At 45.7% G+C, this 57,671-nt stretch carries 54 protein-coding genes (2 of these 54 cut by a window edge); 35 read left to right on the top strand and 19 right to left on the bottom strand.

From position 1 onward, the window contains the following. Together BM358_RS21835 and BM358_RS21830 are read left to right on the top strand one after the other, a co-directional pair. Positions 1-1,254, top strand: partial view of a PTS transporter subunit IIBC gene (locus BM358_RS21835; RefSeq protein WP_028541916.1) — the 3' portion only. Its footprint begins 411 nt before the window's first position; the window shows 1,254 of its 1,665 coding nt (coding positions 412-1,665); the start codon falls outside the window, past its left edge; it ends in the stop codon at positions 1,252-1,254. A 5-nt stretch (positions 1,255-1,259) separates the two neighbouring features. Beyond that, positions 1,260-2,081, top strand: coding sequence for an endonuclease/exonuclease/phosphatase family protein (locus tag BM358_RS21830; RefSeq protein WP_028541917.1), 822 nt, complete (start codon positions 1,260-1,262; stop codon positions 2,079-2,081). Positions 2,082-2,104: 23 nt separating this feature from the next. Here the strand turns inward: BM358_RS21830 and BM358_RS21825 are convergent, their stop codons facing one another. Together BM358_RS21825 and BM358_RS21820 are read right to left on the bottom strand one after the other, a co-directional pair. Further along, positions 2,105-3,304 carry an MFS transporter gene (locus BM358_RS21825; protein WP_028541918.1) on the bottom strand — a complete coding sequence of 400 codons (1,200 nt, stop codon included), beginning with the start codon at positions 3,302-3,304 and terminating at the stop codon, positions 2,105-2,107. A 203-nt stretch (positions 3,305-3,507) separates the two neighbouring features. Continuing rightward, entirely contained in the window at positions 3,508-4,005 is a 498-nt protein-coding gene (locus tag BM358_RS21820; protein WP_023986557.1) for a DinB family protein, read from the bottom strand. Positions 4,006-4,325: 320 nt separating this feature from the next. On the opposite strand from BM358_RS21820, the gene BM358_RS21815 reads away from it, so the two are divergent. Continuing rightward, a complete protein-coding gene (locus tag BM358_RS21815; protein WP_028541919.1) occupies positions 4,326-4,829 on the top strand; it encodes a MarR family transcriptional regulator in 504 nt (167 codons plus the stop codon). A 203-nt stretch (positions 4,830-5,032) separates the two neighbouring features. On the opposite strand, the gene BM358_RS21810 is transcribed toward BM358_RS21815, so the two are convergent. Together BM358_RS21810 and BM358_RS21805 are read right to left on the bottom strand one after the other, a co-directional pair. Continuing rightward, entirely contained in the window at positions 5,033-5,962 is a 930-nt protein-coding gene (locus BM358_RS21810) for a response regulator (protein ID WP_028541920.1), read from the bottom strand. Between the two features lie 5 nt (positions 5,963-5,967). Continuing rightward, positions 5,968-7,272 (bottom strand): sensor histidine kinase, encoded by a 1,305-nt coding sequence (locus BM358_RS21805; RefSeq protein WP_028541921.1) that lies wholly within the window; start codon positions 7,270-7,272, stop codon positions 5,968-5,970. A gap of 211 nt (positions 7,273-7,483) precedes the next feature. On the opposite strand from BM358_RS21805, the gene BM358_RS21800 reads away from it, so the two are divergent. From BM358_RS21800 to BM358_RS21760, 9 genes are all read left to right on the top strand, one after another. Continuing rightward, the gene (locus BM358_RS21800) at positions 7,484-8,737 is read left to right on the top strand and encodes a cation:dicarboxylate symporter family transporter (protein WP_023986561.1); all 1,254 of its coding nucleotides are present in this window, start codon (positions 7,484-7,486) and stop codon (positions 8,735-8,737) included. 257 nt (positions 8,738-8,994) lie between these two features. Then, positions 8,995-10,506: a methyl-accepting chemotaxis protein gene (locus BM358_RS27110; RefSeq protein ID WP_028541922.1), complete on the top strand. Its 1,512-nt coding sequence runs from the start codon at positions 8,995-8,997 to the stop codon at positions 10,504-10,506. A gap of 130 nt (positions 10,507-10,636) precedes the next feature. Then, positions 10,637-10,999: a DUF1304 domain-containing protein gene (locus BM358_RS21790; RefSeq protein ID WP_028541923.1), complete on the top strand. Its 363-nt coding sequence runs from the start codon at positions 10,637-10,639 to the stop codon at positions 10,997-10,999. 156 nt (positions 11,000-11,155) lie between these two features. Beyond that, positions 11,156-12,775: an ABC transporter substrate-binding protein gene (locus tag BM358_RS21785; RefSeq protein ID WP_028541924.1), complete on the top strand. Its 1,620-nt coding sequence runs from the start codon at positions 11,156-11,158 to the stop codon at positions 12,773-12,775. A gap of 72 nt (positions 12,776-12,847) precedes the next feature. After that, a complete protein-coding gene (locus tag BM358_RS21780; RefSeq protein WP_023986565.1) occupies positions 12,848-13,798 on the top strand; it encodes an ABC transporter permease in 951 nt (316 codons plus the stop codon). A gap of 4 nt (positions 13,799-13,802) precedes the next feature. Beyond that, positions 13,803-14,648 carry an ABC transporter permease gene (locus tag BM358_RS21775; RefSeq protein ID WP_013308329.1) on the top strand — a complete coding sequence of 282 codons (846 nt, stop codon included), beginning with the start codon at positions 13,803-13,805 and terminating at the stop codon, positions 14,646-14,648. A gap of 58 nt (positions 14,649-14,706) precedes the next feature. Then, complete coding sequence (locus BM358_RS21770) at positions 14,707-15,744, top strand: ABC transporter ATP-binding protein (RefSeq protein WP_028541925.1); 1,038 nt, start codon at positions 14,707-14,709, stop codon at positions 15,742-15,744. After that, a complete protein-coding gene (locus BM358_RS21765) occupies positions 15,737-16,699 on the top strand; it encodes an ABC transporter ATP-binding protein (protein ID WP_028541926.1) in 963 nt (320 codons plus the stop codon). Before BM358_RS21770 ends, BM358_RS21765 begins: the two co-directional genes overlap by 8 nt. 49 nt (positions 16,700-16,748) lie before the next feature. Continuing rightward, positions 16,749-17,204: a hypothetical protein gene (locus tag BM358_RS21760; RefSeq protein WP_028541927.1), complete on the top strand. Its 456-nt coding sequence runs from the start codon at positions 16,749-16,751 to the stop codon at positions 17,202-17,204. A 70-nt stretch (positions 17,205-17,274) separates the two neighbouring features. Here BM358_RS21760 and BM358_RS21755 read toward each other — a convergent pair whose 3' ends face one another. Both BM358_RS21755 and BM358_RS21750 read right to left on the bottom strand, forming a co-directional pair. Then, positions 17,275-17,889: a hypothetical protein gene (locus BM358_RS21755; protein WP_028541928.1), complete on the bottom strand. Its 615-nt coding sequence runs from the start codon at positions 17,887-17,889 to the stop codon at positions 17,275-17,277. Continuing rightward, positions 17,882-18,757, bottom strand: coding sequence for a hypothetical protein (locus BM358_RS21750; protein ID WP_231517208.1), 876 nt, complete (start codon positions 18,755-18,757; stop codon positions 17,882-17,884). Before BM358_RS21750 ends, BM358_RS21755 begins: the two co-directional genes overlap by 8 nt. A 177-nt stretch (positions 18,758-18,934) precedes the next feature. Here BM358_RS21750 and BM358_RS21745 point away from each other — a divergent pair, with 177 nt between their 5' ends. The 5 genes from BM358_RS21745 (at position 18,935) to BM358_RS21720 (ending at position 26,632) form a co-directional block, all read left to right on the top strand. Next, positions 18,935-19,492 carry a GNAT family N-acetyltransferase gene (locus BM358_RS21745; protein ID WP_028541930.1) on the top strand — a complete coding sequence of 186 codons (558 nt, stop codon included), beginning with the start codon at positions 18,935-18,937 and terminating at the stop codon, positions 19,490-19,492. A 271-nt stretch (positions 19,493-19,763) separates the two neighbouring features. Further along, complete coding sequence (gene ppdK, locus BM358_RS21740) at positions 19,764-22,436, top strand: pyruvate, phosphate dikinase (protein ID WP_028541931.1); 2,673 nt, start codon at positions 19,764-19,766, stop codon at positions 22,434-22,436. Positions 22,437-22,654: 218 nt separating this feature from the next. Further along, positions 22,655-23,953, top strand: coding sequence for an ABC transporter substrate-binding protein (locus tag BM358_RS21735; protein WP_028541932.1), 1,299 nt, complete (start codon positions 22,655-22,657; stop codon positions 23,951-23,953). A 414-nt stretch (positions 23,954-24,367) separates the two neighbouring features. Continuing rightward, a complete protein-coding gene (locus tag BM358_RS21730; RefSeq protein ID WP_023986584.1) occupies positions 24,368-25,096 on the top strand; it encodes a LytR/AlgR family response regulator transcription factor in 729 nt (242 codons plus the stop codon). 432 nt (positions 25,097-25,528) lie between these two features. Beyond that, positions 25,529-26,632 carry a hypothetical protein gene (locus BM358_RS21720; RefSeq protein ID WP_023986585.1) on the top strand — a complete coding sequence of 368 codons (1,104 nt, stop codon included), beginning with the start codon at positions 25,529-25,531 and terminating at the stop codon, positions 26,630-26,632. Positions 26,633-26,711: 79 nt separating this feature from the next. On the opposite strand, the gene BM358_RS21715 is transcribed toward BM358_RS21720, so the two are convergent. Further along, a complete protein-coding gene (locus tag BM358_RS21715) occupies positions 26,712-27,548 on the bottom strand; it encodes an AraC family transcriptional regulator (protein WP_028541934.1) in 837 nt (278 codons plus the stop codon). A 137-nt stretch (positions 27,549-27,685) separates the two neighbouring features. Between BM358_RS21715 and BM358_RS21710 the strand changes: the two genes are divergently transcribed. After that, complete coding sequence (locus BM358_RS21710) at positions 27,686-28,972, top strand: Gfo/Idh/MocA family protein (protein ID WP_028541935.1); 1,287 nt, start codon at positions 27,686-27,688, stop codon at positions 28,970-28,972. Between the two features lie 111 nt (positions 28,973-29,083). Here BM358_RS21710 and BM358_RS21705 read toward each other — a convergent pair whose 3' ends face one another. Further along, the gene (locus BM358_RS21705) at positions 29,084-29,923 is read right to left on the bottom strand and encodes a carbonic anhydrase (RefSeq protein WP_028541936.1); all 840 of its coding nucleotides are present in this window, start codon (positions 29,921-29,923) and stop codon (positions 29,084-29,086) included. Between the two features lie 217 nt (positions 29,924-30,140). Between BM358_RS21705 and adhP the strand changes: the two genes are divergently transcribed. Continuing rightward, positions 30,141-31,157, top strand: coding sequence for an alcohol dehydrogenase AdhP (adhP, locus tag BM358_RS21700; RefSeq protein ID WP_023986589.1), 1,017 nt, complete (start codon positions 30,141-30,143; stop codon positions 31,155-31,157). A 76-nt stretch (positions 31,158-31,233) separates the two neighbouring features. On the opposite strand, the gene BM358_RS21695 is transcribed toward adhP, so the two are convergent. Beyond that, positions 31,234-31,599: a winged helix-turn-helix transcriptional regulator gene (locus BM358_RS21695; RefSeq protein WP_028541937.1), complete on the bottom strand. Its 366-nt coding sequence runs from the start codon at positions 31,597-31,599 to the stop codon at positions 31,234-31,236. 187 nt (positions 31,600-31,786) lie between these two features. Between BM358_RS21695 and BM358_RS21690 the strand changes: the two genes are divergently transcribed. The 7 genes from BM358_RS21690 to BM358_RS21660 all read left to right on the top strand — a co-directional run bounded on the left by BM358_RS21690 (position 31,787) and on the right by BM358_RS21660 (position 39,662). Further along, positions 31,787-32,983 (top strand): MFS transporter, encoded by a 1,197-nt coding sequence (locus tag BM358_RS21690; protein ID WP_028541938.1) that lies wholly within the window; start codon positions 31,787-31,789, stop codon positions 32,981-32,983. Positions 32,984-33,014: 31 nt separating this feature from the next. Beyond that, the gene (locus BM358_RS21685) at positions 33,015-33,857 is read left to right on the top strand and encodes an aldo/keto reductase (protein ID WP_028541939.1); all 843 of its coding nucleotides are present in this window, start codon (positions 33,015-33,017) and stop codon (positions 33,855-33,857) included. 166 nt (positions 33,858-34,023) lie between these two features. After that, positions 34,024-35,046, top strand: a complete 1,023-nt coding sequence (locus BM358_RS21680; RefSeq protein ID WP_023986592.1) for a LacI family DNA-binding transcriptional regulator — start codon at positions 34,024-34,026, stop codon at positions 35,044-35,046. Positions 35,047-35,230: 184 nt separating this feature from the next. Further along, on the top strand, positions 35,231-36,706 hold the full coding sequence (locus tag BM358_RS21675; protein ID WP_028541940.1) for a glycoside hydrolase family 32 protein: 1,476 nt from the start codon (positions 35,231-35,233) through the stop codon (positions 36,704-36,706). Positions 36,707-36,773: 67 nt separating this feature from the next. Continuing rightward, positions 36,774-38,192, top strand: coding sequence for a sucrose-specific PTS transporter subunit IIBC (locus tag BM358_RS21670; RefSeq protein WP_028541941.1), 1,419 nt, complete (start codon positions 36,774-36,776; stop codon positions 38,190-38,192). Between the two features lie 374 nt (positions 38,193-38,566). After that, positions 38,567-39,154 (top strand): hypothetical protein, encoded by a 588-nt coding sequence (locus BM358_RS21665; RefSeq protein WP_028541942.1) that lies wholly within the window; start codon positions 38,567-38,569, stop codon positions 39,152-39,154. A gap of 103 nt (positions 39,155-39,257) precedes the next feature. Continuing rightward, positions 39,258-39,662 carry a hypothetical protein gene (locus tag BM358_RS21660; protein WP_023986596.1) on the top strand — a complete coding sequence of 135 codons (405 nt, stop codon included), beginning with the start codon at positions 39,258-39,260 and terminating at the stop codon, positions 39,660-39,662. A gap of 98 nt (positions 39,663-39,760) precedes the next feature. Here the strand turns inward: BM358_RS21660 and BM358_RS21655 are convergent, their stop codons facing one another. Then, positions 39,761-40,549, bottom strand: a complete 789-nt coding sequence (locus BM358_RS21655; RefSeq protein ID WP_028541943.1) for a helix-turn-helix domain-containing protein — start codon at positions 40,547-40,549, stop codon at positions 39,761-39,763. A 179-nt stretch (positions 40,550-40,728) separates the two neighbouring features. On the opposite strand from BM358_RS21655, the gene pyk reads away from it, so the two are divergent. Next, positions 40,729-42,144 (top strand): pyruvate kinase, encoded by a 1,416-nt coding sequence (gene pyk / locus BM358_RS21650; RefSeq protein WP_023986598.1) that lies wholly within the window; start codon positions 40,729-40,731, stop codon positions 42,142-42,144. Between the two features lie 130 nt (positions 42,145-42,274). Here pyk and BM358_RS21645 read toward each other — a convergent pair whose 3' ends face one another. The 6 genes from BM358_RS21645 to BM358_RS21615 form a co-directional block, all read right to left on the bottom strand. Continuing rightward, positions 42,275-42,673 carry a hypothetical protein gene (locus BM358_RS21645; protein WP_023986599.1) on the bottom strand — a complete coding sequence of 133 codons (399 nt, stop codon included), beginning with the start codon at positions 42,671-42,673 and terminating at the stop codon, positions 42,275-42,277. A 255-nt stretch (positions 42,674-42,928) separates the two neighbouring features. Beyond that, a complete protein-coding gene (locus tag BM358_RS21640; RefSeq protein WP_231517211.1) occupies positions 42,929-44,077 on the bottom strand; it encodes a GerAB/ArcD/ProY family transporter in 1,149 nt (382 codons plus the stop codon). Beyond that, a complete protein-coding gene (locus BM358_RS21635; protein ID WP_028541945.1) occupies positions 44,040-45,191 on the bottom strand; it encodes a GerAB/ArcD/ProY family transporter in 1,152 nt (383 codons plus the stop codon). The genes BM358_RS21640 and BM358_RS21635 overlap by 38 nt, the downstream gene beginning before the upstream one ends. A gap of 341 nt (positions 45,192-45,532) precedes the next feature. After that, complete coding sequence (locus BM358_RS21625) at positions 45,533-46,738, bottom strand: Ger(x)C family spore germination protein (protein WP_028541947.1); 1,206 nt, start codon at positions 46,736-46,738, stop codon at positions 45,533-45,535. 36 nt (positions 46,739-46,774) lie between these two features. Then, positions 46,775-48,370, bottom strand: coding sequence for a spore germination protein (locus BM358_RS21620; protein ID WP_028541948.1), 1,596 nt, complete (start codon positions 48,368-48,370; stop codon positions 46,775-46,777). A 153-nt stretch (positions 48,371-48,523) separates the two neighbouring features. Continuing rightward, the gene (locus BM358_RS21615) at positions 48,524-48,868 is read right to left on the bottom strand and encodes a DUF805 domain-containing protein (protein WP_023986605.1); all 345 of its coding nucleotides are present in this window, start codon (positions 48,866-48,868) and stop codon (positions 48,524-48,526) included. A gap of 429 nt (positions 48,869-49,297) precedes the next feature. Between BM358_RS21615 and BM358_RS21610 the strand changes: the two genes are divergently transcribed. From BM358_RS21610 to BM358_RS21600, 3 genes are all read left to right on the top strand, one after another. After that, the gene (locus tag BM358_RS21610) at positions 49,298-51,733 is read left to right on the top strand and encodes an arabinan endo-1,5-alpha-L-arabinosidase AbnB (protein WP_028541949.1); all 2,436 of its coding nucleotides are present in this window, start codon (positions 49,298-49,300) and stop codon (positions 51,731-51,733) included. A gap of 395 nt (positions 51,734-52,128) precedes the next feature. Next, complete coding sequence (locus BM358_RS21605; protein WP_007428290.1) at positions 52,129-52,329, top strand: cold-shock protein; 201 nt, start codon at positions 52,129-52,131, stop codon at positions 52,327-52,329. Positions 52,330-52,460: 131 nt separating this feature from the next. After that, positions 52,461-52,676 (top strand): cold-shock protein, encoded by a 216-nt coding sequence (locus BM358_RS21600; RefSeq protein ID WP_013308357.1) that lies wholly within the window; start codon positions 52,461-52,463, stop codon positions 52,674-52,676. Between the two features lie 109 nt (positions 52,677-52,785). Here BM358_RS21600 and BM358_RS21595 read toward each other — a convergent pair whose 3' ends face one another. Beyond that, complete coding sequence (locus tag BM358_RS21595; RefSeq protein ID WP_023986607.1) at positions 52,786-53,604, bottom strand: alpha/beta fold hydrolase; 819 nt, start codon at positions 53,602-53,604, stop codon at positions 52,786-52,788. A gap of 187 nt (positions 53,605-53,791) precedes the next feature. Between BM358_RS21595 and BM358_RS21590 the strand changes: the two genes are divergently transcribed. Then, positions 53,792-54,124, top strand: coding sequence for a hypothetical protein (locus BM358_RS21590; protein ID WP_013308359.1), 333 nt, complete (start codon positions 53,792-53,794; stop codon positions 54,122-54,124). A gap of 51 nt (positions 54,125-54,175) precedes the next feature. On the opposite strand, the gene BM358_RS21585 is transcribed toward BM358_RS21590, so the two are convergent. After that, a complete protein-coding gene (locus BM358_RS21585; RefSeq protein ID WP_028541950.1) occupies positions 54,176-54,721 on the bottom strand; it encodes a GNAT family N-acetyltransferase in 546 nt (181 codons plus the stop codon). Between the two features lie 260 nt (positions 54,722-54,981). Beyond that, the gene (locus BM358_RS21580) at positions 54,982-55,527 is read right to left on the bottom strand and encodes a hypothetical protein (protein ID WP_028541951.1); all 546 of its coding nucleotides are present in this window, start codon (positions 55,525-55,527) and stop codon (positions 54,982-54,984) included. A 212-nt stretch (positions 55,528-55,739) separates the two neighbouring features. Between BM358_RS21580 and BM358_RS21575 the strand changes: the two genes are divergently transcribed. The 4 genes in view from BM358_RS21575 to BM358_RS21560 are tightly spaced (at most 40 nt apart) and all read left to right on the top strand, a layout consistent with a single transcriptional unit that may run on beyond the window. Next, positions 55,740-56,153 carry a GntR family transcriptional regulator gene (locus BM358_RS21575; RefSeq protein ID WP_028541952.1) on the top strand — a complete coding sequence of 138 codons (414 nt, stop codon included), beginning with the start codon at positions 55,740-55,742 and terminating at the stop codon, positions 56,151-56,153. Beyond that, positions 56,150-56,863, top strand: coding sequence for an ABC transporter ATP-binding protein (locus tag BM358_RS21570; RefSeq protein WP_023986611.1), 714 nt, complete (start codon positions 56,150-56,152; stop codon positions 56,861-56,863). Before BM358_RS21575 ends, BM358_RS21570 begins: the two co-directional genes overlap by 4 nt. Then, positions 56,860-57,627 carry an ABC transporter permease subunit gene (locus tag BM358_RS21565; protein WP_023986612.1) on the top strand — a complete coding sequence of 256 codons (768 nt, stop codon included), beginning with the start codon at positions 56,860-56,862 and terminating at the stop codon, positions 57,625-57,627. Before BM358_RS21570 ends, BM358_RS21565 begins: the two co-directional genes overlap by 4 nt. A gap of 40 nt (positions 57,628-57,667) precedes the next feature. Further along, positions 57,668-57,671, top strand: the 5' end (the start) of a protein-coding gene (locus BM358_RS21560) for a CcdC protein domain-containing protein (protein ID WP_023986613.1). Its footprint extends 482 nt past the window's final position; the window shows 4 of its 486 coding nt (coding positions 1-4); its start codon is at positions 57,668-57,670; its stop codon lies off the right edge, out of view.

Genomic DNA, 57,671 nt, shown 5'->3' with positions numbered 1-57,671 from the left:
CCTGCACTTAATATGGGTGTGTTTGTCGGTATCATCTCCGGATTTGTCGGGGCCGTGGTATTTAACAAGTACTACAATTACCGCAAGCTGCCAGACGCTTTAGCCTTTTTTAACGGTAAACGTTTTGTTCCTTTTGTTGTGATTTTATGGTCTGTCATCGTAAGTTTAATCATGTCTGCCATCTGGCCATTTGTTCAGGGGGGGATTAATCAGTTCGGTATTTGGTTGGCGACTTCGGGAGAGTCGGCTCCTTTTGTAGCGCCATTTGTCTATGGTACACTGGAAAGACTACTGATTCCTTTTGGACTTCACCATATGCTGACTGTTCCTATTAACTATACTCAACTTGGTGGCGTTTACACGACACTTACGGGTTCCGGGGCAGGAAGCGTCGTTGCCGGGCAAGACCCGCTGTGGCTGGCTTGGGCAAGTGACCTGAGTGCGCTTCGTGGTACCGATCCGACAGCCTACAATAGCTTGTTGGAAGGCGTGACGCCTGCCCGCTTCAAGGTAGGACAAATGATCGGTGGAGCAGGAATCCTTATGGGACTAGCGGTGGCTATGTATCGCCGTGTAGACAAAGATAAACGCAGCAAGTACAAGTCGATGATCTTTTCGGCAGCCGCAGCTGTCTTTTTAACAGGGGTAACGGAGCCACTGGAATTCATGTTTATGTTCGTAGCGCCTGTGCTGTATGTGGTTTATGCTATTCTTACTGGTATTGCGTTCGGAATGGCCGACATCATACATTTGCGTTTACATTCGTTTGGTATGATTGAACTGCTGACCCGATTGCCGTTGTCTATAAATGCGGGTTTGGTGCAGGATATTATTAACTTCGTGCTGACTTGTGTGGTGTTTGCGGTAGCAACCTACTTTATCGCTTATTTTATGATCGGTAAATTCAAAATGGCTACGCCGGGAAGACTGGGGAACTATACGGATGAGGAGCCTCAGGGCACTTCCGAGGTGGGGAATACGAAGACAGATGGTGTGGCAGCTGTTTCCACTCAAAATCAACTGGCTACGGATATCATCAAGACGCTTGGGGGTGAGCAGAACATTGTCGAGGTGGACGCTTGCATGACCCGTCTGCGTGTGACGGTGAAGGATACAGATGCCGTTGGGGACGAAAAAACGTGGAAAGCGCTGGGTGCCTTGGGCTTGATAAAAGTAGATAATGGGGTGCAGGCAGTTTACGGACCGAAGGCTGATGTGCTTAAATCAGATATACAAGACATACTCAACAGGTGATTACTTTGAAGTTGTTAACCTTAAATGCACATGCTTGGATGGAAGAAAACCAGCACGATAAGCTAAAGCAACTGGCTGCTTTTATTGATGAACAGCAGTTTGATGTCATTGCTTTGCAGGAAGTGAACCAGTCCATGGAAGAAACTCCTTTGTCGCCGGACGATTTGGGCGCTTACTATAGCGCAGATCCTGAAGTTGTCATTAAGCGTGATAACTATGCTTATGTGCTGAACGGGCTATTGTCCAACGCCTATCATTGGACGTGGGCTCCCGCGCATGTTGGTTTTGCCAAATACGACGAGGGTTTGGCGATTCTGTCCAAAACACCGATTACAGCTACGGTGAACGAATATGTTTCCTCGCTACAGGATTATGACAACTACCGCTCGCGTAAAATTGTCGGCATTCAAACTGTGGTGGACGGAGTACAGGCCTGGTTTGTAAGTGGACATTATAACTGGTGGAATGATGAAGAATCCTTCCGTGGACTATGGGATCGTACAACCAAAGTGCTAAATTCTTTTGCTCCGACTCCTGTGTTTATGATGGGTGATTTCAACAACGCGGCCGAAGTACGTGGAGAAGGATATGACTATGTACTGCAATCCGGCTGGTCAGACACCTATCCGAATGCAGCAGTACGTGATGAAGGCCACACGGTGATTAAAGCTATTGCTGGCTGGGAAAGTAACGCGGAGCCGCTCCGCATTGACTTTATCTTCTCCAATAAGGCTGCACAGGTTCAATCCTCAACCGTTGTACTGAACGGGAAGACAGGACCAGTTGTATCGGATCATTTTGGGGTTGCAGTTGAGTTAGAGCTGTGATGAAAAGAAAGGAGGCCAGTTGCTTATGCAATTGGCCTTTTTCTTATAGATTTCGACTTGAATCGAATGACATATTGGATAACTATAGCGATCAACACCAAAATCAAATTGTAGTAAAAGGGAGTGCTGATGCTAAACCGTTCCATGAGTGCACCTGCGATGATCGGAGACACAATGGCCCCCAATTCGGACAAAGATACGACGTTGCCGATAAATGAGCTTCTATTTTCCTCAGGAATAACATCCCCTAGTTGCGAGTAAAAGGAATCCAGATAGCTGGCTCCTCCTATACCTCCGATGAACATCGCTAAGTATACGATCCATGGTTCTGTGAACCAAAGAAATAAGATGATTTCCACCATGATCAACAATAGACCGATGATACAAAGCATCAAGCGATCCTTAAGTAGATCAGATATTTTGCCAATAAAGGGTGCTGATATGAAGGTTGATATGCCGATAATTGTAAAAGCTAAGCTAATTTCTGCGGGACTCCAATGGAGCTTGTAGGTTGCATATACAGAGAAGTACGTTAAAAATATAGCGAATGCACTCATTTCAAGAAAATGAACGGTAGAATAGACAAGTAACGGTTTCGTTAACATGGTTTTTCCTTTGGGTTTCAGAGGGGGCGAATGCTGTTCTTGTGGCTTTAAGGGAGAACTGAGGAAAGTCATTCTTGAAACGGCAACGAAGGATATACATGAGAAAATAGCAATGAAATAAAACGGAATGGATAAAGAAAAATAAGAAACAATAGCCCCACTCATAAGAGGCCCTAAAATCATACCGGCACCTTCACTGCTGCTGATATATCCATTGAGCGTGCCTCGATTCTCTGGGGTGCTCATATGGTTGATCGTGACTCTTACAAAGACGGTTAGCCCTATAGCTACCAAGCCTTGGAGGAGTCTCAGTATGGATAGAATGATGAAGCTTGTTGCAATCGGAAACAGGAGCATACAAGCGATTTCGGCAATGAGTAGGCTCAACCCCAAGCGTTTTGCGCCAATCTTTTCATAAATTCGTCCTGCCATGCCTCCACCAAGAAATCTTCCCACATAAAACAGAGAAAATAAAATACTCATGCCGAGTGTAGATATCCCGAATTGCTCTACATAAATAGCAAAGAGTGGAAGGATCATACTCCCACTCATGTTAGCAATAAGGCTAATAACGATCATACAGGCGATATTACGATTTAAATATAAGTGTCTCACCATAACCTCGAAACCTCTCTTTGATCTTGCATCATGGGAACCGTTATTCGGATTGCACCTGATTACGGATGAACGGCTTCAGGTCGAGTTAGCGGGTTCCCATACAGGGTACGCAAGCGAGTTCCTCGTGGTGCCTAAATCCCAATGCAATGATGGAGGTATGAAGCAGCGGATGGGGGAAATCTTGATTAGAGCGTGGTGTTGCCTTAAGCGGGAAAGCCGCCTCCTGGTGGTGGCCAAGCTCCATAAATCCGGCGTAGCAGTACGATTTCACCCAAATGATATGAATTGTGGGAAGCGATATTCCGCAGAAGTCCTGCTTTCGTTTCACCTGGGAAATGAGCTAGTGAATCATCCAGTTGCGCGGTTTCGGCAATCTGCACAGCCTGATCCACGCCCTGTAAAAATTCATTAATAACAGCCTGCCATGCCTCTTCGCTTTGCGGTCCAGTCTCTTCGGGCCAGCTTTCCATGACATTCCCCGGAAGCTGGGGCTTCCGTCCTTCCAAATGCTCCAACATAAATTGCTGCCAGTAAATCATATGCTTCAGCAGTTGGTAAATGCTGTAAGGCATTTCAGCATTTTTCTTCCCTGCCAGCTCGACGTCGATGTCTGGTAAAGCCCGAGCTACTCGAATATGTCCACGTTCCCCGACCAGTGATTTAACCAGTGCTTGACCGAATAATTGGTTTGCATCCGACATGTATCATCATCCCTTCTATGGAGAGCTTGTTCTAGCTTATTCTCATTTTACGATTATACAATTATATTTTTCGAAATGAAAATATTTACTTAGTTTGGAGTGAAACAGAAATAACTTTTTAAAAAAAAGGTTGATAATCATTCTCAATTGCACTAAAATAAAATTGTTTCAAGGGAAACAAAGTATCTACACTAGATATATTTTGTATATATACGGAAATATTAAAGGGGAGCTTTCCGTATGCATATATTGTTTTCTATGAAACAAAAATGGGCTATAATGAAAGGAGGAGTATGCCAAAGGAGTGACCATTTGTTCGTATGGAGAAAGCGACATCAGTTCAGCATGTTTATGATTTGCTCATTAAGATGAATCACCAGCTGGAGCAGCATCAGCAGAGAGAGAGCATGACTATTCTCGAAGAAATCCACGAGCATTTTGATGGAATTGCTTCGCTCAATCTGACGGATGTGCACGTCATTGACTGTATTGGGAGGCATGAGCCGATTAATGTTACGACATTAGCGGATCGAATTGAGCTGAGCAAGGGTACAGTTTCGAAAGTCAGCACCAAGCTGATCAAGGAAGGCTGGATTCGCAGAACCCAGCTTAACGACAACAAGAAAGAAATTTATTTTCGGTTAACCCCGTTGGGGAAAAGACTCTTTCTTGTGCATGAACGACTGCATGTTAAGGTACAGCAGCAGTTATTTGAATTTTTAAATCGTTATAGCTCGGAAGAACTGAATGTCTTGAAACGTCTGCTGTCCGATGGTGTAGATCTCTTAGAAGCTATGGAGTGGCAGGACAAGAGTCTGGACTAAAGGGATATCGAATCATCAACGATGGGCACCTGTTTTATCTCCGAGTAATAGATGCATGGGGAGATGCAGGTGCTTTTCTTTTAATGTCAGCAGTTTGCATAATTCGATTCCCAACGCTCGAAGGTACAATATTTAGACGGACTAACCCGTTCCGATCTATATATTGCTGATTTGTGAATACTCTTGGGATTTATGCAAAATGCTTAGTGTAATAGCCGTTTTGCTTCCATATAGAGCACCTGTACGAACTTTTTCGTATTAATGCGGGCTTGGGACAGTGAAGGCTCCACATTGTTTTGCAGCTCCAGCATTTTTTTGCGGATTTCTGTAAAATCAAAAAATTTGGATGCATAATTTTCAAATTTAGGATGGGTATAGTCGGTCAATCCGAGCGATACTATATGGCTTAGCGTCTGGAAAATAGCGCGGCGGACACGTTGCTCCGATGCTTTGATTTCCTTACTCAGCTCTACTGCTGAGGCTGAAGCCCCTAACCGTTTGGACGCCACATTGGAAAATATATCCTTCAACGGCGGGAACAAATAGGGAGATAGATTGCCTGTTTCCTCCTCATACTGGTCCAGAAATTCCAGCATGTCCAGTAGATCCATACTCCCGGCTTCCCCGATCATCCCCATTTCAGAGAGCAGAAACTGCCCGGAAGTTACGATGTTTCGGGTCGGTTCAATTGTTGCCGTTGGGTTATTCGATGTGAACATCGACAACCCTTGAAGCGTGCGCTGGATATCCGTAATCGATTGCTGCATGCGCAGACGCTCAGCCACCTTATGAATAACTGCAATAATCTCCAGTCGATTCAAAGGCTTGGCCACATAATATTCAATACCGAGCGAGTACGCCTCGCCAATCATGTTTTTGGATTCGATGCGAGAAATCATAATGATTTTGCCGCTGAATTGATCGCCGAGTGCACGCACGGTCTGAATGCCGTCACGAAGCGGCATCAGCAGGTCAATCAGCAATACATCAATCCGGTTCAACTCCAGGAGGCCGCTATTCACGTAGGTACCATCCTCTGCTTCCCCGATGACTTCCCCTAGACCTTCGTCTTCAATAATATCTGCCAGCATAGAACGAATTCCCTGATCGTCATCCACAATATAAAAACGCATCCGGGCTATCTTCCTTTCTCCGTCAGTTTCCGTAAAGGCAATGTAATTCTAAAAGTGGTCTGTAATCTATCTGTATTCTCTTCTTCATCCTGTTGCAGTTCAATCGTTCCTTCAAGGCTCTCCGCGACCTCACGCACATAAAACAATCCCATACCGGTCGACGGCTGTCCTTCCTCATCATACTTGGTCGTATACCCCGGTGTGAAGACCATTTCCCGTTTCCGCTGAGGAATACCCGGACCGTTGTCGGTAACACTAAAGGAGGCTATGTCCTCTTTTCCCGGGAGACAACGAATGGAGACGTCGATCCTTCCGTTGTCCTTCATTGCTTCAACCGCATTGGCTGTCAGGTTATTAATAAGTGTCAAAACGGTATAAACATGCAGCTTGGGTAACAAAGGATCGACATCTAGGGTAAAACGAATGGACTTGTCCAGCGATTGCGCATATTTGCTGTTCGTTCGGATGATTAGCTCCCCAAGCTCTTGAGAAGCCATGTAATGGACTCCGCTTTCGGCATCAATCAGCTTGGACAAACCAGCAAAAATCCGCTGGCTGTCTTTTTTGATCTCGTGAACCTGTCCGGAAATACGAAGTGCCTGTCTGGCGTAATGTTCTCTATCCTTCAGAGATTCATCCTGCTGTAGCTCACGGTACAACTCGTAGCTTTCACGAGTGATTTGTTCTGCATGTGACAGCGTTTTGCCTAACTGGACCGACTCCTCATACAAGTCCGATACAAGGAGTAAAATTCGCTCTGTCTGCTGCCTTTGTGCCTCTTCATGCTGAACCGATTGATTTAGCCGAATCATATTATAAAACCCAAGCACGAAGAAGCTGCGGATCATAGCCATGAAAGCTACTTTGCTGATCTTAACGATGTCCCAGAAATCGCCGTCAATGCTCCACCGGACGCTAAGTTCCGACACACTTGCGGCAACCTCAATCCCTACAGAGAGGATGCCCACGCGGAGCGCGCGGTAAGGCTCAGCATTAATGTTAAGGACCTGAAAGAGCAGACCGTAGACCATGTAATAAAAAAAGGTAGGGCCATGTAGTGTCAGCAACTCTTCGAAGGGAAGACCGGGCTGAGTGTAATGATTGAGTAAGATGCGAAAGGCCACTACAGCTATCCCTGCAAGCACTCCCGATAATGCAGGCGGAATATGACGAATAGATAACAGAAAGAAAAAAAATACAGGCGTACCAAAGCTAAGACGGAATGTATTAGCGAACGGGTGAATATTCAGCTCACCTGCGAGCGGTACAAATACAAGCATGAGCAGGAAAAGGAGTGTATTTAACTTCATCCATATTCACCTCCTGGGTATTCAGTCAGAAAGGCAATGTGAGCTAAATTCACAGGCCCGCCGTTAAAGTTTGTGAATTTATAGAAAAAAATAAATGCAGCTGTAGATAATTGTCGTTTTTTATAGATCAGATTGTAGTATAAATAACATCATTTGAATATTAAGAACAGCATACTGCAAAAATATACAAATCAGCCAGGGGGGACACGAAGTGAAAAAGATTAATTTGACGATGCAAATCTTTATCGGTCTGGCTTTAGGTATTATTATTGGTGCCTTATTTTACGGCAATTCAGGGGTGGAAGTCTACTTAAAGCCAATCGGCGATATTTTCATCCGCTTGATCAAGATGATTGTCGTGCCTATTGTGATCTCAACGCTCATTATCGGCGTTGCCGGCGTGGGAGACATGAAAAAACTAGGTAAACTTGGCGGCAAGTCTATTCTGTACTTTGAGATTGTAACGACAATCGCCATCCTTTTCGGACTGCTTGTTGCCAACTTGGTTCGACCGGGTGACGGCGTGGATATGTCCCACCTGGCCAAGAGTGATATTCATTCCTATGTGGAGACTGCAGAGAAGTCAGGCCATAGCTTTATAGATACGATTGTGCATATTGTTCCTACCAATATTATTCAAGCTCTGGGTGAGGGAGATATGCTGGCTATTATATTCTTCTCCGTACTGTTTGGACTAGGGGTAGCGGCGATTGGTGACAAGGGCAAGCCCGTGCTGAATTTCTTTGAAGGCGTAGCCGACGCCATGTTCTGGGTAACCAATCAGGTCATGCGCCTGGCTCCGTTCGGAGTATTCGCACTGATTGGAACGACAGTGGCCAAGTTTGGATTGGCGTCGTTATGGCCATTATTGAAGCTTGTTTTGTCGGTGTACGGCTCCATGGCGCTGTTCATTGTGATTGTTTTCGGAATTATCGCCAAGCTTTGCGGTACCCGTCTCTGGACCATGATTAAAATTTTGAAAAGTGAGCTGTTGCTTGCATATTCGACGGCCAGTTCGGAAAGTGTTCTGCCTAAGATCATGGAGAAGATGGAGAAGTTCGGATGTCCTAAAGGAATTACTTCCTTTGTCATTCCGATTGGGTATTCTTTTAATCTGGACGGTTCCACCCTGTATCAGGCACTGGCTGCGATTTTCATTGCCCAAATGTACGGCATTGACCTGCCAATCACGACACAAATCACGCTGGTGCTAGTTTTGATTATTTCATCCAAAGGTATTGCAGGGGTGCCGGGTGCTTCCTTTGTCGTTTTGCTTGCTACACTTGGAGCAGTGAATCTCCCGCTGGAAGGTTTGGCTTTTATCGCTGGTATTGATCGCATTCTGGATATGGCGCGTACGGTAGTCAATGTATTAGGCAACTCGCTTGCCGCTGTGGTCATGTCCAAATGGGAAGGCCAATATGATAAAGAAAAGGGCGAAGAATACGTTGCTTCAATTAAATAAGATGCGACGAACTGAATAGTTGACAGAAAGAGCACCTTTGTGAAGTATTGCGAAGGTGCTCTTTTCGTTTCCAGACTTATTAAGATCTTTCCTTTTTCGACATTTTTCGATGTTTTTTGTATGAATATATAGGTATATGGACATAAAAATGATTCTTATTACCTATGCGATTTTAGATTTATTTATAATGATTCTTAATAAAATTCCGATATTAAACTATATCGTTTTATATATTGGCTTAGAAGGGAAGAGCATATATGTTTTTTAAAAAAAATGAGACCGACTCACTTGCTCCTTTAGTAGAAGAAAGCCGCAAACTTTCACAAAGAATACAGCAGAAGGATTATTCTGCCGCAATACAAGTTTCATCCAAATCTTCCGAGGTTCAAGAAATCGCAAACAATGTCAACCAAGCGCTTGAGTCCATGAAAAAGGATGCTCAACATGTTGACATCCGTCTGAAGCTTGTTACCAAGGCTATAGAGATTGGCTTATGGGACATGGAGGTGGTTGCGGGTGATCCCGTCAATCCAAGTAATACGTTCACATGGTCAGAAGAATTTCGTGCTATGCTGGGGTATCAGAGCGAAAAGGACTTCCCCAATGTATTAAACAGCTGGGCATCCCGGCTGCACCCCGAAGATCATGACAGGTCATTGGCAGCTTTGTCAGATCATTTGCTGGATTTTACGGGCAAGACGCCTTATGACGTACAGTATCGTTTGAAGCTGAAGCATGGAGAATACCGCTGGTTCCGGGCTACCGGAACGACGATCCGCGATCAGCAGGGAGTGCCACTTCGGATTGCGGGCGCTCTGTTGGATGTGCACGACCAGAAGATCAAGTCCGAGGAGTTGCAGGCTCTAGTTACAAGATATGATCTCATCAATCGTGTTTTGGTGGAGGCTCCATATGATGTCATTCTGGCTGATGGAGACATTGAGAACCCGGATAATATATTTTGGTGGTCCCAGCAATTCCGCCACATCTTGGGCTTTAAGGATGAGCAGGACTTCCCGAGTGTACTAAGCAGTTGGAGTTCGCGTATACATCCTGACGATGCCGAGCATGCGTTTAAGGCTGTAGTTGATCATTTAAATGATTATTCAGATCGTACGCCATATGACATGGTGTGTCGCTTGCAAAGTAAAAATGGTGAATATCGCTGGTATCAAAACAGTGGAAGAAGCATACGCGATAGCAAGGGAGTGCCTATTCGTATTGCCGGGACCATTCGTGATATCACAGTGGAAAAGGAAAAGCAGGCTGTCGCGGATGAGCTTACGCTCAAAATCCAGCATCTCTCCGATTCCATTACGGAAATGGTGAACGGCGTTAACTCGGTTAGTAACCAGGCGCAGGAGCTGGCAACGGCTCAGGAGCAATCGACAGAGGCAGCGAATCAAGCCAAAGTCAGTGCAGAAGAAACCCAAAACATTTCCAACTTCATTAAAGAGATTGCGAATCAAACAAATCTGCTGGGTCTGAATGCTGCCATTGAGGCATCGCGTGCGGGCGAGCAGGGGCGGGGTTTTGCGGTAGTCGCAGATGAAGTGAGAAAACTTGCCATTCACAGTGCTGATGCGACCGGAAATATCGAGACTAGTCTGGACGAAATGAAGACACTCATCGAGCGGATTTTGCACAATATCGGTAACATGTCTACGCTGACACAAACACAAGCCGCGCTAACGCAGCAAGTGAATGCATCTACAGACGAGATCAACAGCATGTCCAAAGCTTTGTTGGATTTTGCGAGAACGATGTAAGGCTTCATGTAGAAAAGAGGCCGGGCCTTAGGCTCGGTCTCTTTACTGTTTTTGGAAGATGAACTATACTTTTCGAGAATAGATCTAAAAATCACCTCATAGTAACTTTATGTGGAAAAGAGGAATATACTTGAGCTTACTTAGTTCAATATTGGTCGGAATTGTAGCTCTGGAGCATGTGTACATTCTAATATTGGAAATGTTTCTGTGGACGACTCCGCGGGCGATGCGTACGTTCGGCACCTCGAAGGAGCTGGCGGAAGCAAGCAAATCCTTGGCTGCAAATCAGGGGCTGTACAACGGCTTTTTGGCAGCCGGATTGGTGTGGGGCTTGTTCTATCCGGATACTGTGATCGGGCGGGAAATCCAATTATTCTTTGTCATTTGTGTGGTAGTGGCTGCGTTGTATGGTGCATTAACTGCTAATAAGTCTATTTTATTAAAGCAAGGCCTGCCTGCCATCCTGGCACTGATCAGTTTGTGGATACTCTGAAGACACCCTTACCGGGTGTTTTTTTCTAGATTCGATCACATAATGTCTGGAATGCTAATGACAAGGGGAATAAACAGTTTTTGATCGATTGTAAATCCGACTATTCCGATTTATAATAAATTTATTACATACTAAGAGGACACGGGGGCTAGAGCGATGCGTCGTAATTTGACTGGTGTATTGGTATTAATTGTATTAATGTTGGTTGTAAGTGCATGCTCCGGCGGGAATTCTGGATCTACGTCTGAGACGAATGGGAATACGCCTGGTACAGCTACCACAACAGCTGATAACGGACAGCCTAAAGATGGCGGCAGCCTGATCATTGGCGTACAAGCTGATCCGGTGGTGCTGAATCCAAACTATGCGGGTGATCGGGTAAGTCTGACGATAGACCAGGCGATATTCGCACCATTGTTTCAAGTGAACAATGGCAAAAAGACATTTTATTTGGCAGACAGTCTGACTCCTTCAGCAGACAAGCTGACTTATACACTAAAACTGAAAAAAGATCTGACTTGGCATGATGGCGAGAAGCTGACAGCTGACGATGTCGTTTTCACCATTAACAAAATTTTGGACGAGAAGCAGCACAGCTTTTTGAGAAGTAATTTTATGGTTAATGGCAAACCGGTACAGGCGAGCAAGGTTGATGATACAACGGTCGATTTTAAGCTTCCTCAGCCAGCTCCTGCTTTTGAGGCAGCACTGGTACAGGTATCCCCGATTCCGAAGCACATTTTCGAGAATGAAGCGGATATTGAGAAAAGCACGAAAAACAACTCTCCGATTGGATCAGGTCCTTTCAAATTTAAAGAGTACAAAACTGGTGAGTACGTTACACTCGAACGGTTCGATAACTATGTTGGCGGCAAGCCGCATCTGGATTCAGTAACATACCGGATTGTTAAAGATTCGAATGCTGCGAATTTGGCCCTTCAAAATGGTGAGATCAATGTAAACTATCTCGATCCGCAAAATGTAGAGACCATTAAAGCAACAGATAAGTTTGACATTTTCCCTTACAGCGAAGGTCGCTTGGCTTATCTGATGTTTAATGAAAACAGTGATACGAAGCAGTTGAACAAAAAAGAAGTACGTCAGGCGCTTTCTTATGCATTGAATCAGGATGAATTGATTCAAGTCTCCTATGGTTCCAAGGATTATGCAGATACTGCGAAATCTGCTCTGACACAGGATGTACTGTATCACACGAACGACGTTGCATTTTTCAATAATGATGTGAACAAGGCGAAGGAGCTGCTGAAATCGGCTGGAGCTGAAGGACTGAAGCTGCGCATTATCATTCCGGGCGGCAACAAGGTACAGGAAGCACAAGCGCTCTATATCCAGCAGAAGTTAAAGGACATAGGCGTTCAGCTGGACGTGAACAGCATGGATTCCTCGGCATGGTCGCAAAAGTTCGTCGATACGAATGCCAAGGACTTCGATCTGGCGATCAGCGGCTATATCATGGGGTATGACCCTGATGCATATCGTATTTTGTATAGCACCGGATCGTCCTCCAATTATTCGCATTATTCAAATAAAGAAGTGGATAAGCTGCTGGAAGAGGGCGCGGGTGAGTCGGATACGACTAAACGTGGAGAAATTTATAAAAAGGTACAGGAGCTGCTGGCTGAGGATGCTGTCATCTACCCGATTGCTTACACCAAGACTATTGTAGCCTTCGACAAGCAGTATGGCGGTATTGATCAGGCTGTGTTGAAGCCGGTCGTGATTTTCGAGGATTTGTCCAAAATTTATCACAAATAAGACAGGGTTTTCAAAAATAAGCTGGGCTAACCAGCTTATTTTTTTCGAAAACAGCAAGGGGAAGGGAAACGTATGAGACAACTCATCGCCAGAAGGTTGCTGCAAGTTATACCGATGCTATTTTTTGTGTCCATCGTCTGCTTCGGCTTGATCAAGCTGGCTCCAGGTGATCCGGTTCTCTCTTTTGTTACACCGAATATGCATCTGGAAGACATTGAACGAATGAGGCATAGCTTGGGGCTGGACCAGCCCGCTTATGTGCAGTACATATTATGGCTTAAAAAGAGCCTAACGGGTGATCTCGGCTACTCGCTAATTAATCACCAGCCTGTGCTGGATCAGATTCTCGATCGTCTACCGGCTACAGCCGGGTTAATGGGCGCATCTATCATACTGGCTGTGCTGATTGCAATTCCACTCGGTTTGACGGCTGCGGCTAATCGGAATCGCTGGATCGACAAGCTCATTAATCTGATGTCGTACATCGGGATTTCTGTTCCGCTGTTTTGGCTCGGTATTTTACTTATTTATTTATTTGCGATTTATCTGCACTGGCTTCCGAGTACAGGGATGCGTACCATCGGTACGGATTCGGTGCTGGATGTGATTAAGCATGGAATTTTACCATGTTTTGTACTGGCCTTCGGCTTTCTGTCTGTGTATGTGAGGTACATCCGTTCCAGCACGATTACGCAGCTCAAGGAAGAGTATGTGCAGATTCAATACGCGTTTGGGTCTGGAAAAAGACTGGTTTTGTTTCGACATGTGCTCAAGCATGTGCTGCTGCCCATCATTACGCTGCTCGGAATGTCGGTTGCGGACCTGGTGGCTGGAGCCATTGTGACGGAGACGGTATTTTCCTGGCCGGGCATTGGCTCGCTGGGCATGACGGCGGTAAAAGGAATGGATTATCCCGTCATCATGGGGATTACTTTATTTTCCGCTCTGCTGCTGATCCTGGGTAATCTGCTTGCAGATATCTTATACAGCATTGCGGACCCGAGAATTAAATCAACGAGGTGAATTCATGAATCGGAGCAAATGGCGCAACATCGGGATCGAGCTGATGACGAGCAAAATGGGCGCCGTCGCCCTCATACTATTGATCGTATTCTCGCTGGGGGCGATTTTCGCATTTTTATCGCCGCAGGACCCGAATAAGTTGAACGTGCTGGAGCGTCTCCAACCGCCGGGAGCGGCACACTGGTTTGGGACGGATGATTATGGGCGGGACTATTTTACAAGAGCACTGTACGGTGGACGTGTATCATTGCTGGTAGGTTTTGCGTCCATGATTATTGCGACCAGTATCGGTGCAGTGGTAGGTATTGTGAGCGGATATTTTGGAGGATGGATCGACAATCTGCTTATGCGGGTTTTGGAGCTGATCATGTCGATTCCGTCTTTCTTGGTTATTTTGCTGCTGAGTGTGTTTTTGAAGCCGGGCGTCGGCAATATCATTGTCATTATCGCCCTGCTCATGTGGATGAACATTGCCCGGGTGGTTCGTGCAGAGACAATGACGTTGCGCGAACGGGAGTATGTACTATACGCCAAAGCTTCGGGACAAAGTACGTTTGGTATTATTATGAAGCACATCGTACCGAATCTGATTCCGGTAATTATCGTAGGGGCGACGAACAATATCGCTTCAGCGATTATGATGGAATCGTCACTGAGCTTCCTCGGCTTTGGTGTTCAGCTACCGAACGCTACGTGGGGCAGTATGCTGAATAATGCCCAAGGATATATTGCACAGGCCCCATATATGGCATTATTCCCAGGTCTACTTATTTTACTGACTGTGTTGAGCTTTAATGTTTTGGGAGATGTGTTGCGTGTAGGCTTTGAACCCAAATTAGTAAAACGATGATTCATAGCACAGATCCATTACAAATGGCTCCAGGAGCGACAGGAAGGAGCGAAACACAATGACGGAACATCTACTGTCCGTCGAACAGCTGGAGGTCTCCTTTTTCACTCGTGAAGGGGAAAATCAGGCAGTTCGAGGGGTTAGTTTTCATATTGATGCTGGAGAAACGGTAGGAATCGTAGGAGAATCCGGCAGCGGCAAAAGTGTTACAGCGAAAGCGATCATGTCGATGATCGCCCCGCCGGGCAAGCGGCTGAGCGGCGATATCCGTTATCGGGGACAAAGTCTGACCGCCCTGACGGAAAAGCAATGGCGCAAAATACGCGGAAACCAGATAGCGATGGTCTTTCAGGACCCGATGACCTCACTGAATCCGGTCAAAAAGGTTGGCTATCACCTGGTTGAGGTGATTCGCAGACATCGAGGACTGAGCAAGGAAGCGGCTACGCAAGCAGCTGTAGAACTGCTGCGACAAGTAGGCATTATCGAGCCGGAGCGCCGAATGAACCAATACCCGCATCAATTCAGTGGCGGGATGCGCCAGCGGGTGATGATTGCCATGGCGCTCTCGTGCAGCCCGGAGCTGCTGATTGCAGATGAGCCGACTACAGCGCTGGACGTGACGATTCAGGCGCAAATCTTGGAGCTGCTCAAGACGCTGAAGCAGCAATCCGACATGTCGATTGCTCTGATCACCCATGACCTGGGCGTCGTCGCCCAGGTGTGTAGCCGTGTCATCGTCATGTACGGCGGCATGGTGATGGAGGAGGGGGGCGTGGACGATATCTTTTATCGTCCGGGCCACCCGTATACGCAGGGCCTGCTGCGTTCTGTGCCCCAGCGCACGAACGGCTTCCGCGAGCGGCTGGTGCCGATTGAGGGCACGCCGCCAGACCTGCTGAACCCGCCATCGGGCTGTCCGTTCATGGAACGGTGCCCGCATGCGTTTGCCCGCTGTGTGGAGCGGCCGCCGATGGTGGAGCTGCGCCCGGATCAGCGAGCAGCCTGCTGGTTGAACGAGCCGGACGCAGTGCCTGCTGGAGTCTACGAGACGCCCGAAGCGGGGCAAGCGGAAGGGGGGAATAACGGTGAGTGAAGCAAACGATGTATTGGGTGAGCATCAGCCCTTGGTAGAGGTACACCAGCTTAAGAAGCATTTTGTGACCGCAAAGGATTTGTTAGGGCGTAGCTCTGAGGTGCTCAAGGCGGTGGATGGCGTGAGCTTTCAAATCAAGCGTGGTGAGACGTTCGGACTGGTCGGTGAGTCAGGTAGTGGGAAATCAACGGTTGGACGCTGTCTGACACGGTTATACGATTATACAGAAGGTACGGTACGCTTTGACGGTCAGGATATTTCCAAGCTGAACGACAAACAGCTCAAGCCGCTGCGTCGGCGCATTCAGAGCATTTTTCAGGACCCATATTCCTCTCTTAATCCGGGTATGAACGTGCTTGACCTGATCGGTGAGCCGATGGATATTCACAGATTGCATCAGGGGAGTGAGCGTAAGGATGCTGTAGTGGCTTTGCTTGAAAAGGTAGGGCTGAAGCGGGAACATCTGTATCGCTACTCGCACGAGTTCAGCGGCGGGCAGCGCCAGCGGATTTCCATCGCTCGTGCTCTCTCCGTGAACCCCGAGTTCATCGTCTGTGACGAGCCGATTTCGGCACTGGATGTGTCCATCCAGGCGCAGGTCATTAACACGCTGGAGGATCTCCAGCAGGAGTTCGGGCTGACGTACCTGTTCATCGCCCATGACTTGTCGATGGTGCGGCATATTTCAGACCGAATCGGTGTGATGTACCATGGGCGACTGGTAGAAGTAGCTGATGCAGATGAGTTGTATGAGCAGCCCGCTCACCCTTATACGCAGGCGCTGCTGTCCTCCATCCCTGTGCCCGATCCGAGAGCAGTCGGAGAGCGGGAGGGACTGGGGGGAGGCTTGGCCCAACCAGACGGCTCATTAGTATGGGACAAGGATAACAACAGTGCAACCGAGCTGAGAGAAATCAGTCCCGGCCATTATGTAGCATACCCGGTTAACCGTTAGGGTTAAGAGCGGTTGTACGATGTGCATGACCCAAAGGAGGTAAAAAACGATGACTGAATTGACGAAAAGAGTACGTATTTCCCAATGGGACGCACTCTTGCTGGAATCATTACGCTCTTTAGGCTGGTCCCAAGACGAATTAATCCGTCGGGTGCAGCAAAATGAGCTGCCAACGGACGGACCATCCGATTTTGATTATACAGAGCTTGTCACCGGACTGGCGTCCAAAGAGCCGGAGGTGTTTGTCAGCGCGGTAACGGACGGATATCAGATCAAGTACAATACGATCCGGGGTATTCGTTCGTGGATTGCCGTTGCGTTCGGGCGGGAGCCTGAGCTGTCACTGGAGGAAGGAAGCGAAGCTGTTACATCCGAACTGACGAAGGCTGAGTATGATCGGCTGGAGAGAGTGCTGTCGTTAGGCTGGTTCATCCAGGAATTACGTCCCGCGGCTGGCGAGACTTCAGGATTATACCGAATTGTACCTGCTGCACAGACGAATTAAATATTGTTTATGGAGTAACGCACTTTACCGGAAATTGAAACGAGCTGACCGTGGAGGTCAGCTCGTTTTTTTAATGCAATCCTTCTTCATCTTTTTTATTCAGCATGACCAGACTATTGTGAATGACCCGTGTCATGCAGTAAAAGAAGGCCATTCTGGTGGTTTGCATGATAGCTTCCAGCAACATGGACATCGACTCCATATGGGAAAAATGTAAGATAAGAATCCGGTTAATAATCCCTTCACCAAACCAGACAAAATATAGCGGAACAATCATCTTTTGAATATAACGCGCTTTGCGCTCCAATTCGGGGTGGAGCGCAAAGTAGCTATAAATATGGGTGAATGTATTGGAGAATCCCCACAAGTTAATAAAAGGAATCATGCGAGCAATGGCTCCCACGGTACGAATCGGATAATCGGAATGCTTTTGCCGGATGGCTTTATGTACTTGAACTAGCCAGATCAGATAGGTTACAAAACACATGTAGTATAAAACAAAGCTAAAAACTGTAAATTTTTGCTCCAGCTCGTATAGATGATCGTAATAAAAATCATTTGCGTAAATATACACTAACGTAAAAATAAGGATGAGAAATTCACCCATAGTGCCCACTGCTAGTAAGGCTTGATGTACACTGCCAGCTGTCTTGGACGGGAATGCTTTGGAATCTGAATCATTCAAGATGTACTTCCTCCCAGTCTAGTTGCTTCAAATACACGATAGCATCTTCCAGTGTTTCTACGGGGATAATGCGTAGCTTGAGTCCATGCTCCTTTTGGACTCGGGCAGCTTCTGCTTCGTTGCCTTCCTCACCGTACCATTCATAATCTGCCGGTACGAAAAATAGATCAACCTTTGCAGCCTCGGCTCCCAGCAGCTTTTGCTCCAGTCCACCGACCGATCCGACATCTCCGTATTCTTCCATCGTGCCAGAGCCTGCGATTTTGTGACGTCCGCCATCTGAAAAGTCGATGTTATTGGCTTCCTCATACAGTCCGATGCCTGTCATCAGACCCAAGGAATTTCCCGAAAGATCCTGCAAATGAGTCAATAGCTCCGCATAGCGAGCATCCTCCAATTTGCTAAGATTCGAGAACGTCGCCGTAGCCTCAGCTGTGTCGCTGTCTACGCTTAATTCCGTCGCTGCATGTACGGCTTGCATGGCAGAATATTTTAGCGTGTCCGTCTCTGTGAGGTCCTTCAAATAAGAGTCCACTTCATCAGGGGCAAGGGGTTCAAATGTAATCGCTCCCCCGGATACATTTTCACTGGAATATACATTCCAACGCTCCAGGAGATTGTTAGCAATACCCGTTTGAACAGACGCAAAAAACACGCTTCCCTGAACGCCAAGATCTTTGACCGGATGCATTTCTCCTTGCAAAATATACTGTGCAGGCATAGGCCGTGTTCCAATAAAGGCAGCGATAGCCGGGATCAGCAGCAGCGCGAAGATGAGTATACGTTCTTTGTTTATGCCAAATATCTTTTTGAGGAGATATGGATTACGGCTTGGCACCTCATTCACAACCTTTCCATCTTTTCTCATACGGATATCATCGGTTGAAATGATTAGAAAGGTTACATTTTTCACCATAAATGATCGATAAGAGTATAGCCGTATTTATATTATAGAGGTAATGAAGAGGATGATTTTGTAGATTTAGACGCTCATTTTTTATGCTATATTTTATACATAAGGAAAATTTGAGAGTTGAGGTGCAGCATGACATCAATGACTATTGTCAAATCATCCGTCACACCAGAATTAATGGCTTTTCAGGCAAGCACTGAAGATCAGGCTGAGGTTCAGGAGTTAATTTTAAAGACGGCCAGATGGCTGCACAGCAAAGGCTCCACACAATGGGGACGCTTACTAAAAGGAAAAGATGATCACAACTTGGGCGGCGCTATTGCACGCGGAGAAGTGGTTATTTTCCGAGCATCAGAGGATCATAGCCTGGCAGGCGCAGTGATCTTGCAGCAGCAGCCCAGTGCATGGGACCGTAAGTTGTGGGGACTAGACGAAACGGATTCTGAAGGAGGAACCTCAGTATATCTGCATCGTTTGGTTGTGGATCGCGATAGCACTGGGAAAGGGCTAGGCCGTGAGCTGATGCAATGGATTGGACAAGGCATCCACTTCACAGGCAAGGATCGAATTCGTTTAGACTGTATTGCGGGCAATGACAAGCTTAGCGAGTTTTACAGACAATGCGGTTATACGTATATAGGCGAAACGAACGGCTATAATATTTTTGAAAAGATGCTAACAGAGATGTAGAAAAATAAAATCTGAGCTGAGCAAAGGGACGTCTAGACAGATGTCCTTTTTGTTTTTTTAAATCGTGTCATTCTATCCCGATATACGTCTAATTCCGAATTAAAGTGTTTTATAAATAAGTTTATTCATTAATTAAAACATCATAAATGAATGTTATAGGTATATATTACGTCATATATATTGAAATTTCCTCCTGATTTGTGTTACAACTTTAAATAGACATATAGATTAATTCAGGCATGTATCTCGATAAGTGGAGGGAATGAATTTAATGCTGAAAAGAGTGTACTCATTTAACGAAGGTAAGTTGGGGATGAAAGCGCTACTAGGAGGAAAAGGCGCTAATCTCGCGGAAATGACGACACTGGGTCTCCCGATCCCTCCCGGCTTCACGGTGACCACCGAGGCGTGCCGAGCCTACTTTGCTTCAGGCGGCAAGCTTCCGGAGGGCTTATTGGGGGAGATCGTAATCGCCCTGCACGACATTGAGGAAGCGCAGTCGGCTATATTCGGAGATACGGAGCGGCCTTTGCTGGTATCTGTCCGTTCAGGCTCGGTAACCTCAATGCCCGGTATGATGGATACGATTCTGAATCTGGGTCTGAATGATGAAACCGTGCGTGGATTGGCAGAACAGTCGAGAAATGAAACCTTCGCCTATGACTGTTACCGCAGATTTATTCAAATGTTCGGCGAGGTCGTGCTAGGGATAGACTCCATCCATTTTAATCAGCTTCAGGAGCAGAGCAAGCAAACCAACGGGCGTGTCAGTGACCAAGAGGTTAGCGCAGGAGAATGGAAGGAACTGATCGCAAATTATAAAGATCTTGTCGCAGAGCGGAGTGGACAGCCGTTTCCACAGGATGTGTATCAGCAACTGCAACTGGCGGTGGAGGCTGTATTCCGCAGTTGGAACAATATGCGTGCCAAGGTTTACCGGAAGGCTTTCGGCATTCCAGATGAACAAGGAACAGCAGTGAGCATTCAGGCCATGGTGTTTGGCAATCTCGGCAACGATAGCGGAACCGGAGTGCTCTTCACCCGCAATCCCTCCACAGGTGTGAAGGAACTGTACGGTGAGTATATGGTAAATGCTCAGGGAGAGGACGTCGTGGCAGGAATAAGAACGCCTAACCCTATTCCACAACTTTTGGAAGAGCTGCCGCTAGTCTATGATCGTCTGGAAGAGCTGGCCTCATTGCTGGAGTGTCATTACCGGGATATGCAGGATATCGAATTTACGATTGAAAAAGGCAATTTGTATCTGCTACAGACGCGCAGCGGCAAAAGAACGGCGCAGGCGGCTGTAAAAATAGCTGTGGATCTGGTGGAGGAAGGGATTATCAGCAAAGAGGAGGCTATCCAGCGGATCGAACTGTCCCACATGGACCAGCTGCTGCATCGCTCCATTGATACTTCCACACCGCTGGAGGCAATTACCCAAGGTTTGCCAGCCTCGCCTGGCGCAGCGAGTGGGCGTATTGTATTCGACGCGGATACGGCAGTGAACTGGACGAAGGATGGGCAAAAAGTCATCCTGGTCAGTGTGGAGACCTCACCCGATGATGTTCACGGAATCATTGCCGCCGAAGGGGTGCTGACGAGTCGAGGTGGGATGACCAGCCATGCTGCTGTGGTTGCAAGGGGCATGGGTAAACCCTGCATTTGCGGCTGTGACGCGCTGAGCATTGATCTGAGCAGTCGGAGCGTCAGTATCGGTACCCTGACCTTTCAGGAAGGGGAGGATATTTCACTCGATTCGACCACCGGACAGGTGTACCAAGGCAGTCTGTCGCTCAATGAGCCGATTATTACACCGGAGTTACTGAAGCTGCTGGAGATTGCGGACGGCATTCGGACGTTGAAGGTCTACACTAATGCGGATACGCCACTCGACGCAGTCAAAGCCCGTGAATTTGGAGCCGAAGGCATCGGGCTATGTCGGACGGAGCATATGTTTTTCTCTGGCAATCGTCTACCTATCGTTCAGGCGATGATTTTGGCCGATGATCAGGAGGAGCGGATTCTTCATTTGAATCGTCTGCTCCAAATGCAACAATTTGACTTTGAGGCTATGTTCAGTGCGATGGACGGTTTACCGATGACGATTCGCCTGCTGGACCCGCCGTTACATGAGTTCCTGCCGAATCTGGAACAGCTTCAGGAGCGACATCGGGAGCTTGTGCTTTCCGGCGGCCATGCAGAGGAGCTCCAGCGTCTTAAAAGCACTATCTCCAAGGTTCATGAACTACGGGAAATTAACCCTATGCTGGGTCTGCGCGGTGTTCGGCTGGGCATTCTGTTTCCAGAGATATACGACATGCAGATTGAAGCGATCTTTAAGGCCGCGGAAGCGGCACTACGCAGGGGCGTGGATGTGAGACCGGGGATTATGATTCCGCTGGTCGGTCACTCCAATGAACTCAAGCAAATGAGGGAACTGGTTGATAAGGTAGCTGTTCAGGTGCTTAGCGAGGAATTTAAGTGGTTCAAGTATCGGGTGGGCACCATGATTGAGGTTCCAAGAGCAGCCCTGCTGGCAGATAGCGTGGCCCAGTACGCGGACTTTTTCTCCTTTGGAACCAATGATCTGACGCAAATGACCTTTGGTTACAGTCGAGATGATGCTGAAGGTAAATTCCTCGGCTCCTATATGGAAAAAAACATACTGGAAACGAACCCTTTTCAGGTGTTGGATCAGGATGGCGTAGGCAAGCTGATCGAATGGGCTGTTGTCAAAGGCAGGGCAAAAAAGCCTTTTCTGGAGACAGGTATCTGCGGCGAGCATGGCGGGGATAGTGAGTCTATTCTCTTTTGTCACCGCAGTGGACTGGACTATGTCAGTTGCTCACCGTACCGGGTGCCATTTGCCCGCATTGCCGCTGCCCAAGCAGCTTTGCTTGTCAGAGCGGAGCAACCTGAGGGATCGTTGTCCGCTTTGTAGCTTATTAGCATATTCAAGGCAGCCTTGCTTCAAAGGCTGCCTTGTTCGTTTTACAGCAACATTGATATGCAGATCTCGTCGAGAACAATAAATTTTATATAGAAATGAAAATGGGGATATCGTGTCTCGCCCTCCTACATATGATGATAGGGAAAGTTTTGTAAGCGTTTCAAAAAAAGAAGACATACAACCAAGTGAAGCTACAGGAGGCGGTTAAGGTGGACAATTACATGAGCTGGATAAAGATTGGATTTTTCCTCAGCGTTCTGTTTTTGCTTGCAGCGGCATGCAGTACCTCTCCCAAAATAAAGAACACAGACGGGCAAAAAGTGCGGCTTACGATGCTGGCTTGGGGTAATCCTGCGGAGGTGAAGGTGTATCAGCGGGCGCTGGATGCATTTGAAAAGGAAAACCCATATATCGAGGTTAAGCTGGTGCCTGTGCCGGGAGACCAATATGAGCAAAAGCTGCTGACACAGCTTCAGGAAAGTCGCGGACCGGATGTGTTTTATGCGTATGAACCGACGATTGCGCGTTTGATCGGGGCGAAGCAGGTGCAGCCTTTGGGTGAGTTTTTAAATAGTGATGCGAGTGATGTGAAGGCTGAGGATTTTCCGGAAGGATTGTGGGGACCGGCAAAGTGTGACGGGGAAATCTATGGGGTCACTCCCGACTCCAACCCGATGGTCATGTATTACAACAAAAAGGTATTTAAGGAAGCAGGCGTGAAGACGCCGCAAGAATACTATGACGAAGGCAAGTGGAACTGGGATGCTTTTGAGGAGGTTACATCCAAGCTGAAGGCAGCTGGAAAGCAGGGTTATATTGCGGAAAACTGGTGGGCTCACTGGTATTCATGGGTGTGGTCGAATGGCGGTCAGATCTTTGATGAACAAGGCAAATATGTGCTGGACCACAATGAAAAGGGCAAGGAAGCCTTCAGTTTTATGTACGATATGGTGAAAAAGGGAAATGCGGTATATCTCGGCTCGCTTCCCAAAGGGCAAGGGGCTGACGCGATGTTCATGTCCAATCAAGTCGGCATGCTGGCGGCGGGAAGATGGCTGGAGCCCTTGTTTAGTCAAAATAAAAGCCTCGACTTCGATTATATCTACTGGCCATCCAATACCGGTAAGAATGAGCCCGTCGCCATTCCGGTTGCCTATGTAGCTGTAAACAAAAATAGTCCGCATGTGCAAGAGGCCATGAAGCTGGCAGCATTCTACGTCTCTGTGAAGGGGCAGGAGGCGCGGCTAGTTGAAGGCGGGAATGCCATGGGTACACTTGCTGCGGCAGATGAGAGCATTAAGAAAAAGGCGACAATTGAGCATTCCAGCTATTTGACTGAGGGATGTAACATAGGGCATGCTCATGGATCTGCACTGGCCTATGATGCTCAGGTGCCGGGGTTGAACTCGGATATCACGGAAACCATCGACCTGATGTTTCTGGGCAAGCAGGATGCTGCGGCAACCATTGAAAAGTTGAATCAGATCATATCCAAGGCGGTCAAGTAGGCACGGGATGGGCCGTGACCGGGGAGGAAGGTGACAAGATGCAGAAAAAGCATCAAGCGCTGTGGGGCTGCCTTTTCATTGGCCCCCAGCTTCTGGGTCTGTTAAGCTTTTGTTAAAAATTGTTTTCCAGGTTCTGATTAGTTACCCCTTAAAAAGTCAGAGTTTCGCCTTAAAAACAAGCAAGGAATTCGAGTCGCCCATGTAGAAGTTGTTGTTGTCGAGGGAAAAAAGATTCCAAATAAGTCGTCTCGTGCTACGCCGTATTATGAAGGAAACCCGTCTGAAGATGAATTGCCCGTCCCCGTCATAGAATCACATATCAAGCAATTCGGTAAAGCGCCGCAGGCTGTAGCCACCGACCATAAATTTTCAACACTTGTATCTTAACTGTACAAATGAAGGAAGTGGTATGCCGTGAAGGTCGTAATTTGTGAAGACGAATGTTATTGGCGCGATGCGTTAAAAGCGTCTATATCTCGGTGGGCTTTAAATAAAAATATAGAGCTGCAATGTGCTGATTTTTATTCGTCCCAGAAATTAATTCAATATCTTAATGCTCACATAGATATAGACGTAGTTTTGCTCGATATTTCGCTAAGTAGTGAAGAAGATATTGATGGGATGACTACAGCAAAGCATATCCGAAAAATGGGCAATCGGGTACCTATCATTTTTGTTACCGTTGATTCTGCTCGTGCTATTGACGGATATTTAGTGGAAGCAATGGGCTTCTTGAAAAAACCTATTGACGAGAAGCGACTTTCGCTATTTTTGGATAGAGTAGTGAAGCAAAAAAAACCGGAGCGAGTGTTCACTATCATAGCAGAGTCCACCATAAATAGTGTTCGTCAAAGTGATATAGTTTTTGTGGAAGTGAATAATCATACGATAATCTATCATACAACAAAAGAGGAAATCTATCTTAGAGGAACCTTAAACAAAGTGATGCAGTTATTAGGCTGTGAAAATTTTATCCAGATACATAGGTCGTATGTAATTGCAAAATCTAAAATCTACAGAGTAAAAATAACTTATCCATATTCCGTCGATATTTTTAATGGTCATGAGATTACCAATCTCCCTGTGAGCAGGAATTATATTACTAACCTGCTTGAGGTATATTCAGATGATGTATTGCAGTGAATATTATAAATACAGTATGCTTTCTTGAAGTCTTTTGAACGAAATGTAGCGTCGTACTGATACCCTTGGCGTAATCAGTCCTATCATCAGAAAGGCATGCCCAAATTAATGAAGGGTGCCGCGAAACAGCTAATTTACAGCTGGTTTGCGACACCTCTTTTAGTTGTCCGGACGGAAATTTACTCGTATTTCATGCTGTTTACGACATCAACATACTATCTACGCCAGTCCATTGAAATTTCTTCTGTACTATTTAATAATCTAGACACAACAGAAAAAACGATTGACTCATATTCAAAACTACGAAAGGAGAATGCGAGTGATATAGACTTTTACGTTATGCATCTTAGAGATGATCATGTAGATGACTTCCTAGAACGAAGCTTACTAATTTTTTGAAAATAAGTATCTCAATCGTGAAAGGAGTACATTATGAAATTTGTCAGAAAAAGTGTTAGTTTTATTTTGGCAATACTGCTCATGTACAGTGTTTCAGTAGTTCCCTCTTTCGCGGCAAGTGAAACAACGTCGCAAGCGGCTAAGGAAGAGACGAAGAAGGCAGAAATTCAATCCATGTCCTCGATACCGTATTCTGCAATGGATACTCAAAAATTTGAAAATCTAGATGAAATATCTCCGGACGAAGCGAAAAAGATTTCCACAGATTCAACCCAGAGCAGAACCGTTAAACCGCAAAGCGCATGGGGTATCTCTGAACCTGTATTTGTAGGAGATGGCACTCTCAGTGATTCATTTGATAGCTACGCGGTTTCTCTCACTGCAAAGCAGCTATCATTCCTAAAGCTGGATTCCAGCAATCCAAATCTGTTGGCTATTCTGTACAATGTCAATGCCAACGGCTCGTTAGGCAGTTCTACTGGATGGGGTGTTAAAGCAAACGGAGGTCAAGCATACATTAATATCCCGGCAGGTAAATATGCGATTGTAATTGGTTCTGCGACAGGTGAAGAAAAAGGCAGCTATAAATTGATGTGGAATGCTTCCAATCCATCGGGTGCCTCTGCCATTATCAATTGTACAGCTGACCTTTCCAGAGTCGTATTGTATTATGATCTTTCAACGATCCGCAGCAACGGAGATAATATCTTAACGGGACTCAATTGGGAAAACCACGAAACCTGGTATACCCCAAATGGGTATTCCGCTAGAGATATGAGCATTTCAGTAGCTGAAGTAAAGGGCGTATATTTGGGGTCGTTCTCCAGTAGTGCACCCTATTCTGCTCCAAATGCATTACTGATTGAAATCAATAAGGGGTCATGGCTGTATAGTAACAGCTATTATCGTAATGTAAAAGGAGATGTAACCCATATTATGGATTACACCGATCCTTCGGGTCTTCAAACTCCGAGAACCTTTGGAACAGGGGAAGCCGATTTTTCGTATGGTCCTAATTACATCGTTATTAATTTGGACACATTCCAGGTTTGCGAGTTCTTAAGTCCATTCAATTATTTTTATACTTCAGATGGTGGCCGCACCTATTCGCTTACCAAGCTACAAAAAATATCTTAAATCGAAATCTTCATCATTGTCTAAAAGCAAATTATTGAAGGCATCACCTTGATGGGAGTTAAGGAGTAGGGGCATTCCTCTACTCCTTTTTGTATTTTTTTCGGTACTGTAGCGGGGTGTGCCCGGTAAGATGCTTGAATACACGACCAAAGTGAGCAATGCTGTCAAAGCCCGTTTTTTCAGCAATGGAGGTTACTTTCCAGCTCGTTTCTCTCAAATACGCACGAGCCTGCTGCACCCGCACATCCTGAAGATATTCTACTAAAGTAAAACCTGTTGTCTGCTTGAAAATACGGCACAAATATGTGCTGCTAATATAAAAATGCTCAGCCAGCTGATCTAGCGACAGGCTCTCGTCATAATGAGCATGCAGGTATGCAATGACCGAGTACACGCGCTGCTGCTTTTCGCTACGTTCCGGTGCAATGGTATCGGCAGTGGCCGATTGTATGCGCCGGATGCGGATAATGAGCTGGAGTAGCAAGCTTTGGAGATATAGTTGGCGGTAGGCATGTTCTTGGTGGTATTCATCTAGCATTTGCCGGAATAGATGCTCCAGCTCGCATTGTTCTTCCGCGGAGGGGCGAAGCAGAAAGCTTTTTTCTGGCAGAAGAAGCTGGTTCTGATCGCTGGAGGGAGAGACATTCATTGACGAGGCTGCAAATTCTTCATCAAAGTTAATCAAAATCCGTTCATGGCTACCACTACCCTTGTTACTCGTACGGTGAAAATCATGTTTGCTGATCCAAATCAGATCGCCCTTCTGGAGCGCGTATACCCGCTGATTAATGTAGTAGTAGCGCTCTCCTGCCAGCAAATAATAGATTTCGTGCGCTTGGTGGACATGGTCGGCAGACATGCTGAATGGCACCTTCCGCAGTGCTTGCTCGATGGCAAAACGGGGTGTAGCGATCATATCGATAGTCTCCTTTAATAAAAAATGCATAAGGATAATATATGTACACTTTACGGGAAAAATCATAATAAAAGCGAAGATTTCGCTCTTTCTTATACTATAAAATAAAAGCAATTCATGTAAAGGGTGTGAACCAATTGCCTAAAATCAAATATGCACTTGTGGGTACCGGAGGAAGAGCCGAATTTTTTTACGGTGAAGTTGTTACCGTTTTCAAAGATACCTCGGAGCTGATCGCGTTCTGTGACGTCAATCAGACGAGAATGGATTATGCCAATCGGCTGTTGCAGGAGAAATACGAGCATGAGCCGATTCCGACCTATAAAGCTCACGAGTTTGATCGGATGATCGCGGAGACGAAGCCAGATATCGTCATTGTCACGACCATTGACCGGGTGCATCATCGGTATATTATCCGGGCGATGGAGCTGGGCTGTGATGTCATTTCCGAGAAGCCGATGACGGTGGATGAAGATAAATGCCAAGACATTTTGGATGCCATAGACCGCACGGGACGGAAGCTGCGCGTCACCTTTAACTACCGCTATGCGCCACACAATACGAAAATCCGTGAGGTCATCATGGACGGAACGCTCGGAGAGGTGCTGTCGGTCAATTTCGAATGGCTGCTGAATACACAGCATGGCGCGGATTATTTCCGTCGGTGGCACCGAGACAAGCGCAATAGCGGCGGTTTGCTGGTGCACAAGTCGACGCATCATTTTGATCTGATGAACTTCTGGCTTGGCTCAAAACCGGAGACGGTGTATGCGATGGGGGATCTGAAATTTTACGGACGGGAAAATGCGGAGCAGCGTGGCGTGACGGATTTTTATCAACGAGCTTACGGCAGCAAGGCAGCGGAAAATGACCCCTTTGCGCTACACCTGGACCGTAACGAGCATCTAAAAAGCATGTATCTGGACGCTGAGCATGAGGATGGCTATGTGCGGGATCAAAGCGTATTTGGCGACAATATCAGCATTGAAGATACGCTGAGTGTCATGGTGAAGTATCAGAACAAGACGGTGATGAACTATTCACTGAATGCTTACATGCCTTGGGAGGGCTTTATCATCGTATTTAACGGCACGAAGGGACGGATGGAGGTTCGGGTATCCGAGCAATCTTATGTTAATTCCGGCGGCAGCAAGGCAGATGAGGGTGCGCTAAAAGAGAAGACCATCACCATCTATCCCCACTTTGCAGCACCTTATGAGGTCGAAGTGGAGGAAGGCCAGGGTGGGCATGGCGGAGGAGATCCAGTTATGCTGCGTGATATTTTTGATAAGCCAGCAGAGGATCGGTTTCATCGTGCGGCCTCACATATCGACGGTGCATGGTCCATTTTAACAGGCATCGCCGCCAACCGTTCTATGCGTACAGGTCAGCCGGTGAAGGTGGAGGAACTGGTGCGCTTGTAATAAGCAGTAAATTTAATACCGAAAAGCCCCCTCTAACTAGATGAATAGAGGGGGCTTTTGGGTTGTATTTATATATAGAATGCACCTTACATCTTACGGCACTTTATTTTATTATTTATCGGCAGTCAGTTCCCGGGTTCCCAGCTGTTGTACAGGACGATGGTTATCGGGGAAAATGGCAGCAAACTGGTTGATTTGGTCTGCGGACATTTCAATAGGCTGCTCCAGCACTGTCCAATTGACATGTTCTGTGCATGGCGGGGTAGTCAGCGATCCGTTGTAGCGAACGGAGTGCAGGTCTTTTGGCAGCAGCGCAGCGAGATTTATTTCTTCATCTAGAGCCGCCGCTTCTTGGGAATTATCCTTTGGTAGTTTGGACCAAATGCGGTTGAAAGCCTTGTTTTCTTTGCCACTTTGGATAAGGACCCCTAAGACAGCTGTGCTTCCGTTGTCGCTTTGATGGACAAAATGAAGCTCCATTTCAGCATTTTTACCATCTATTTGGTGTTCGCTCGGGTGATGAAAATGAAACTGCTTTAAAGTGAATTTAGTACCGTCCAGCATGATGCTATTGCTGGCATCGGCAACATTGATTTGCACAGTGTGCCCATTATTCAAAATGGATGCTTTCGTATTAGTGTAATGAACTTGCAGCGGTTGCTGCGTTTGCGATGCTTCCAAATGGGTATGCTCTATATTGACAGGAGATTGTTCGTGGCCGTTACCACAAGCAACAAAATCTTTTTCCAGCTCTCCCCAATGTTCCGGTCCCTGATCTCCTTCATAGGACCAGTGTGGGCCTTTCTGAACAACTGCATGAGCGTTGTTAGCCGATGAGGATGAAGTGCTGGTGGTACTAGAAATGGCGGGCTGTGAATTGCAGCCTGTTACCGACGCGACCAAGATAATGGAAAATATGCTGAACAGGCAACCTTTCCAGTTTTTTTTCATGTTTCTTTATCCTTCTTCCAAATAGAGTATGTGAAACTTTTTACATTGTAAATTATTGTACAAAGTTCCTACAAGGGTCCAAGGACTTAGAAAGAAGCGTTTTTCGATTAAATAGTTTTAAGTTAGATTTATATTTGTCCTTTTTGGGCAAAAATTACTATAATAATGAAGTGTGCATTACAAAATAATTCCATATCTAATTAAAGGAGAGATCTACATGAAAGCAGCAATTGTTACAAAAGACAAGAAAGTCAGTGTAGAAGAGAAACCTTTACGCTCCCTGAAGCATGGGGAAGCGTTAGTCCAAGTCGAATACTGTGGAGTTTGCCACACAGATTTACATGTGAAAAATGCAGATTTCGGTGATGTCACAGGCAGAGTTCTGGGGCATGAAGGTATTGGAAAAGTCATTGAATTAGGCGAAGGAGTAACCAGTCTTAAGATTGGTGATCGCGTAAGTATTGCCTGGATGTTCGAAAGCTGCGGTCACTGCGAATATTGCCTAACCGGGCGGGAAACGCTGTGTCGTGAAGTTAAAAATGCCGGATATACGGTAGACGGTGCAATGGCAGAGCAATGTATTGTCACAGCTGACTACGCGGTCAAAGTACCAGATAGTCTTGACCCTGCTGCTGCAAGTAGTGTAACTTGCGCAGGGGTTACAACATATAAAGCAGTTAAAGTAAGTGAAATCAAACCAGGACAATGGATCGGTATCTTCGGCATTGGCGGCTTGGGTAACCTGGCTGTGCAATACGCCAAAAATGTATTCAATGCTAAAGTTGTAGCCTTTGACATCAGTGATGAAAAACTAGAACTGGCTAAACAAATTGGTGCTGACTATATCGTTAACAGCATGAAAGAAGATCCGGTCGCCCGAGCTAAGGAGCTAACAAACGGTGCTGGTCTGGACGCAACCGTGGTTACTGCTGTTGCCAAAACACCTTTCAACCAGGCCATCGACGTTGTAAAGGCTGGCGCGCGTGTTGTAGCTGTAGGTCTTCCAACTGATAAGATGGATCTGGACATTCCACGTCTGGTTCTGGACGGCATTCAAGTTATTGGCTCCTTGGTCGGCACTCGTGAAGACCTTAAAGAAGCGTTCCAGTTCGCTGCAGAAGGTAAAGTCGTCCCTCTTGTACAAAAACGTCCGATCGAAGACATTAATGAGATCTTCGAGGAGATGGAGCAGGGCAAAATCCAAGGACGCATGGTCATCGATTTCACAAATTAAAATGATGTCCAATTCGTAACCCTTGGAATTCGGAGAGAGAAGCGCCTGCTGATGTATGCAGGCGCTCTTTTTGGCTTTACAGCTTATTCAGAATGTTATCTTCCAAAACCGTAGATTTATCCCCGTATTCTTTAATAATATGTCTTTCTCCCCAAGCACAAAGAGAATCTAAAATGCCTTTCAGACTACACCCATATTCACTAAGCTCGTACTCCACTTTGGGTGGAACCTGATTATAGCTAATCCGATTGACAATGCCGTCTTCCTCTAATTCACGAAGCTGCTGAGTCAGCATTTTTTGTGTTATGGAAGGCATCATCCGTTTTAATTCGCTTGTCCGCATCTTTCCATGTGTCAAATGACACAGAATCACGCATTTCCATTTCCCGCCGATCACCTCTAACGTCGCCTCAACAGAGATGTTGTATTTTTTCTTCCCCAATGCAGATCCCCCCATGTGTATCACTTCTGTTATACATACCTTAACAGCCTGTTTTAATCAAAAAGAACTTTATCTAGGGTACTTTTTAGTACCTATATCACTAAAAAGTACGTACTGTTCATATTTGCTTGAATAACTCATAATAACATCTGCTGGTCGAAGATTTCTATAGATAGGAGTGAAAAACATGTCGCCAGAATCAAAACGAAGTATCTGGCCATTACTGGCTCTAGCCGTAAGCGCCTTTGCGATTGGAACAACCGAGTTCATCAGCGTGGGACTACTTCCCCTGATTGCTGAAGACTTGCATATATCTGTAACGATGTCTGCACTAACTGTAACGCTATATGCATTAGGGGTTACCATCGGGGCACCTGTCTTGACTTCATTAACATCAAGTGTTCCCCGTAAAACGTTGCTGCTGTGGATCATGATTATATTTATTGCAGGTAATAGCCTCGCTGCGGTCTCTAGCGGAATAGCCTTGCTGCTGATTGCGCGTGTGATCTCAGCGTTCGCCCATGGGGTGTTCATGTCTATCGGTTCCACCATCGCGGCCGATCTTGTGCCGGATGATCGGCGAGCGAGTGCTATTTCCATTATGTTCTCCGGGTTGACCGTAGCCACAGTCACAGGTGTACCTTTGGGTACCTACATTGGGCAGCAATGGGGTTGGCGGGCTGCATTTATGGCGATTGTGGTCGTCGGTGTAGTGGCACTCATCGCCAATCTGATTCTGCTGCCATCTACGCTGCGCAAAGGGAACAAGACTCCTTTCCGCGAGCAGGTCAAACTGGTTACCAATGGTCGCTTGCTACTCGCATTTATCATTACAGCTTTGGGGTATGGAGGCACATTTGTGGTGTTTACTTATTTATCTCCATTACTTCACGACATAACCGGATTTCAACAAAGTACGGTAACGTTTATACTTTTGCTGTATGGAATTGCGATTGCCATCGGTAATGTCATTGGCGGAAAAGCAGCCAACCGCAAGCCGCTTTCAGCTTTGTTTTACATGTTTTTGATTCAAGCAGTGATCCTTTTTCTCCTGTTGTTCACGGCACCTTTTAAAACGGCAGGACTGATTACGATCTTCTTTATGGGATTGCTTGCGTTTATGAACGTGCCCGGGCTACAGGTATATGTAGTCATGTTGGCCGAAAGGTTTGCACCCAAAGCTGTCGATGTTGCCTCTGCTGTTAATATTGCAGCTTTCAACGCAGGGATAGCCATCGGAGCTTATCTAGGCGGGATTGTAACGGATTCACTCGGTCTCATTCATACGGCCTGGATCGGGAGCATTATGGTTTTCGTTGCGGTTTTGCTCACAGGCTGGAGTCGTATGCTCGAAAAAAGGGATACAACCACCATTACAGGTTAAAGCTTTTAAAAAATAGAGAGGAAGATACAAAATGACACAAAACTTACAAAGCACAACATTGTTAAACAACGGAGTTCACATGCCTTGGTTTGGCATTGGGGTATTTAAAGTGGAAGAAGGTTCGGAGCTGGTCGATGCTATAAAGGCTGCTGTAAAGCATGGCTACCGCAGTATAGATACAGCTGCAATCTATGCGAATGAAAGCAGTTTAGGGCAGGCTATTCAGGAAGCCCTTCAGGAAAATAATCTGTCCAGAGAAGATCTGTTCGTCACGTCCAAAGTGTGGAATGCAGATTTAGGCTATGAAGAGACACGAGCAGCTTATGAAGCCAGTCTGGACAAGCTGGGTCTGGAATATCTGGATCTATACCTGATTCATTGGCCAGTTCAAGGAAAGTATAAAGAAGCTTGGAGAGCGTTGGAATCCTTGTATAAAGAAGGACGGATTAAGGCGATTGGAGTCAGCAACTTCCAGATTCATCATTTGGAAGATCTCATGAAGGATGCTGAAATTAAGCCAATGATCAATCAAGTGGAGTTCCATCCACAATTAACCCAAGCCGAGCTGTTGCAATTCTGTCAAAAGAACGACATTCAAATGGAAGCCTGGTCCCCGTTAATGCAAGGCCAATTGCTCGATCATCCGGTACTGCAAGACATAGCGACCAAGTATGGCAAATCGGTGGCGCAAGTGATTTTACGCTGGGATGTGCAGCAGGGAGTTGTCACCATTCCCAAGTCTACCAAGGCGCATCGGATCGTCGAAAATGCCGACATTTTTGACTTCGAACTGACGCGCGAGGATATGGATCGAATTCAGGCGTTAAATGCCGATCTTCGAGTAGGTCCAGATCCGGATAACTTTGATTTTTAAAATTACGTTCATTATGATACGCCGTTTCCTTCTTCAGAAGGGACGGCGTTTTGTGCATGATGGGTCTGGAGCCACAGCAATCCAATCCCGCCATATGGTATTATAGGGTTATGTGAAAAGAGACGTTTTGGAAGCATATGAATATGAAAAATCTCCGGGGGACTTCATGAATAAGACGATTGCAGATATAGCCCAAATGGCTGGTGTATCCAAGAGCACGGTATCCCGTTTTTTGAACGGCGGGTCTGTCAGCGTGGATACGAAACGTAAAATTGAAAAAGTGGTTAAAGCCACGGGGTATGTGCCCAATGCCTTTGCCCAGAGTCTTAAGGCGAAGCGGACCAACATTATCGGCACCGTTGTGCCGCGTCTGGATTCTTTTGCGACATCCCATACGTTGATGGGGATTGATGAGGAGCTGCGTTCTCAGCATTATCAGATGCTGATCTCCAATACGAGCCAGGATGTTCAGCGTGAAATTGAAGCTATTTATGAGCTGGGCCGACAAAAGATTTCGGGTATCATTTTGCTGGCTGCTCAAATCACAGACGACCATCTGACCGCGATTCGTGACATCGGTATTCCGGTGTTGCTGGTGGGCCAGCAGCACGAGCAGCTTCATAGCCTTATCCATGATGACTATCGTGCAGGATATGATATCGGCACGTACGTTTTGTCACAGGGACACCGCGAAATTGCCTACGTTGGTGTTACTGAAAAGGATGTTGCCGTCGGTGTGCAACGCAAGGAGGGCTTTAGGCAGGCTGTTCGCGATGCATTGCCTGCTGAGTCTCATACGGACGATGCGATGCGAGCAGCAGGGTATGATATCAGATACTATGAGACCGGATTTAAAATGTCCGATGCACGGATTGCTGCATCCGCCATTTTGGACCATTTCAAGCCATCGTTAATGGTGTGTGCTACGGATAATATCGCGCTGGGCGTAATCAATGCGGCTTATTCCAGAGGGATTGTCATCCCGTCGGATTTGTCGGTAACTGGCTTTGGGGGATACGATATTACGGAGGTCATTCACCCTGCCCTGACAACCGTTCAATATCCGTATATGGAGGCTGGACGTGTAGCAGCGCAAAATATTATGCGGCTGGTAGAACATAAATCGGTAGAAAAAGTGACGGTCATGAATTATTCCCTTATCGAAAGAGAAAGCGTTGACAAACGCTGAACAAGTGGATTATAATTTCTTCGAAACCGGTTCCATAGCATTCGGGCACAAATGGAATCGGTTGCAAATCCATGGATGAGTATATATTTTTAATCGCAAGGGAACCGGTTCCGATAGAATATTTTTTTCATTGGTTTGGAACCGGTTCCTGAGGCGAAAGTTTTAATAAAAATGAGGTACACCTATGAAAATGACAAGAGAACAAAAGTATCGAATGATCGAGCAGGCAGAGCCCGGTGAAATAGCCAGCTTGGAGGAGAAAGTGGAGCAATGTCACTGGCGGCAGGTGTTTCATATCCAGCCACCGACAGGTTTGCTCAATGACCCCAATGGCTTTTCATATTACCAAGGTGAATACCACTTATTTTATCAGTGGTTTCCGCTCGGAACGGATCATGGGATGAAATACTGGTATCATCTGAAATCGAAAGATTTGGTCACATGGAATAGTGCCGGCATTGGCATCGCACCTGGGGATTATTTTGATTCGCATGGGGCTTATTCGGGCAGCGCACTGGAGCATGAGGGCAAGTTATATATGCTGTATACGGGAAATGCACGAGATGAAGACTGGATCAGACATCCTTATCAATGCATGGCTGTTATGGACGAGAATGGTCACATTACTAAATGGGAGCACCCCGTTATTTCCAATGTGCCAGAAGGGTATACAGACCATTTTCGTGATCCCAAGCTATGGAAAGACGGCAATAGCTTTTACTGTGTGATTGGTGCCCAGAGAACGAATTTAACAGGCTGCGCCGTCCTCTACCGATCAACCGACCTTCGTACGTGGCAGTTTGAGGGAGAATTGTGCACAGGCCTGGAGTCGTTTGGCTACATGTGGGAATGTCCAGATTATTTTGAACTGAACGAAGCGGGTGTCTTGGTCTTTTCTCCTCAGGGCTTGGAGCCTTCTGGGGATGAAAATCACAATATTTATCAATCGGGCTACGTAATCGGCAAGCCGTTGGATACCGGAACAAGAAGACTGGAGCACGGCGCATTCCACGAGCTCGATAGAGGCTTTGACTTCTATGCGCCACAGACGATGATTGACCCACAGGGGCGGCGTATTATGGTGGCATGGATGGGCCTGCCGGATATCGAATATCCCACAGATCCGAACGGATGGGCTCATTGTCTGACATTACCAAGGGAGCTTACGCTTCATGAGGGCAAACTCTTGCAGCGGCCGATCCCTGAGCTAACTACGCTACGTAGAAATCGTGAGGATCGGGTAGCTGACACGTTATTCTCAGAGAGCAAAACCTATGAAGGATTTACAGGTACGGCCTATGAGCTGATCTGTGAGGTAGATCTTTTGAGCGCTAAGGTGTTTGGTATTGAATTCCGTGCGAGTGAGACTGAGAAGACGGTGATTAAATATAATGCCGTCAGCCGCAAACTTGTATTGGACCGTTCGCAATCAGGTGAGCCTGTAGCCACTTCGTATGGTGAGGTACGGCAGTGTTCATGGGATAAAGATCATATCAAACTACATTTGTTTGTAGATACGTCTTCAGTTGAGATTTTCGTCAATGATGGGGAAGAGGTGTTCACCAGTCGTATTTTTCCGCATCCAGAGAGTGACGAAATACGCTTTTTTGCCGACAAGGGAGAGGCTCTCTTCCAGGCGGTAAAATGGGATTTTACATGAGCAGGCTAAAACATCAAGTGGTTCGTTAATCATCAAACATAACGGAATGAACGAGAGGATGAACATCATGGCGGAAAACAGAGAAATAGCTAAAGAAGTGATCCAGGCAATCGGTGGGCAAGAAAATATTGCATCTTTTGCTCATTGTGCGACGCGCTTGCGAATTATGGTGCATGACAAGGAGAAGATTGATCAGAAAAAAGTTGAGGAGATCGACAAGGTCAAGGGTGCTTTTTTCAATTCCGGGCAATATCAGATTATTTTTGGTACGGGTACGGTAAATCGAATTTTTGAAGAGGTCGAAAAGCTTGGCGTAACCGGTTCATCTAAAGAAGAGGTGAAGAGTCAGGCGAAAAAAGAAGGAAACGTCTTCCAACGCTCCATCCGTATCTTTGGCGATGTGTTTGTACCGATTATTCCTGTACTGGTTGCTACGGGGCTGTTCATGGGGCTACGTGGCTTGCTCACTCAGCCGCAAATTCTCGCTCTACTCGGCATGACGCCACAGGACATTTCACCCAATTTTCTATTATACACACAAGTATTAACGGATACGGCCTTTGCTTTTCTGCCAGCGTTAGTCGCATGGTCAGCCTTTAGAGTATTTGGTGGCAGTCCAGTGCTGGGTATCGTTCTTGGTCTGATGCTGGTAAACCCGGCCTTGCCCAACGCTTATAGTGTTGCGGACGGCTCAGCTCACCCGTTGACGATGTTCGGATTCATTCCTGTGGTGGGCTATCAAGGCTCAGTATTGCCAGCTTTCTTCGTGGGCTTGATCGGAGCCAAGCTGGAGCGGGCGCTGCGCAAACGGGTGCCTGAAGCGCTAGATCTGATTCTTACACCGTTTTTAACACTGTTAATCATGATCACTTTGGGATTATTTGCCATCGGTCCAATTTTCCATTCACTCGAAGAATGGGTGCTGCACGGAACAACGTTTGTGCTGGATTTACCTTTCGGTATTGCAGGGATTGTCATCGGTTTCTTGCATCAGATTATCGTCGTTACAGGTGTGCATCATATATTTAATTTCTTGGAGATTCAACTGCTTGAAAAGAACGGCGTAAACGCCTTTAACGCCATCATTACCTGCGCTATGGCTGCTCAAGGTGCTGCCTGTCTGGCGGTTGGACTGAAAACGAAGAATAGCAAGCTGAAAGCGTTAGCACTTCCTTCCTCGTTGTCTGCTTTTCTAGGGATTACGGAGCCGGCTATTTTCGGGGTCAACCTGAGATACATGAAGCCTTTTGTCATGGGCCTCATCGGTGGTGCGGTTGGCGGTTTTATCGCTTCGGTCTTCCATTTGGCGGCTACAGGTATGGCAGTTACGGTCATTCCGGGCACGTTGCTCTACATGAATCATCAGCTTCCGCTTTACATTTTGGCGAACTTGGCTGCTATGGTGGTAGCGTTTGTCCTGACCTGGATGTTTGGCTATAACGATAAAATGTTGGAAGAGGTCAAAACAGCGGGTTCTTCAACTTAATATCATTTCAAAATAAGCACGGATACGCATATGAATGAACTATAACGGTCGCCCTACTTTGGAGCGCTCTTGGCCCTTGTTGAAAAGGGATGCTAGAGAAGCTTCCAGGTGGGGAGACCTTTTTTTATAGACTTTATCATTACGTATCCGGTTACGTAATTTGACTTTGGACGTTAGTCCGTTTTCAAACGCTCAATAGACTGAAAATGTTCCCTTATGCCGAATGGTTGTCCATTTTTATCTGTCAGACTTCTGGAAGGAGACAAAATATTGTGCCAATGATGTAAAAATTACAAATAGTATGCACACTATGGGTATTTTGTGTGTTATTATATAAATGTTGTTAAAATTTAGTATTTGGGAGGCGATTATTCGTGAAAAAATTTCTTGTAACTATGTTAGTTGTCATGCTGGTAGCCATCGGATTGACCCCAGCAAGCTCCTATGCAGATTCCTCTTCATCGGCTAAAGAATCTTCCCCACAGTCTTTTTTTCCAGCATATTCTTCAATTGCTAATTCGGATTCACTATTGAGCGGTTTGACGCCTGAAGAATATAATGAAGTTATCAAAAATGCGAAACCCATAGAATCAATTGCTGTTGAAAAAGAAAAGACTCAACTCGATCAAAAGATTTCTCCTATGTCATTGGGAGCATGGTCATTTAGTCACCATTCTCGAGACGATGGGGCTATTTACTCTAATAAGTTTTCGGTTAATAACGCAGCTATCCTGAATTTCCATGTAGTACAATGGGCAGATGGTAGTTCTTGGTCTAGCCCTGAAGTAGGTTACCTGCTCGTGAACAAAAATTATCTGGGAGAGGTTTTTGCCGTTTATGGAAGATATACAGATGAAAATAGGGATTTTCAAATTAAAGCTCCAGGTTTTGGACAATATCAGGTAATGGTACTTAACCTCAATGATTATACGATTTCAGGAAATGGATACGTTACGTTTTAATACTATTTTATTTAACGATTATTATGTTTTTTTATGAACTCGTTATAATACTAATATTTTTTAAAATACGTAATACATCTTTTGGGAAGGGAGGTGTGTGCGTGTGAACAAGCGACTAAGAACAAGTGTTGTTGTTTTAGGTCTAACTGTTCTTATCGGAGGGGTTATAACCGTCATTCAAAGCCAAACTTTTGCTAATGAAATTAAAACTGAGGTTAAAGTAACCGGCGATTCTAAAACCAGTGTAACCAAAACTGAGACTAAGGCAACCGATGATTCTAACTGGCTCTCACCAGAGAGAAAGAAAGAACTAACTCATCTAGCTCAATCTAAACAACCCCATGTCCTGTTAACTGAGCACGGAGATTTTTATCCCGTTAAGGTTCCAAACAAGTTTCAAAGCGATCAGGTTGCAAATTTGGATAATAAGGGGGAAGAAATAACTACTAAAACAAAGCAGGTCATTTTAAGAAATTTCACCTACGAAAAAAAAGAGGAAGAAAACTAATTTTCCCAGAGAACGCTCGAAAAAATGAGCGTTCTTTTTTCTAGCTTCAAATTTAAAATTGCTTCGTATCATCTTCCCATAATCCTATTTCTGTAGTTCTAAACGATTGAGGAACGTTCATCCAGAAATTCGGACGGCGAGCAGCCTGTCAACCGTTTGAAGATTCGATGAAAATAGGAAACATCACTATATCCCACATACTCCGAAATTTCACGAATCGTTAGCCGGGACTCGGTCAGCATGTAGATGGCGGTTTTAATACGTTGTGTATGTACATGCTCACTGATCGTTTGGCGTGTTACCTCACGCAGCAGCGTCGCGGCATAATTGGGGGTTTTACGGATGGCGTCGCCAAGCTCCTCCTTGGTTACCTTTTCCCGGTAATGGTTCTGGATATACTGTTTCATATGTTCTACATGTCGCTCTCGATCGCAAGAAATGGCGCCTTTGTCCCATTCCTGATTCATATATATCATGGCCTCGGTCAGCAGACAGTCAGCCATCATGGTGTAGTAGCTTGGGTGTTCAGTCCATTGATAGTACATCGACTTGATCCGTTCATGCAGCATATCGTAGCATCCAGGTTTGATCAACAACGGCTTGTCAGTATTCAGTATAGGAAGTGTGCTGTTCGTACATGTTTTGCGGCAATGTATCACATACTTGGTATGAAAAAGCGTAGGAATGCTCTTGCCATAGTAATCCAGATGACCGGGTAAAAGCAGTGTTTCACCCTTACCGAGAATGAATTTGCAATCGTTCACCCAATATACACATTTGCCAAAGGTGACCAAAATGAACAGTAAGTCATCGTTGTCGCTATTTGCACTAGCCTTTTCATACCAGTCCACACCGTTGTCCTGCCGTATATCCACCAATGTAATCACGAAACTCACTCCCCGATGTCTTCAACATTCATTATACTGTAGTACATTCATCATACTATAGTTCATAGTCTTGGTGCACGGGTACAGGTAGAATAGAGCCATATAAGTTTAATGTAGATAGAGAAGCAAGGTGGAATAGAAAACCATACAGTAAAGACATTCAGGAGGATGACATTACTATGCTTAAAACGAAAATTATTTGTACTATGGGACCTGCCTGTGACTCCATTCATTTGTTAAAAGAAATGATTCAGGCTGGTATGACTGTAGCCCGCTTGAATATGGCTCACGGTGAACTGGAAGATCACGTTAAACGTATCGAAAATGTGCGGCAGGCTGCGAAGGAAATGAATACCTTTATACCTGTCATGATGGATATTAAAGGACCAGAAATACGGATTGGCAAGCTGAGAGAGGCATCTTGTCTGTTGAAACCAGGTAGCCAGCTCATTCTGACCACAGAAGAGATTCTAGGGGACGAGCATCGTATTTCAGTGAATTACCCGGATATGCCGAAGGACATCAAACCAGGCGACCGCATTCTCATTGACGACGGTTTGGTTGATCTGACTGTAACCTCCATCGAGGGTACGGAAATGATTTGTAATATTGTAAGCGGCGGTATTTTGAAGCCGAGAAAAGGTGTAAACCTGCCAGGGATTCATACAACCCTTCCAGGCGTGACGGAGCGAGATGTGAGGCACATCCAATTTGGGGTGGAGCAGCGTGTTGAGCTTATTGCGGCTTCTTTTGTGCGTAAAGGCGACGATATCCGTGAAATCCGTGAGATTTTGAAGGGGCATCATGCTGAGCATGTACAAATTTATTCCAAAATTGAAAATGCTGAAGGCATGGAAAACCTGGATGATATTATCGAAGCTTCCGATGGCATTATGGTAGCCCGTGGCGATCTGGGCGTCGAAGTGCCGATTCAAGATGTGCCTGTGATGCAAAAAGAAATGATAGACAAGTGTAATCTGGTCGGCAAGCCCGTTATCGTAGCTACCCACATGCTGGAATCCATGCAGGTGAACCCGCGTCCGACGAGAGCTGAAGTTAGTGACGTGTTTAATGCTGTTATGCAAGGAGCCGATGTTGTTATGCTGTCGGGCGAATCTGCTGCAGGTAAATATCCTGTCGAGTCTGTACGGACCATGGCCGCTGTAGCTGCCAGAGCAGAATCACAATTCGATTATCAGGAGCAGTTCGATAAGCGCAGAGCGCGTCAAAGCACCAACATTACCGAAGTGATTAGTCAGGGAGCGGTGAGTTCGTCCCTGGAACTGGATGCGAAAGCGATTATTACGTCGACTGCCAGCGGATTCACGGCACGTATGGTATCCAAATATCGTCCGAAGGCACCTATTATTGCGGTTACTCCGAATAATACGGTATTCGCTAAAATTTGCCTGTTATCCGGTGTATTCCCGATCAAAGGGGATAAAGTAGCTACAACGGATGAAATGTTTGAATCCTCCATCCGTAACGCGCTGAATGCAGGATATATCCATAAAGGGGATACTGTAGTTCTGTCGGCAGGTGTTCCTGTCGCTGAGGCAGGTACTACGAACTTGATCCGAGTATATCAAGTGTAAGTTAAAACAAAATATAGACAAGCCAAAAGGCGCTGGCCCTCCATGGGTTCAGCGCCTTTTTGACATGAATTCGGAAGCATCTCTGAGGGGGCATGGACTACGGCGTAAAGCGGGCCAAGTGTGTCACTGCTTACAGCCCGAACACACTTTTAGCAACGACCTGTGTCAATTCTGCCTTATGGGCTTCGTATTGCTCAGGCGTAATGCTCTTATTGGCCAGTCGTTGATCCAACTGCTCCGTTAACTGAGCTACCTGTAAATCAACAACAGCCTGTGCGTCCTGTTTATTGGATTGTGCAATATCTGCCAAGGTTTGACCGTTATATAGCGCATCATACAATTGCTCATCCGAGGATGCGCCCAGTGTTTTCAAAAGTTCATCATCCTTGGAAGCTTCATTATCCTGTACCTGAGGGGCTCTCTCTGGAGCCAGTGTAGCAGCATTAGCCCGACTTCCCCAAGTAGAAGACTGCCCAATAGATAACGCCAGCAACAGTGTACAGATGACCATAATTCGTTTTCGATTCATAAGTGTAAATCTCCTTTGTGTTTCATTCAATTTCTGACAGGGTGGAGTTTTATATGGATATCCAACGGGAGTAATGTTTATGCCTTTAGCCGATCCGGCTTATGTAGTTACCAGATTCTAATATACATCATACACACCCAATCTTAGCGCCAGCTTAATACTCGTTTAAAATAAACTAAAATAGGAGGATGTAAACAGGTAACAGCAAAAAAATTTCACCGATGCTCGTAGGAGGGCTCGTACGATGGATGTGATCTATCCTTCGGTCCCTGTTTTTTTCTTTGACCAGATTTTTCGTATCCCATGCATACAGAGCAACAGCAGAGGCAGAAAAAGGCCCATAGATAAGGAAAAAGGTGTCCATATTTTTGCATCCCAGGATTGCTGGTATGGGACATTTGGGTATATGATCACCGACATGACGATCAGGATCATTCCGATAGGGAAGATCAGCGGACGATCATCTTTTAGATTAAAGATTTGGCTAATGGCTATCATAATCGATTGCATATACAGAGCCAGCCTGAAAAAGAGCGAAATAAACCACATAGCGGCCATGATCGCTTCAATACGCTGAAGAAAATTTCCAATGTTTATTTTTTGGGCTAATGAATAGCTCGGATACATACTTCTTGCTGTTAATTCATGGCCGAAAACCAAAACGGCCAATACAATGACCACAACCAGAATCAACCCGCCAATCAGTCCCCCTGTTAAAAAAGCCCTGCGCGCTTGATCGGGCTGATCGACAAACGGAAAAATCATGAGAAAAACAATATGGGTCAGAAACGCAATACTAATAAAGGACAAGGCGGCAGACCAAATGGGTCCGCCTCCCTTCTCCAGCATCGGTTGAGCGTTCTCCAGTTTGATATTGGATACGACTAAAATGACAAAAGCTGTATACAGCAAAATGAACAAGGGAAACAATAGTTCAGCAGAACGGGCTACCGTTTCCAGTCCCAGGCGCACGCCCATCAATACAATGAGCGCAAAGAGGATATTGACCGCTTGCATCGGCGTTTCCGGCATCATTTGAGTAGTCAAAAAATTCCCCGAATCATACAACACCGCAGCAGGACCACCCAGAAAAAACATAACCATAAACAGCAGAGCAACAGACTTCCCCAACCACTTGCCCAAAAGGGTCTCCATGATTTCAATCAGGGTCATCTGTGGATACAGGATGGTAATCGTGTTGTACAGCCATATCAACAGCAGCCCGGAGCCCACTCCGACGAGTGCTGCGATCCATGCATCCTGTTTAGCAGTGGCGGCCATAACGGAAGGGATGACGAGGATTGCGGTGCCGATTGTAAATAATATCGTTAAGATCAACAATTGCCGTGTGGAGATTTTAACTTGCTTAGGCACCATCTTCACCTCTATCTTCACGTTTATCATCCGGCTTGTTATTCTTCTTTGTCCCCAACCTTTTCAGGGCATGTATACTGAGCAGCAGTAAGGGAAGAAACAACCCGATTGATAGTGAATAAGGAACCCATGTCTTTGTATCATAGATTTGTTGATATGTGACATTGGGATACACGATGACGGACATGATGACTAAAATCATCCCGAGAGGAAGCGCCAGTTGCCGGTCGTTTTTCAAACGAAAGATTTGGGCTATTGCTGTCACAGTAGTGTGCATGTACAGCGTGATTCTGAAAAAGAGTGAAATAAACCACATGGTAGCCATAATTGCTTCGATACGCTGTAAAAAATTGCCGATGCTAATTTTTTTGGCTAACGCATAGCTAGGATAAATATTTCTTGCCGTTAAATCAGGGCCTAATACAAAAATTGCCAGTGCAACCACCACGACCAACATTAATCCGCCAATCAGGCTGCCTATGAAAAAAGCTTTACGGGTTTGATCGGAACGATTTACAGAAGCCGGGAAGATCATGAGCAGAATAATATGAGGTATAAACACAGTGCTAACAAAGGACAGGGCAGCAGGCCAAATAGGTCCCAATCCCGCCTCTAATACAGGTTGAATGTTTTCTAATTTAATATTGGACACCACTAAACCTGTAAAAGAAATATAAAGAAGAGTAAATAACGGAAACATCAGTTCGGCAGAACGGACCAGCACTTCCAGCCCCAGCCGAACAGCCAACAATATAATAAGCGCAAAAAGGATATTTACCGCTAGAATTGGTGTTTCTGGTATCATTTGAGTAGTCATAAAATTCCCTAAATAAAATAAAACGGGAGCGGGAGCATTGATGAAAAGTGTGGTGAAAAACAGAAGACCGACGGCTTTGCCTAACCATTTTCCGAGCAGGGTTTCCATAATCCCAATCAGAGTCATCTCTGGATACAGAGCTGCAATCTTGCTGTACAAATACAAGACAAGGAGCCCGGCCCCGACCCCGACGAGCGCAGCAATCCACGCATCTTGTTTGGCTACCAACGCCATGCCTGAAGGAATGATGAGGATTGCACTCCCGATCGTAAATAAAGCCGTTAATATCATAATTTGGCGTGCTGAGATTTTGATCTGTCCGGGCACCTATTTCACCTCGTCTTATTTTATTAGACCGATATGGGTCAGGAAATCACTGAAAGGTCTATATACCGCTGTTATCCAATCCAGAGGAGTTGGAATAAGCCAGTTTAATGCCTTGGCGCAGCAAATTCCGACGGCAAAAAGGAGAAGGATGGAGAATAACCAAAGCTCTTTTTTTAACCCCTTTTTCCACATGTAGGGGACCTCGATCAAGCTGATTGCAGCAGCGGTTAGTAATATGCCCAGAACTTTCACTATATGAGACAGCATCTTGGGAAACACCTTCTTTTGTAGGGTAAGGTTCTATACAGGAGCCAGATCCCCCGCCGTATCTGACAAGGGATTTACTCCTTAATATCATTCAAAAATGAGCTGCCAATCGTGCCCAAGCGCCGAATCTTGAAATTGACCTTGATATTTACGGGTAATTCTGCAAAGTGCTCATAATCCCAATTTTTTTTAATGGATTTCCAGGTTCTCGGGTCAGCGCGGTGAATGGCTTCACCGAATCCGAAAATGTCAGCTTTGTATGATTTTTGAGCTTTTCTGACAGCCATTTTCATAATCTCTTCTATCTTTTCTTCCTCTTTCTTCTCAATGTCATAAATCGTCCCCACCTGGGTCAGATCCAGGTCATTACACTCGACTTCTCCCACGTTGGCCTCAACCTGCATTTTTATATTGACCTGGGGCTCCCCCCTATAAACGCTCCCTTTTATAGTTGTTTGGGTACGAATGATTTCCGAAACGACTTTGCCGCCTCTGGGGCAAGCTACAAAGCCGACAGAGCTCTGCACTTTGCCGCGGATGAAATTGTAGCCTCTACTTTCAGTTTCATTTAACCACCCGATTAATCGGTCTTTTCTAAATACAGCAAGTCCCGAATACTGTAAACGGCTAAACGGGTCGATCTTTTGTACATTGCTACTTGTTTCTCCCATTTCTTTATTGCCCACGATACGGAGTCCTGTCAAGACAGGCTGCATTCCTTCACTGGTGAGTGCTGAAATCAATTCATCCAAAGTTACCGTCATACTGGGTGACCAGTTTTTCTGCGATGTTTCCAGAGAGGAGAAAAGGTCATTCGCCGGAATGGGATCTAAGGGCGTCATAATTTTCAACGTATCCTCCGCGCTGGTATCCTTGGACACCACAATATAAAAATCAGTGCGGAATTGATGATCCCTGGAAAGTAAATCTAGAGATTTTGCCATTCCTTCGGTGGCTACCGACTCACCGATTACACATATACGCAGGTGAGAAAAATATATTTTCCGAGGACTAAGCGTTGTTATTTTTCGGATCGCTTCAAATATGGTATCCGCTTCCTCTGTATACAAGGTGGCTGGTGCCCCACCACCTGCTCCTTTTTTGGCTGATGCTTTTCCAGGGTCCACCACTTGGATAGAGACCCGAAATTGATCTCCTTGTTTATCGATCCCCATACCGACGGCGATGGCAAGCTCATTCAACTCCCTGCGATTCCAACAGCCCGTCAGAAGTAAAACGAGTGCAAGAATCAGGAACAGAAATGCTTTCTTCCGCTTCATGATTATCCACTCCTTTCCGACTGTTTCTCTTTTCTTCTATTTCCGTGATTTCCGGGGCGGAGTGCTGTTTCGGCGCTTCACATTCTTCTGATCGACTAACCGGGGACGTGAAATCATCATCCAGTGAGGAAACCGAAATATGGTATCTTTGGTGTCCGAAGGTATTAGAGGTGCAAAAGGAGTCATATAGGGAACGCCGAACGAACGAAGGCTGCACATATGCAGGACCAGGGCAATGCCTCCAACGATAATCCCGAACAGCCCAAAGGAAGCGGCAAGTCCCATCAAGGGGAACCGCAGCATACGAAAAGCGATGGACATATTATAGGCAGGGAGAACAAAGCTTGAAATCGCCGTAATCGATACGACAATAACCATTGCTGCAGATATGATGCCCGCCTCGACGGCAGCTTGCCCGATGACGAGTGTGCCTACGATAGAGACGGCTGCCCCGATGTACTTCGGCATACGAACTCCAGCTTCCCGCAATATTTCAAAAGTTAATTCCATCATGAGTGCTTCGATAAAGGCGGGGAAGGGAACGGCCTCCCGCTGTGCTGCCAGACCGATCAGCAGTGAGGTCGGCAGCATTTCCTGATGAAACGTAGTGATGGCAATATATAGGGACGGACCTAACAGGGAGATAAAAACTCCGGTGTAACGAAGAACCCGGATGAAGCTGCTGATGTCCGCACGCTGATAATAATCCTCCGCCGCATGCAGGAAGGAAACAAACAGCGCAGGTACGACAAGCACAAACGGGGTCCCATCCACCAGGATCGCGATTTTTCCTTCCAACAGCTCGGCGGCGATGACGTCTGGACGTTCGGAGTTGTATACTGTTGGAAAAGGGGTGAAAGTTTCGTCCTGGATTAACTCCTCGATATAACCGCTTTCGAGAATGCCGTCTACATCAATGCGATTCAATCGCTCATGCACTTCTTCGACCAATTTAGGGTTCACGATCCCTTTGATATACATGACAGCGACTTCGGTCTGGGTTACACGACCGATTTGTTTGGTTTCCAGCCACAAATTCGGATCTTTAATCTTACGCCGAATCAATGCCGTATTCGTGCGCAGTGTCTCAGAAAATCCTTCCCGCGGCCCACGGACGACATTTTCCGAGGCAGGCTCGGTGACACCGCGATCCTTCCATCCACGTGCGCTGGCTACTATTCCCTGTGTCTCACCGTCAATCAAAATGACAGCATCCCCGGACAACAGCGCGTTATATAAGGTTTCAAAGTCGATAATCTCCCGGATGCTTCCAATGGTTAGGGCATAATCTTTCAATACTTGCATGACACTAGAGGAGTTCTGGAGCCTGCACTCTACGTCTCTGGACAAGCTACTATCCAGCATCATCGATTCCATAATGAAGTCGGAGACTATATTTTTGTCCGCCAAACCGTCCGTATAGAGAATTGCAATGAGCTGGTCACCATCTTTGCCGATACGAACTTCTCTTATGATGATGTCAGTGCTGTTACCGAGTGCTTGTCTGATTTGCTGAAGATTGCTTCCGATATTCGCACTGAGCTGCTCTCCTGAATGCTCAGACTTACTTTCGCTGTGCTGGACTGGCGGCTTTTTAACTTTGTTAGGGGGGGTTCTTTTCCGAAAACGCATGAACGTTCTCCCTCTCTTTGAGGATACTTTTTAATCCAGTATGGACGCAGGGGTCTCCAGATAAACTTACTGCTGAAATTTCGATGGGGGAGATACAGATATGAAAAAAACCTCCTTCACAAAAGTGAAAGAGGTTTTAGACATCTACAACCATTACAATTTAGGGTTTTTCCCATACTTATTGTCGCCAGGCTGACTGTCTTGGCATGTGAATACAATCAAAATAATTGACCCTACCAGAGGAATCAGAGCGATTAGAATCCACCATCCGCTTCTGCCTGTATCATGCAGTCTACGGGCCAGGACGGCCAAGGATGGCAGCAGGACAGCCAAAGAATAAATGTAAGTCAATATCGGTGATAAGCCAACAAGACTATCGATCAGACTGATTACAAAGCTAACGATTACACTAAATAGGATAAACATCCAATACTCTGTACGTCTTGCTCTACCTTGGAATCCTACATAGTTTTTTAATGCATTTAAATACCATTGCATATATTTTTCACCTCCTTATAAAATCTAAACGGTTCTTTACAGTATCCGTAAAATTGTCCTTTTAGGTATATCGGCAGGAAACATATAAAATTTTACTTGTAAAATTATAACTTTAAACTAGAAATTTACGCAATACATTTATTAATGTTAATAATTCGATGAATAATTTATAAAAATATAAAATTACATATTGAATTTTCCATATCCATTGAATAATATAGAGGTACGGTTAACCGCCAGGTTTGAAACGTCCTTCTTAACAGAAGGTGCTTTTATTTTCAAATCAATTGAAAGCGCTTTAATGATGAATAGGAGGGATGAGCAACATTAAATTCGAGGCTGAAGAAGTTAATACAAACATAATCCTGACCGCTTTCTCAATATTTTTTTATGTTATCAGGAATGTTCAAAACGAGAGGAGATTGATTTATGAAGCAATCATTTGTTCGTAAAGTAACGGCAGCTTCACTGGCAGGTGCGCTGTTGTTGCCTGCTTCTTTGGTAGGCGCCGAGCAAACACTCAATTCAGATACAGATGGAATTCAAAATGTGGGGCAAACTTCCCTTCAAGCTCAAGACCTAGAAAACTTTTCAATTCAAAGTAAAAAGGCTGTCTCTTTCAAGGAGACTTCCGTACATGATCCATCCATTCTGAAAGTGAAAGACACATTTTACATTTTCGGCTCACATCTGGCGGCTGCCAAGTCCAAAGACCTCATGAATTGGGATACGATTGCTACAGGAGTGGCGAATGGTAATGCATTGATTCCCAACGTCAAAGAAGAATTAAAGGAAGCACTGGATTGGGCACAGACAGACACCCTGTGGGCAGCTGATGTCATTCAACTGGCAGATGGCAAGTTCTATATGTATTATAACGCTTGCAAGGGTGACTCACCGCGTTCAGCAATGGGCCTAGCAGTTGCTGATAAAATTGAAGGGCCTTATAAGAATAAAGGCATTTTTCTAAAATCCGGCATGTGGGACCAACCGAGTGAGGATGGGACGATCTATGACGCAACCAAGCATCCAAATGCCGTAGACCCGGACACCTTTTATGATAAGAACGGCAAACTGTGGATGGTATATGGCTCCTACTCAGGAGGCATCTTCATTATGCAGATGGATGAAAAAACAGGGAAGCCGCTCCCTGGTCAAGGCTACGGTAAAAAGCTGACAGGCGGTAATCATGCTCGTATGGAAGGGCCGTACATACAATACAGTCCGCAAACGGACTACTATTACTTGTTCCTGTCCTATGGTGGATTGTCAGCGGATGGCGGATACAACCTGCGGGTGGCTCGGTCCAAAACACCGGATGGTCCTTTCTACGATGCTGAAGGCAATGATATGATCAAGGTCAAGGCGAATCCTGATAAACCACTTTTTGATGACGCTTCCATTGAACCATACGGTGTCAAACTGATAGGTAATTACCTGATTCCAAGAGAAATTGGTGATCCGGGTACTGGACTGGGTGCAGGTTATGTGTCACCCGGACACAACTCGGCTTATTATGATCCCAAGACGAAAAAGCATTTTGTCATTTTCCATTCCCGTTTCCCGGGGAGAGGCGAACAGTTTGAAGTGCGGGTACATGAAATGTTCATGAACGCTGACGGTTGGCCTGTGGTTGCTCCTTATCGTTATTCGGGAGATGAAGATTCACTGAAAAAGCTGTCAGAAAAGGATGTCCTCGGTCAATATTCGTATGTAAATCACGGGAAGGAAATTTCGGCAAATATTAAGCAAGCCGTTAACGTCAGTCTGGATAGTGGCGGCAAGCTGTCTGGTGGAGTGAACGGTACATGGAAGTTGGGGGCAGGCAATCAGTTGGAAATTACAGCAGAGGGCACGAAGTACAAAGGTGTATTCCTGCGGCACCGTGATCCAGACACAGGTGCCAAGACGCTTGCTTTTACCGCGTTGTCCTCCAAGGGGGTTGCGGTATGGGGTTCGCTAAAGCCTGACCTGAAGGCCAGCAAGATTGTAGCTGCTGTGCAGAAGGATCTGAGCCTGGGCGATACGAGCAATGTTCTTTATAATCTGACGCTACCTACTCAAGCAGCACAAGATACCACTATTTCATGGGAATCCACCCACCCGGAGAATATTTCTGTGACAGGTGAAGTATACCGTCCAGAAGCCGGTTCTCAGCCAGTAACAGTTACATTGACAGCGACCATCAAAAAGGACAAAGCCACAGCTAAGAAAAACTTTACAGCCATTGTTCCCGGGCAGGCCCAAGGTCCTCAGCTCGCACGCTATTCGTGGAGTGAAGATCAAGGAACTTCGGTTGTCGACAGCACATACAACCAATTCGATGGTAAGACCTATGGTGGTGCTGCATGGGATAAAGACGGGAAGCTTGGCGGTGCGCTTGTCCTAAACGGTAAGGATGGTTACGTGCAACTACCAAATACAGTAACAGATGCGAAGGATTTTACCTTTTCCGCTTGGGTGAACTGGAAGGGCGGTGCAGCTTGGCAACGGATTTTTGACTTCGGCAACGGCCAAGCCCGGCATATGTTTCTTACCCCTTCCCAAGGAAACGGTGTGCTCCAGTTTACAATCCATGAGGGTACGGATCAAAGCTTGCTTTCCAAATCATCATTACCTCTAAACCAGTGGACACATGTAGCGGTTACACTGGAAGGGAATACAGGAAAGCTGTATGTAAATGGTGAGGAAGTAGCCGTTAATGACAGCATTACCTTTAATCCCAATGAGTTGCTGACGAGCGAGGCTTATCTCGGCAAAAGCCGCTTTGCCGCCGATGCTTACTTCAATGGCAACCTGGATGAAGTTCAATTGTCTAACAAAGCGCTGACAGCAGAGGAAATTAAAGCACTGGCGGAGTTGTAATTCAAATGAACTAAAATGAGCAAATAAACGCAGGGGATTGGCTTTTAGTAAGAAGTTCGTCTCCTGCACAATGTTTTGTATATTTATTTCTTGATTGCTGGTATAATAGGAAGCAACTGCGGATATAATGTTTTAAGTAGGCGTTAATGACTCACTCCCGCCGAATGAACACAGCTTTGAAGCAGCAATAGAGAACATAAGCACTCTGCATAAATTAAATTCTCCAGTGCTTGCGTTTTCAATACACTTATGGTAATATGAGTATATTGAAATTGTGACCTGAGATTCACATATTGTAGAGGGTTATTGTTTTAGGTTGAAATAACCTTGTGCAATATGTGAATTTTTATTTGTCAAAAATAAAGGTCATATAAATACATTTTGGAGGTAATTCCATGCAAACAGGTACAGTTAAATGGTTTAACGCAGAAAAAGGTTTCGGTTTCATCGAGGTTGAAGGTGGAAGCGACGTATTCGTACATTTCTCCGCAATCCAAGGCGAAGGTTTCAAATCTTTGGACGAAGGCCAACGCGTAGAATTCAACGTAGTTGAAGGAAACCGTGGACCACAAGCTGAGAACGTTGTAAAACTGTAATTTAAAATTACAGCCTACTTCAGATGCCCCGAACATAGCGTTTGGGGCATTTGTTTTTATCTGTTCACAAGACCGTTTTTGAACTGATTACATCTTATCGCTTTATAAATCATGAAGAAAGAGGGATGTTTATGTACAATTCACGGAAAAAGCCAATGGATGAGATTCCTGAGGAAATTACAACTGTCTGGAATTGCGCCAGCGATACATGTAACGGCTGGATGCGGGATAACTTCGCTTTTTCTGTCGAGCCGACATGCCCCATTTGCGGTTCTGCCATGGTGAAGGGCGAGAAAAAGCTGGCTGTTTTAAATAATACGAGCTTTAATCATACCAAACAATCCTAAACGGATAAATGTTTGTAGTGAAAGATGCCCCATAGCCATTAACGGCGCTGAGGCGTCTTTTTTGTTTTTTATAAATATGAATTATACATAAGAATGAACAGGTTTTCAATTATGGTGTGGAGGATGGGGCTAGTATGCTCAGTAAGATAGAATTAAATTCGGGTAGCGCTTCGTAAAATACACCGTGCCCGCTTCGTTCGAAAGGAATAAGCTTTGATCCGGCAATTCCTTTTTGAGTTTGGACAGCCAGGGGGAAAGGACAGACCCGATCCAGCTTGCCGTGTAGAATCCAAGTAGGCACGTGTATACATGGTAGGTCAGCGCGCAAATCAGAGTCACGCAGTGAATACAAAGTACAAGCCATGCTATGAACTGTAGCCGCGAAACCCTGATCACGTAACCAATCGCGTAAGCTCTGGCTAACGGGATTCGCAAACAACATCTCGCCAAAAGAAGTTACCAGTTGTGGACGATCTGTATAGGCTTGTTTGATGAGTTTATCTACCTCTGTGACAGGAGTACCGTAAGGGAAGTCGCTGGTTGGGGTGAATCGGGGCGTAGCTGCTCCGATCAAGATCAACTGATTGACGCCAAATCCCCGGTGCCTGCTCATGTAGCGTGTGACCACAGCTCCCCCCATCGAAAAACCGATCAGCCGTACCTGGTTTAACTGAAGCGCCTGCATAACAGCCAGCAGATCGTCCGCCAATCGATCATAATTGTATCCATGCCATGGTCGATCAGACTTGCCGAACCCCCTAAGATCAACCTGAATACAGCGATACCCGTAAGCAGGCAACAAGGCGGCCTGATATTCGTACATTCGGTGATCCAGCGGCCAGCCGTGAACCATCAGAACAGGGATGCCTTCTCCAATATCCTCGACATACAGCTTCACGCCGCGTTCCACCTCAATATAATATCCCATCGTGTTCACCCCTTTAGAAATCACGAAATTTCATTCTCTCTCACATATATGTAGCCAGGGCTTAGCTCATTCGAAAAAGGGATGAGACTGTCACGATATAAGCATATATTATGTTAAAAAATGTATGTCATCCTAGATAGGGATGGGATATAATTATGGAATGAAACAGCATCGGGAGAGTGGAACAATGACACCATCAAAAACATTAAAATGGATTACAGGCGGATTGGAGCTGTTTTTAGCTATTCCCGTTTTGGGCGGGCTGCTCGTCGTAAATTCCGCGTATACTATATTGTTCTTTATGCTGATTTTCCACATTGTTACGTTGGTGCTATCGGTGACGAATAGAGAGTCTTATTATGGATCTATTTTAGGGATCGTGACCTCGGTTATTGGATGGATTCCGATTGTGGGCTGGTTGATGCATTTGATCTCAGGCATATTTTTGATGATTACCGCAGCCCAGCAGCCGCGTGATCAGTATCGTAATCGCAATCCTTATGATGATTATCGCTACTAGGGGATGTGTGGCGATACAAAGATGAAAGATCCTGTTGAACAGGGTCTTTTTTTATTTATGAAATCTCCCCATGATTATGGTGTTGTAGTATTTGCCATCTGAAAGAACCTTATCGTTTTTTAATAACCCTTCGATCTCAAATCCATGTTTTTTATAGAGCTCAATGGCTTTATCATTCGTTTCCAAAACTTGTAGAGTTATTTTCTTGATGCCATTGGAGTCAGCCCAAGAAATAGATTTTTTTAAAAGATTCGTCCCGATCCCATAACCCCAAAAATCCTTTAGTACGCATACGCCAAATTCAACTTTATGAGAGAATCTGCTCAGAACATGGCCCTCACATCTTGAAAAGCCGACGATTTTATCATGAACTACCGCAACTAAAAATAGGTTTCTGTTATTCTCTGTATCTGATTCAATGAGCTGTTCAAAACCGGATGTACTTATAAACGCTTCTCCCTTCTCTCTGTCTAAATTTTCAGTCTCTCCATCAATCAGCAAACGGATTTCAGACAAATTCTTCGCATCTTGAATCATGGCAGATCTGATCGTATAGCTCATTCCTCGTATCTCAAATTCCTGTTTATTTATTTTCATTACATTCTCCTTATTATGAATTTTAGTGAAAAATGACCTCTGGATCATGTTAGTCTACCACATATTATCTTGTTTACATGACAAATAAGCTTGTCCCCTCCTGTTGTATCAGCAGCAGGGGACAAGCTTATTGATTTCTCAATCCGTACAGGGAAGCCGGATTGAGATTTATTATACATGGGTGGATGTGCCAGATTAACAAATGGTTCTTATGAATGCGACTTATTGAGCTACGGCTTCTTGGAAAACGGGAGCTGTAGCTATTTCTGCTTAGCAGGAGCCTTGGCTGCATCACCTTGAGCAGGAGCTTTACCTGCATCCGCTTTACCGCCATCTACTGGTGGTTTGGAGGGTTTTACGCCATTCACCATATCTGTCATCATTTTTTTTAGATTAGAGACACGTTGGTTATATTCAGTTGCCGTAATCTTGCCGTTTTGTTTTTCCGTAGCCAGTTTCGCTTTCATATCTGAAACCATCACATCAATAACGGAATTTACGCTCACACCTTGTGCTTTGGCGATTGTAGCAAGGGATTTACCTGCTTTCAATTGTGTATCCAACTGACTGGAGGACAATTTCAATAATTTCAGGAGATCTTTGTTCTCAGCATAGTTTCCTCCTGCGATTTTAGGGCCGTTAGCATCACCGGGGTTACCCTTAGGTGCCTGTGCTTTGTCTGCGATGGGAGCCTTCTCAGGTGTAGTTGAAGCAGCATGGGCTGCGCTTGTGGAGTACAGTGCCCCGCCTCCTAAAAATGCCAAGGCCATCGTTCCGGCCAAAATTGCTTTCTTGGTGCTCTTCATCTTCATTTTCCACCTTTCGGTTATGGTTTGTTTGGTACGTGATACATCATAAGGCATCAACTTGAATGCTATCTGAGTGCAAGCTGAGCATTTACTGAATGAAATTTGGAAGCATGACTAACATTTTAGTAAGATGGTACTTGTATCACGTGTATTAAGTGATATAATACACTACAGGCACGATAGATGCAGCCGATTAGGGGGAAACACCCATGGAAGAACAACGGGTTGGCTCGTTCCGATTTTTAATTGACTTCAGCCAGCCATTATATGAGCAAATATTAAATCAAGTACGAAGCTCCATTGCTAAAGGGGAGATCGAAATGGGAAGCAAAATGCCATCTGTTCGTGATCTGGCGCAGGAACTACGCATGAATCCGAATACTGTGATGCGGGCGTATCAGGAGCTGGAGCGGGACGGATTGACTGAGAAGCGGCGCGGGTTAGGCACTTATGTTACTTCGTCCAGTGAACGGATTGCCAGCTTTAGGGAACAATTGGCTATAACGTATATAGATCAGTTTCTCGGACAGATGAGCAGTCTGGGGTTATCGTGGGAAGATGTACAGCAGTATATAAGAAGCAAACAGGACGGAAATGACGAGGAAGGAGGCGAAGGGGCATGACGGAATCTATTGTGGTTGCGAGTCATCTGACGAAGCAATATGAAAGTAAAAAAGCGCTGGATCACTTGGATGTCGTCATTCCGGCGGGACGCATTGTAGGGGTGCTTGGACCCAATGGCTGTGGGAAGTCCAGCTTCTTTCGAGCAATCACCGGATTAATTCGGCCGGATGGGGGCGAGCTTCAGGTATTGGGGCAAAAGCCAGGTTGGGAAACCAATCGTGGCATATCCTATCTGCCTGACCGGGCTCGCTGGTACCCTAATCATACGGTGCAGCAGACACTGGAGTGGGGGGAATCCTTTTTGCCTGGCTTCAATATAAAAGATGCCTATAAACTTGCTGATCATATGGACGTGGAGTTGGAGTTGAAAATGGCCGGGTTGAGTCGCGGACAGGAGGCACGTGTGCTACTGATTTTATGTCTGGCGCGTGAGGTTCCGCTCATGATCCTGGATGAACCGTTTGCGGGCATTGATGTCCTCTCCAGAGAAGCGATCGTGGCCGGGATTATTGATTATTTGGAGGGCCGCCAGCAGTCTATACTCATTAGCACGCATGATATTCAGGAAGTGGAAGGCTTGTTTGACTACACGGTCATGATGGACCGCGGACGGGTCATATGGTCTGGTGATTCGGATGATCTGCGTGCAGAGCATGGCTCGCTGAATCAGGTGTTCCGCAATTTGTACAAAAAGGAGTGGAAGGCGTGAATTCATCAGGGCTGTTCAAAGATTTGATACGCCATGAATTTCGAAATAAAGGAAGCTGGAGAAAGCAGAGCCGCAATCGACTACCGAGATCGTGGAGACTTGTGTATTTCTCATTATTTCTAATTGCGGCGTTCGTTATTTCCTTGTATTTCGCGCTTCATAACCAACTCGAATTGACAAGGCTGTGGTATGTCACCCTGGGTTTGCCGTACATGATCATTTTCATGGGTGTGGGAAGTCTGAGAAGAGAATGGGAGAATGACACCTACGGATGGTGGCTGACTCTGCCCTATCCGCGTATGTGGCTGATTAGCGCCAAATGGATTGCTGCTATTTTACAAGCCGTGGTCGTGACCTTGTCCCTGTTTGTGGTAGGTTCTCTGTACGCGCTGTTCATCTCATCCACCATCCAGCCTTATACGTTTGCGGATGCAGCGTCCTTTATTATAGCTGGATTGAACTGGTTTGTGATGATTATCGCCTTCACACCGTTGGTTATTGCGCTGGGTCTGCTGACGGCCAGTACCAAATACAGCACCTTGCGGCCGATTAGCCCGATACTCTGGATTCTTTTGATGGGTGGCGGGAGTGTCTTTTATTGGTCAGGCGATCAGGGGCTTTATGAGCAGTTTGACCATGTTCAAACAGGACAATGGTTTTCTTTTACCTGGCATTTCCCGATTGCGGTGTTGATCAGTTGGGTTGCTGCATATGTATTAATCCGCTTGAGCGCTTATCTACTGGAGAAAAAACTGTCGATTTAGGCTAGCGTATCTATAGGATCTATGAGGAAGGAGTTTCACCATGA

Origin of the sequence: Paenibacillus sp. cl130 (assembly GCF_900116035.1) — a bacterium.
GTDB lineage: Bacteria > Bacillota > Bacilli > Paenibacillales > Paenibacillaceae > Paenibacillus > Paenibacillus polymyxa_B.
Note: the sequence above shows the minus strand (reverse complement) of the source record. Positions and strands in the feature narration are given on the sequence as shown.

What these genes read in the sequence shown, in the direction of transcription:
- BM358_RS21610 (WP_028541949.1), top strand. Translation starts at nt 49,298, where the DNA reads ATGAAGCAATCATTTGTTCGTAAAGTAACGGCAGCTTCACTGGCAGGT.
- BM358_RS21685 (WP_028541939.1), top strand. Translation starts at nt 33,015, where the DNA reads ATGACACAAAACTTACAAAGCACAACATTGTTAAACAACGGAGTTCAC.
- BM358_RS21805 (WP_028541921.1), bottom strand. Translation starts at nt 7,272, where the DNA reads ATGAAGTTAAATACACTCCTTTTCCTGCTCATGCTTGTATTTGTACCG.
- BM358_RS21640 (WP_231517211.1), bottom strand. Translation starts at nt 44,077, where the DNA reads ATGATAAACGTGAAGATAGAGGTGAAGATGGTGCCTAAGCAAGTTAAA.
- BM358_RS21720 (WP_023986585.1), top strand. Translation starts at nt 25,529, where the DNA reads ATGAAATTTGTCAGAAAAAGTGTTAGTTTTATTTTGGCAATACTGCTC.
- BM358_RS21785 (WP_028541924.1), top strand. Translation starts at nt 11,156, where the DNA reads ATGCGTCGTAATTTGACTGGTGTATTGGTATTAATTGTATTAATGTTG.
- BM358_RS21815 (WP_028541919.1), top strand. Translation starts at nt 4,326, where the DNA reads ATGGAGAAAGCGACATCAGTTCAGCATGTTTATGATTTGCTCATTAAG.
- BM358_RS21810 (WP_028541920.1), bottom strand. Translation starts at nt 5,962, where the DNA reads ATGCGTTTTTATATTGTGGATGACGATCAGGGAATTCGTTCTATGCTG.
- BM358_RS21680 (WP_023986592.1), top strand. Translation starts at nt 34,024, where the DNA reads ATGAATAAGACGATTGCAGATATAGCCCAAATGGCTGGTGTATCCAAG.
- BM358_RS21595 (WP_023986607.1), bottom strand. Translation starts at nt 53,604, where the DNA reads ATGGGATATTATATTGAGGTGGAACGCGGCGTGAAGCTGTATGTCGAG.
- BM358_RS27110 (WP_028541922.1), top strand. Translation starts at nt 8,995, where the DNA reads ATGTTTTTTAAAAAAAATGAGACCGACTCACTTGCTCCTTTAGTAGAA.
- BM358_RS21645 (WP_023986599.1), bottom strand. Translation starts at nt 42,673, where the DNA reads ATGAATCGAAAACGAATTATGGTCATCTGTACACTGTTGCTGGCGTTA.
- BM358_RS21820 (WP_023986557.1), bottom strand. Translation starts at nt 4,005, where the DNA reads ATGTCGGATGCAAACCAATTATTCGGTCAAGCACTGGTTAAATCACTG.
- BM358_RS21615 (WP_023986605.1), bottom strand. Translation starts at nt 48,868, where the DNA reads ATGCAATGGTATTTAAATGCATTAAAAAACTATGTAGGATTCCAAGGT.
- BM358_RS21770 (WP_028541925.1), top strand. Translation starts at nt 14,707, where the DNA reads ATGACGGAACATCTACTGTCCGTCGAACAGCTGGAGGTCTCCTTTTTC.
- BM358_RS21825 (WP_028541918.1), bottom strand. Translation starts at nt 3,304, where the DNA reads ATGGTGAGACACTTATATTTAAATCGTAATATCGCCTGTATGATCGTT.
- BM358_RS21690 (WP_028541938.1), top strand. Translation starts at nt 31,787, where the DNA reads ATGTCGCCAGAATCAAAACGAAGTATCTGGCCATTACTGGCTCTAGCC.
- BM358_RS21600 (WP_013308357.1), top strand. Translation starts at nt 52,461, where the DNA reads ATGTACAATTCACGGAAAAAGCCAATGGATGAGATTCCTGAGGAAATT.
- BM358_RS21625 (WP_028541947.1), bottom strand. Translation starts at nt 46,738, where the DNA reads ATGAAGCGGAAGAAAGCATTTCTGTTCCTGATTCTTGCACTCGTTTTA.
- BM358_RS21580 (WP_028541951.1), bottom strand. Translation starts at nt 55,527, where the DNA reads ATGAAGAGCACCAAGAAAGCAATTTTGGCCGGAACGATGGCCTTGGCA.
- BM358_RS21590 (WP_013308359.1), top strand. Translation starts at nt 53,792, where the DNA reads ATGACACCATCAAAAACATTAAAATGGATTACAGGCGGATTGGAGCTG.
- adhP (WP_023986589.1), top strand. Translation starts at nt 30,141, where the DNA reads ATGAAAGCAGCAATTGTTACAAAAGACAAGAAAGTCAGTGTAGAAGAG.
- pyk (WP_023986598.1), top strand. Translation starts at nt 40,729, where the DNA reads ATGCTTAAAACGAAAATTATTTGTACTATGGGACCTGCCTGTGACTCC.
- BM358_RS21760 (WP_028541927.1), top strand. Translation starts at nt 16,749, where the DNA reads ATGACTGAATTGACGAAAAGAGTACGTATTTCCCAATGGGACGCACTC.
- BM358_RS21670 (WP_028541941.1), top strand. Translation starts at nt 36,774, where the DNA reads ATGGCGGAAAACAGAGAAATAGCTAAAGAAGTGATCCAGGCAATCGGT.
- ppdK (WP_028541931.1), top strand. Translation starts at nt 19,764, where the DNA reads ATGCTGAAAAGAGTGTACTCATTTAACGAAGGTAAGTTGGGGATGAAA.
- BM358_RS21675 (WP_028541940.1), top strand. Translation starts at nt 35,231, where the DNA reads ATGAAAATGACAAGAGAACAAAAGTATCGAATGATCGAGCAGGCAGAG.
- BM358_RS21745 (WP_028541930.1), top strand. Translation starts at nt 18,935, where the DNA reads ATGACATCAATGACTATTGTCAAATCATCCGTCACACCAGAATTAATG.
- BM358_RS21780 (WP_023986565.1), top strand. Translation starts at nt 12,848, where the DNA reads ATGAGACAACTCATCGCCAGAAGGTTGCTGCAAGTTATACCGATGCTA.
- BM358_RS21775 (WP_013308329.1), top strand. Translation starts at nt 13,803, where the DNA reads ATGAATCGGAGCAAATGGCGCAACATCGGGATCGAGCTGATGACGAGC.
- BM358_RS21570 (WP_023986611.1), top strand. Translation starts at nt 56,150, where the DNA reads ATGACGGAATCTATTGTGGTTGCGAGTCATCTGACGAAGCAATATGAA.
- BM358_RS21575 (WP_028541952.1), top strand. Translation starts at nt 55,740, where the DNA reads ATGGAAGAACAACGGGTTGGCTCGTTCCGATTTTTAATTGACTTCAGC.
- BM358_RS21585 (WP_028541950.1), bottom strand. Translation starts at nt 54,721, where the DNA reads ATGAAAATAAATAAACAGGAATTTGAGATACGAGGAATGAGCTATACG.
- BM358_RS21750 (WP_231517208.1), bottom strand. Translation starts at nt 18,757, where the DNA reads ATGAGAAAAGATGGAAAGGTTGTGAATGAGGTGCCAAGCCGTAATCCA.
- BM358_RS21605 (WP_007428290.1), top strand. Translation starts at nt 52,129, where the DNA reads ATGCAAACAGGTACAGTTAAATGGTTTAACGCAGAAAAAGGTTTCGGT.
- BM358_RS21715 (WP_028541934.1), bottom strand. Translation starts at nt 27,548, where the DNA reads ATGATCGCTACACCCCGTTTTGCCATCGAGCAAGCACTGCGGAAGGTG.
- BM358_RS21705 (WP_028541936.1), bottom strand. Translation starts at nt 29,923, where the DNA reads ATGAAAAAAAACTGGAAAGGTTGCCTGTTCAGCATATTTTCCATTATC.
- BM358_RS21620 (WP_028541948.1), bottom strand. Translation starts at nt 48,370, where the DNA reads ATGCGTTTTCGGAAAAGAACCCCCCCTAACAAAGTTAAAAAGCCGCCA.